The sequence below is a fragment of the Enterobacter cloacae complex sp. ESBL7 genome (assembly GCF_041679625.1).
Classification (GTDB): Bacteria; Pseudomonadota; Gammaproteobacteria; order Enterobacterales; family Enterobacteriaceae; genus Enterobacter; species Enterobacter asburiae_B.
In genome coordinates, this window is record NZ_JBGORN010000009.1 from 57,672 (window position 1) to 113,909 (window position 56,238).

56 protein-coding genes (2 of these 56 running past the window's edge) are annotated in these 56,238 nt (G+C 55.9%); 31 read left to right on the top strand and 25 right to left on the bottom strand.

Features of this window, described 5'->3' with window-relative positions; translation table 11 throughout:
- Nucleotides 1–906, top strand: the 3' portion of a protein-coding gene (gene ggt, locus ACERY3_RS20830; protein ID WP_072210884.1) for a gamma-glutamyltransferase. Its footprint begins 840 nt before the window's first position; only the last 906 of its 1,746 coding nucleotides appear in the window; the start codon falls outside the window, past its left edge; it ends in the stop codon at nt 904–906.
- 106 nt (nt 907–1,012) lie between these two features.
- On the opposite strand, the gene yhhY is transcribed toward ggt, so the two are convergent.
- Complete coding sequence (gene yhhY, locus ACERY3_RS20835) at nt 1,013–1,501, bottom strand: N-acetyltransferase (RefSeq protein WP_045143059.1); 489 nt, start codon at nt 1,499–1,501, stop codon at nt 1,013–1,015.
- 256 nt (nt 1,502–1,757) lie between these two features.
- Here yhhY and ACERY3_RS20840 point away from each other — a divergent pair, with 256 nt between their 5' ends.
- The 5 genes from ACERY3_RS20840 to gntU all read left to right on the top strand — a co-directional run bounded on the left by ACERY3_RS20840 (nt 1,758) and on the right by gntU (nt 6,708).
- On the top strand, nt 1,758–2,795 hold the full coding sequence (locus ACERY3_RS20840; protein ID WP_058842053.1) for an oxidoreductase: 1,038 nt from the start codon (nt 1,758–1,760) through the stop codon (nt 2,793–2,795).
- 122 nt (nt 2,796–2,917) lie between these two features.
- Nucleotides 2,918–3,613 carry a pirin family protein gene (locus ACERY3_RS20845; protein WP_003861565.1) on the top strand — a complete coding sequence of 232 codons (696 nt, stop codon included), beginning with the start codon at nt 2,918–2,920 and terminating at the stop codon, nt 3,611–3,613.
- A 101-nt stretch (nt 3,614–3,714) separates the two neighbouring features.
- Nucleotides 3,715–4,710, top strand: a complete 996-nt coding sequence (gene gntR / locus ACERY3_RS20850; protein WP_021242747.1) for a gluconate operon transcriptional repressor GntR — start codon at nt 3,715–3,717, stop codon at nt 4,708–4,710.
- Between the two features lie 126 nt (nt 4,711–4,836).
- Nucleotides 4,837–5,364 carry a gluconokinase gene (gene gntK / locus ACERY3_RS20855; RefSeq protein WP_058842052.1) on the top strand — a complete coding sequence of 176 codons (528 nt, stop codon included), beginning with the start codon at nt 4,837–4,839 and terminating at the stop codon, nt 5,362–5,364.
- Between the two features lie 3 nt (nt 5,365–5,367).
- On the top strand, nt 5,368–6,708 hold the full coding sequence (gntU, locus tag ACERY3_RS20860; protein WP_058842051.1) for a gluconate transporter: 1,341 nt from the start codon (nt 5,368–5,370) through the stop codon (nt 6,706–6,708).
- Nucleotides 6,709–6,827: 119 nt separating this feature from the next.
- Here gntU and plsB read toward each other — a convergent pair whose 3' ends face one another.
- Complete coding sequence (plsB, locus tag ACERY3_RS20865; protein WP_033144402.1) at nt 6,828–9,248, bottom strand: glycerol-3-phosphate 1-O-acyltransferase PlsB; 2,421 nt, start codon at nt 9,246–9,248, stop codon at nt 6,828–6,830.
- A 154-nt stretch (nt 9,249–9,402) separates the two neighbouring features.
- Here plsB and ACERY3_RS20870 point away from each other — a divergent pair, with 154 nt between their 5' ends.
- From ACERY3_RS20870 to ACERY3_RS20885, 4 genes are all read left to right on the top strand, one after another.
- Nucleotides 9,403–9,771 (top strand): diacylglycerol kinase, encoded by a 369-nt coding sequence (locus tag ACERY3_RS20870; protein WP_023334158.1) that lies wholly within the window; start codon nt 9,403–9,405, stop codon nt 9,769–9,771.
- Nucleotides 9,772–9,879: 108 nt separating this feature from the next.
- Complete coding sequence (lexA, locus tag ACERY3_RS20875) at nt 9,880–10,488, top strand: transcriptional repressor LexA (RefSeq protein WP_023310039.1); 609 nt, start codon at nt 9,880–9,882, stop codon at nt 10,486–10,488.
- 63 nt (nt 10,489–10,551) lie between these two features.
- Nucleotides 10,552–11,889 (top strand): MATE family efflux transporter DinF, encoded by a 1,338-nt coding sequence (gene dinF / locus ACERY3_RS20880; RefSeq protein ID WP_058842050.1) that lies wholly within the window; start codon nt 10,552–10,554, stop codon nt 11,887–11,889.
- A gap of 120 nt (nt 11,890–12,009) precedes the next feature.
- Nucleotides 12,010–12,219, top strand: a complete 210-nt coding sequence (locus tag ACERY3_RS20885; RefSeq protein WP_014830284.1) for a CsbD family protein — start codon at nt 12,010–12,012, stop codon at nt 12,217–12,219.
- 69 nt (nt 12,220–12,288) lie between these two features.
- On the opposite strand, the gene zur is transcribed toward ACERY3_RS20885, so the two are convergent.
- Entirely contained in the window at nt 12,289–12,801 is a 513-nt protein-coding gene (zur, locus tag ACERY3_RS20890) for a zinc uptake transcriptional repressor Zur (protein WP_008503369.1), read from the bottom strand.
- 114 nt (nt 12,802–12,915) lie between these two features.
- On the opposite strand from zur, the gene ACERY3_RS20895 reads away from it, so the two are divergent.
- The 4 genes from ACERY3_RS20895 (at nt 12,916) to pspG (ending at nt 16,344) form a co-directional block, all read left to right on the top strand.
- Nucleotides 12,916–13,404: a cupin domain-containing protein gene (locus tag ACERY3_RS20895; RefSeq protein ID WP_023310041.1), complete on the top strand. Its 489-nt coding sequence runs from the start codon at nt 12,916–12,918 to the stop codon at nt 13,402–13,404.
- Between the two features lie 172 nt (nt 13,405–13,576).
- Entirely contained in the window at nt 13,577–14,887 is a 1,311-nt protein-coding gene (locus ACERY3_RS20900; protein ID WP_373226408.1) for a conjugal transfer protein TraF, read from the top strand.
- Nucleotides 14,888–14,969: 82 nt separating this feature from the next.
- On the top strand, nt 14,970–15,965 hold the full coding sequence (gene dusA / locus ACERY3_RS20905; protein ID WP_045355242.1) for a tRNA dihydrouridine(20/20a) synthase DusA: 996 nt from the start codon (nt 14,970–14,972) through the stop codon (nt 15,963–15,965).
- Nucleotides 15,966–16,101: 136 nt separating this feature from the next.
- Nucleotides 16,102–16,344, top strand: coding sequence for an envelope stress response protein PspG (gene pspG, locus ACERY3_RS20910; RefSeq protein WP_039264132.1), 243 nt, complete (start codon nt 16,102–16,104; stop codon nt 16,342–16,344).
- Nucleotides 16,345–16,528: 184 nt separating this feature from the next.
- Here pspG and ACERY3_RS20915 read toward each other — a convergent pair whose 3' ends face one another.
- Complete coding sequence (locus tag ACERY3_RS20915) at nt 16,529–17,512, bottom strand: quinone oxidoreductase (RefSeq protein WP_373226409.1); 984 nt, start codon at nt 17,510–17,512, stop codon at nt 16,529–16,531.
- A 66-nt stretch (nt 17,513–17,578) separates the two neighbouring features.
- Between ACERY3_RS20915 and dnaB the strand changes: the two genes are divergently transcribed.
- Both dnaB and alr read left to right on the top strand, forming a co-directional pair.
- Nucleotides 17,579–18,991 carry a replicative DNA helicase gene (gene dnaB / locus ACERY3_RS20920; protein WP_023310046.1) on the top strand — a complete coding sequence of 471 codons (1,413 nt, stop codon included), beginning with the start codon at nt 17,579–17,581 and terminating at the stop codon, nt 18,989–18,991.
- A 16-nt stretch (nt 18,992–19,007) separates the two neighbouring features.
- Nucleotides 19,008–20,087, top strand: coding sequence for an alanine racemase (gene alr, locus ACERY3_RS20925; RefSeq protein ID WP_373226410.1), 1,080 nt, complete (start codon nt 19,008–19,010; stop codon nt 20,085–20,087).
- 51 nt (nt 20,088–20,138) lie between these two features.
- Here alr and ACERY3_RS20930 read toward each other — a convergent pair whose 3' ends face one another.
- Nucleotides 20,139–21,269 carry a hypothetical protein gene (locus tag ACERY3_RS20930; protein WP_032662597.1) on the bottom strand — a complete coding sequence of 377 codons (1,131 nt, stop codon included), beginning with the start codon at nt 21,267–21,269 and terminating at the stop codon, nt 20,139–20,141.
- Nucleotides 21,270–21,586: 317 nt separating this feature from the next.
- Between ACERY3_RS20930 and ACERY3_RS20935 the strand changes: the two genes are divergently transcribed.
- Nucleotides 21,587–22,180 carry a response regulator transcription factor gene (locus ACERY3_RS20935; RefSeq protein ID WP_223998077.1) on the top strand — a complete coding sequence of 198 codons (594 nt, stop codon included), beginning with the start codon at nt 21,587–21,589 and terminating at the stop codon, nt 22,178–22,180.
- Nucleotides 22,181–22,265: 85 nt separating this feature from the next.
- On the opposite strand, the gene ACERY3_RS20940 is transcribed toward ACERY3_RS20935, so the two are convergent.
- The 6 genes from ACERY3_RS20940 to ACERY3_RS20965 all read right to left on the bottom strand — a co-directional run bounded on the left by ACERY3_RS20940 (nt 22,266) and on the right by ACERY3_RS20965 (nt 25,215).
- Nucleotides 22,266–22,556 (bottom strand): hypothetical protein, encoded by a 291-nt coding sequence (locus ACERY3_RS20940; protein WP_214580356.1) that lies wholly within the window; start codon nt 22,554–22,556, stop codon nt 22,266–22,268.
- Entirely contained in the window at nt 22,557–22,964 is a 408-nt protein-coding gene (locus ACERY3_RS20945) for a hypothetical protein (protein WP_033144411.1), read from the bottom strand.
- A gap of 65 nt (nt 22,965–23,029) precedes the next feature.
- Nucleotides 23,030–23,512 carry a ribonuclease gene (locus ACERY3_RS20950; RefSeq protein WP_373226411.1) on the bottom strand — a complete coding sequence of 161 codons (483 nt, stop codon included), beginning with the start codon at nt 23,510–23,512 and terminating at the stop codon, nt 23,030–23,032.
- An 18-nt stretch (nt 23,513–23,530) separates the two neighbouring features.
- Nucleotides 23,531–23,980: a lysozyme gene (locus tag ACERY3_RS20955; RefSeq protein ID WP_373226413.1), complete on the bottom strand. Its 450-nt coding sequence runs from the start codon at nt 23,978–23,980 to the stop codon at nt 23,531–23,533.
- Entirely contained in the window at nt 23,980–24,582 is a 603-nt protein-coding gene (locus ACERY3_RS20960) for a DUF2589 domain-containing protein (protein WP_033144414.1), read from the bottom strand. Before ACERY3_RS20960 ends, ACERY3_RS20955 begins: the two co-directional genes overlap by 1 nt.
- 75 nt (nt 24,583–24,657) lie before the next feature.
- On the bottom strand, nt 24,658–25,215 hold the full coding sequence (locus ACERY3_RS20965; RefSeq protein ID WP_023334176.1) for a DUF2589 domain-containing protein: 558 nt from the start codon (nt 25,213–25,215) through the stop codon (nt 24,658–24,660).
- Between the two features lie 206 nt (nt 25,216–25,421).
- On the opposite strand from ACERY3_RS20965, the gene tyrB reads away from it, so the two are divergent.
- The 4 genes from tyrB to ACERY3_RS20985 all read left to right on the top strand — a co-directional run bounded on the left by tyrB (nt 25,422) and on the right by ACERY3_RS20985 (nt 28,432).
- Nucleotides 25,422–26,615 (top strand): aromatic amino acid transaminase, encoded by a 1,194-nt coding sequence (tyrB, locus tag ACERY3_RS20970; RefSeq protein WP_047059576.1) that lies wholly within the window; start codon nt 25,422–25,424, stop codon nt 26,613–26,615.
- Nucleotides 26,616–26,832: 217 nt separating this feature from the next.
- Nucleotides 26,833–27,546, top strand: a complete 714-nt coding sequence (gene aphA, locus ACERY3_RS20975) for an acid phosphatase AphA (protein ID WP_032662578.1) — start codon at nt 26,833–26,835, stop codon at nt 27,544–27,546.
- A 113-nt stretch (nt 27,547–27,659) separates the two neighbouring features.
- Nucleotides 27,660–28,076 (top strand): secondary thiamine-phosphate synthase enzyme YjbQ, encoded by a 417-nt coding sequence (locus ACERY3_RS20980; protein WP_023310052.1) that lies wholly within the window; start codon nt 27,660–27,662, stop codon nt 28,074–28,076.
- Between the two features lie 2 nt (nt 28,077–28,078).
- Nucleotides 28,079–28,432: an MmcQ/YjbR family DNA-binding protein gene (locus ACERY3_RS20985; protein WP_058842044.1), complete on the top strand. Its 354-nt coding sequence runs from the start codon at nt 28,079–28,081 to the stop codon at nt 28,430–28,432.
- Nucleotides 28,433–28,435: 3 nt separating this feature from the next.
- Here ACERY3_RS20985 and uvrA read toward each other — a convergent pair whose 3' ends face one another.
- Complete coding sequence (gene uvrA / locus ACERY3_RS20990) at nt 28,436–31,258, bottom strand: excinuclease ABC subunit UvrA (protein ID WP_058842043.1); 2,823 nt, start codon at nt 31,256–31,258, stop codon at nt 28,436–28,438.
- A gap of 251 nt (nt 31,259–31,509) precedes the next feature.
- Between uvrA and ssb1 the strand changes: the two genes are divergently transcribed.
- Nucleotides 31,510–32,040 carry a single-stranded DNA-binding protein SSB1 gene (gene ssb1 / locus ACERY3_RS20995; RefSeq protein WP_029740211.1) on the top strand — a complete coding sequence of 177 codons (531 nt, stop codon included), beginning with the start codon at nt 31,510–31,512 and terminating at the stop codon, nt 32,038–32,040.
- A 62-nt stretch (nt 32,041–32,102) separates the two neighbouring features.
- On the opposite strand, the gene ACERY3_RS21000 is transcribed toward ssb1, so the two are convergent.
- The gene (locus ACERY3_RS21000; protein WP_008503385.1) at nt 32,103–32,384 is read right to left on the bottom strand and encodes a YjcB family protein; all 282 of its coding nucleotides are present in this window, start codon (nt 32,382–32,384) and stop codon (nt 32,103–32,105) included.
- Nucleotides 32,385–33,029: 645 nt separating this feature from the next.
- On the opposite strand from ACERY3_RS21000, the gene ACERY3_RS21005 reads away from it, so the two are divergent.
- Nucleotides 33,030–34,595, top strand: coding sequence for an EAL domain-containing protein (locus ACERY3_RS21005; protein WP_058842042.1), 1,566 nt, complete (start codon nt 33,030–33,032; stop codon nt 34,593–34,595).
- A gap of 6 nt (nt 34,596–34,601) precedes the next feature.
- Here the strand turns inward: ACERY3_RS21005 and soxS are convergent, their stop codons facing one another.
- A complete protein-coding gene (gene soxS, locus ACERY3_RS21010) occupies nt 34,602–34,928 on the bottom strand; it encodes a superoxide response transcriptional regulator SoxS (RefSeq protein WP_013095071.1) in 327 nt (108 codons plus the stop codon).
- 98 nt (nt 34,929–35,026) lie between these two features.
- Between soxS and soxR the strand changes: the two genes are divergently transcribed.
- The 4 genes from soxR to ACERY3_RS21030 all read left to right on the top strand — a co-directional run bounded on the left by soxR (nt 35,027) and on the right by ACERY3_RS21030 (nt 39,891).
- Complete coding sequence (soxR, locus tag ACERY3_RS21015; RefSeq protein ID WP_023331806.1) at nt 35,027–35,485, top strand: redox-sensitive transcriptional activator SoxR; 459 nt, start codon at nt 35,027–35,029, stop codon at nt 35,483–35,485.
- A gap of 293 nt (nt 35,486–35,778) precedes the next feature.
- On the top strand, nt 35,779–36,450 hold the full coding sequence (locus tag ACERY3_RS21020) for a glutathione S-transferase family protein (RefSeq protein ID WP_058842041.1): 672 nt from the start codon (nt 35,779–35,781) through the stop codon (nt 36,448–36,450).
- Nucleotides 36,451–36,744: 294 nt separating this feature from the next.
- On the top strand, nt 36,745–38,094 hold the full coding sequence (gene ghxP, locus ACERY3_RS21025; RefSeq protein WP_023310059.1) for a guanine/hypoxanthine transporter GhxP: 1,350 nt from the start codon (nt 36,745–36,747) through the stop codon (nt 38,092–38,094).
- A 150-nt stretch (nt 38,095–38,244) separates the two neighbouring features.
- Nucleotides 38,245–39,891 (top strand): Na+/H+ antiporter, encoded by a 1,647-nt coding sequence (locus tag ACERY3_RS21030; protein ID WP_033144417.1) that lies wholly within the window; start codon nt 38,245–38,247, stop codon nt 39,889–39,891.
- A gap of 509 nt (nt 39,892–40,400) precedes the next feature.
- Here the strand turns inward: ACERY3_RS21030 and ACERY3_RS21035 are convergent.
- Nucleotides 40,401–41,288, bottom strand: a complete 888-nt coding sequence (locus ACERY3_RS21035; RefSeq protein ID WP_023310061.1) for a LysR family transcriptional regulator — start codon at nt 41,286–41,288, stop codon at nt 40,401–40,403.
- 102 nt (nt 41,289–41,390) lie between these two features.
- Between ACERY3_RS21035 and ACERY3_RS21040 the strand changes: the two genes are divergently transcribed.
- Nucleotides 41,391–41,801 carry a CidA/LrgA family protein gene (locus tag ACERY3_RS21040; protein WP_021242769.1) on the top strand — a complete coding sequence of 137 codons (411 nt, stop codon included), beginning with the start codon at nt 41,391–41,393 and terminating at the stop codon, nt 41,799–41,801.
- Nucleotides 41,794–42,483, top strand: coding sequence for an LrgB family protein (locus tag ACERY3_RS21045; RefSeq protein ID WP_023310063.1), 690 nt, complete (start codon nt 41,794–41,796; stop codon nt 42,481–42,483). Before ACERY3_RS21040 ends, ACERY3_RS21045 begins: the two co-directional genes overlap by 8 nt.
- A 32-nt stretch (nt 42,484–42,515) precedes the next feature.
- Here the strand turns inward: ACERY3_RS21045 and actP are convergent, their stop codons facing one another.
- The 3 genes from actP to acs form a co-directional block, all read right to left on the bottom strand.
- Entirely contained in the window at nt 42,516–44,165 is a 1,650-nt protein-coding gene (gene actP / locus ACERY3_RS21050; RefSeq protein ID WP_023334186.1) for a cation/acetate symporter ActP, read from the bottom strand.
- A complete protein-coding gene (locus ACERY3_RS21055) occupies nt 44,162–44,476 on the bottom strand; it encodes a DUF485 domain-containing protein (RefSeq protein WP_023310065.1) in 315 nt (104 codons plus the stop codon). The genes actP and ACERY3_RS21055 overlap by 4 nt, the downstream gene beginning before the upstream one ends.
- Before the next feature lie 135 nt (nt 44,477–44,611).
- The gene (gene acs, locus ACERY3_RS21060; RefSeq protein ID WP_058842101.1) at nt 44,612–46,570 is read right to left on the bottom strand and encodes an acetate--CoA ligase; all 1,959 of its coding nucleotides are present in this window, start codon (nt 46,568–46,570) and stop codon (nt 44,612–44,614) included.
- 423 nt (nt 46,571–46,993) lie between these two features.
- On the opposite strand from acs, the gene gltP reads away from it, so the two are divergent.
- Nucleotides 46,994–48,307 carry a glutamate/aspartate:proton symporter GltP gene (gene gltP, locus ACERY3_RS21065; RefSeq protein ID WP_023310067.1) on the top strand — a complete coding sequence of 438 codons (1,314 nt, stop codon included), beginning with the start codon at nt 46,994–46,996 and terminating at the stop codon, nt 48,305–48,307.
- An 83-nt stretch (nt 48,308–48,390) separates the two neighbouring features.
- On the opposite strand, the gene ACERY3_RS21070 is transcribed toward gltP, so the two are convergent.
- The 3 genes from ACERY3_RS21070 to fdhF form a co-directional block, all read right to left on the bottom strand.
- Entirely contained in the window at nt 48,391–49,065 is a 675-nt protein-coding gene (locus ACERY3_RS21070) for a tetratricopeptide repeat protein (protein ID WP_058842100.1), read from the bottom strand.
- A gap of 121 nt (nt 49,066–49,186) precedes the next feature.
- Nucleotides 49,187–49,339, bottom strand: coding sequence for a Hok/Gef family protein (locus ACERY3_RS21075; RefSeq protein ID WP_032644722.1), 153 nt, complete (start codon nt 49,337–49,339; stop codon nt 49,187–49,189).
- A gap of 323 nt (nt 49,340–49,662) precedes the next feature.
- Complete coding sequence (gene fdhF, locus ACERY3_RS21080; RefSeq protein WP_080352831.1) at nt 49,663–51,810, bottom strand: formate dehydrogenase subunit alpha; 2,148 nt, start codon at nt 51,808–51,810, stop codon at nt 49,663–49,665.
- A 256-nt stretch (nt 51,811–52,066) separates the two neighbouring features.
- On the opposite strand from fdhF, the gene ACERY3_RS21085 reads away from it, so the two are divergent.
- Nucleotides 52,067–52,798 carry a response regulator gene (locus tag ACERY3_RS21085; protein ID WP_029740750.1) on the top strand — a complete coding sequence of 244 codons (732 nt, stop codon included), beginning with the start codon at nt 52,067–52,069 and terminating at the stop codon, nt 52,796–52,798.
- Here ACERY3_RS21085 and ACERY3_RS21090 read toward each other — a convergent pair.
- The 4 genes from ACERY3_RS21090 to ACERY3_RS21105 form a co-directional block, all read right to left on the bottom strand.
- A complete protein-coding gene (locus tag ACERY3_RS21090; RefSeq protein WP_058842085.1) occupies nt 52,795–53,799 on the bottom strand; it encodes a carbohydrate kinase family protein in 1,005 nt (334 codons plus the stop codon). The two genes, ACERY3_RS21085 and ACERY3_RS21090, sit on opposite strands and share 4 nt — an antisense overlap.
- Nucleotides 53,799–54,659: a ketose 1,6-bisphosphate aldolase gene (locus ACERY3_RS21095; RefSeq protein ID WP_058842084.1), complete on the bottom strand. Its 861-nt coding sequence runs from the start codon at nt 54,657–54,659 to the stop codon at nt 53,799–53,801. Before ACERY3_RS21095 ends, ACERY3_RS21090 begins: the two co-directional genes overlap by 1 nt.
- A gap of 10 nt (nt 54,660–54,669) precedes the next feature.
- Entirely contained in the window at nt 54,670–55,356 is a 687-nt protein-coding gene (locus ACERY3_RS21100) for a D-lyxose/D-mannose family sugar isomerase (RefSeq protein ID WP_047059282.1), read from the bottom strand.
- Between the two features lie 122 nt (nt 55,357–55,478).
- Nucleotides 55,479–56,238, bottom strand: the 3' portion of a protein-coding gene (locus ACERY3_RS21105; RefSeq protein ID WP_021242935.1) for an ABC transporter substrate-binding protein. Its footprint extends 182 nt past the window's final position; the window shows 760 of its 942 coding nt (coding positions 183–942); its start codon lies off the right edge, out of view; the stop codon is at nt 55,479–55,481.

Consider the following 56,238-nt stretch of genomic DNA (forward strand, 5'->3'; position numbering starts at 1 on the left):
GGTACCTATCGCGGATACGAGGTCTTCTCCATGCCGCCGCCGTCCTCCGGCGGGATCCACATCGTGCAGATCCTCAATATTCTCGAAAACTTCGATATGCACAAGTTCGGCTTCGGCAGCGCGGACGCCATGCAGGTGATGGCGGAAGCGGAAAAACGCGCCTACGCCGACCGGTCGGAATATCTCGGCGATCCGGACTTCGTGAAGGTGCCGTGGCAGGCGCTGACCAACAAGGCGTATGCCAAATCCATTGCCGATCAGATCGACATCAACAAGGCTAAACCGTCGAGCGAGATCCGCCCCGGCAAGCTGGCGCCGTATGAAAGCAACCAGACCACCCACTTCTCGGTGGTGGATAAAGACGGTAACGCGGTGGCGGTGACGTACACGCTCAACACCACCTTCGGCACCGGGATTGTGGCGGGCAACAGCGGCATTCTGCTGAACAACGAGATGGATGACTTCTCTGCCAAACCGGGCGTGCCGAACGTCTACGGGCTGGTGGGCGGCGATGCGAATGCAGTAGGGCCTAAGAAACGTCCGCTGTCTTCTATGTCGCCCACCATTGTCGTGAAAGACGGGAAAACCTGGCTGGTGACCGGCAGCCCTGGCGGGAGCCGTATTATCACTACCGTGCTGCAGATGGTGGTGAACAGCATCGACTTTGGGATGAACGTCGCCGAAGCGACCAACGCACCGCGTTTCCATCACCAGTGGCTGCCGGACGAGCTGCGCGTGGAGAAGGGCTTTAGCCCGGACACCATCAAGCTGCTGGAACAGCGCGGGCAGAAGGTGGCGGTGAAGGAGGCGATGGGCAGCACCCAGAGCATTATGGTCGGGCCGGACGGGGCGCTGTTTGGCGCGTCGGATCCGCGGTCGGTGGATGATTTGTCGGCGGGGTATTAACGATTCCCCTCACCCTAACCCTCTCCCCGCAGGGGAGAGGGGATTGCACGGTGCGGTCTTTTCTCCCTCGCCCCTGTGGGGAGAGGGCCGGGGTGAGGGGAGTGTGTCACTTCATTCGCGCCATATAATACGCGTCCACATACTCGCCGTTGCGCAGGGCATAGCGTTTGCCGGTGCCTTCAATTTCGAACCCGTGTTTTTTGTACACCGCAATCGCCGGTTCGTTATCGACAAATACCGTCAGCTCAATGCGGTCAACGCGCAGCCAGTTATCGCACATATCAATCATAGTGCGCATCAGAGCGCTGGCAACGCCCCGGTTTTGCCACTGCGCGCCGACACAAATCCCAAAATCAGCCACATGGCTGCGGCGCGGGCGTTGCGCGACGACGATGCACAGATGGCCGGCGACATGACCGTCTATGCAGGCGACGAGCTGCTTGATGCCGGGCTGGTCGGATAGCCGTTCTTGCCACATTTGCTCAGAGGGATGAGGAACCTGTAGTGTGTTGTGGTACACCTCCGGCTGGGCGTGGATCTGACGAATGGCGTCATAATCTTTCGGTTCCGCATGGCGTATCACTATCTCACTCATTCCTTGTTCCTCAGTCAGTTAAACGTCCCTTTCAACATCAATGACTTTAAAATTTGAGTCAACCGCTATTTTTTGCAAAAAGTATTGGACAAGTGCGAATGAGAATGATTATTATTGCTCTGCATTCAGGAAGACCGCTACGGGAACCTGAAAGCACGACATTGCTCACATTGCTTCCAGTATTACTTTAGCCAGCTTTTAGCTGGCTTTTTTTTTGTTATGGTTAGACTCAGTAACCTTCCAAAAGGACTGAGCCATGACACTACATTGCGCATTTATTGGATTTGGTAAAAGTACGACCCGCTACCACCTGCCGTATGTTCTCAACCGTAAAGACAGCTGGCACGTCGCGCACATCTTCCGCCGCCGCGCGAAGCCAGAAGAGCAATCCCCGCAGTATTCCCATATCCATTTCACCAGCGATCTTGATGAAGTGCTTAACGACCCGCAGGTCAAACTGGTTGTTGTCTGCACCCACGCCGACAGCCATTTTGACTATGCGAAACGCGCGCTGGAAGCGGGTAAAAACGTGCTGGTGGAAAAGCCGTTCACCCCAACTATCGCCGAAGCAAAAGCGCTGTTCGCGCTGGCGAAAAGTAAAGGCCTGACCGTTACGCCGTATCAGAACCGTCGCTTTGACAGCTGCTTCCTGACGGCGAAAAAGGCGATTGAAAGCGGCAAGCTGGGCGACATTGTGGAAATCGAAAGCCACTTCGATTACTACCGTCCGGTGGCGGAAACCCAACCCGGCCTGCCGCAGGACGGCTCGTTCTATGGTCTGGGCGTGCATACGATGGACCAGATCATCTCTCTGTTTGGCCGACCGGACCACGTGGCGTATGACATCCGCAGCCTGCGTAACAAAGCCAACCCGGACGACACCTTTGAAGCGCAGCTGTTCTACGGCGACCTGAAGGCCATCGTCAAAACCAGCCATCTGGTGAAAATCGACTATCCGAAATTTATCGTTCACGGCACCAAAGGATCGTTCATTAAGTACGGCATCGACCAGCAGGAGACCAGCCTGAAGGCCAACATCATGCCGGGTGAACCGGGCTTTGCGGCGGATAATTCCGTGGGCGTGCTGGAGTATGTGAACGATGAGGGCGTAACGGTCAGGGAAGAGCTGAAACCGGAAATTGGCGACTATGGCCGCGTCTACGATGCGCTGTATGAAACTCTCACAACTAGCGCGCCGAATTACGTCAAGGAATCTGACGTTCTGACCAACCTGGAAATCCTCGAGCGGGCCTTTGAGCAGGCTTCTCCTGCCACGGTAACCCTCGCGAAATAAGCAAAAACGGCTCCTCTGTGCTTGTTCATAATTTTTGAACAGAGGAGTCAATTTTCACCCTCTATGATCCCAGGCGGTTTACGTCCACACTTACTCCATCGAAACGAACTGAGGGTGAAACAATGATCTACTTACGCAAAGCAAACGAACGTGGTCACGCGAATCATGGCTGGCTGGACTCATGGCATTCATTCTCGTTTGCCGACTACTACGACCCGAACTTCATGGGCTTCTCCGCACTGCGCGTGATTAACGACGACGTGATTGATGCAGGCCAGGGCTTCGGTACCCACCCGCACAAAGACATGGAAATCCTGACCTATGTGCTGGAAGGGGCGGTGGAACACCAGGACAGCATGGGCAACAAAGAGCAGGTTCCGGCGGGCGAGTTCCAGATTATGAGTGCGGGTACCGGGGTGCGTCACTCCGAGTACAACCCGAGCAAAACGGAAAAACTGCACCTGTATCAAATCTGGATCATTCCAGAAGAGACCGGCATCACGCCGCGCTACGAGCAGCGCCGCTTCGACGCGAAACAGGGCAAACAGCTGGTGCTGTCCCCGGATGCGCGTGAAGGTTCTCTGAAGGTGCATCAGGATATGGAACTGTACCGCTGGGCGCTGGCGAAAGACGAACAGTCTGTGCACCAGATTGCCGCCAACCGCCGCGTCTGGATCCAGGTGGTGAAAGGAGAAGTGTCCATCAACGGCACCAAAGCGACAACCGCCGATGGCCTCGCCGTCTGGGATGAGCAGGCGCTTTCCGTGCATGCCGACAGCGAAAGTGAAATTCTGCTGTTTGACCTGCCGCCGGTGTAATAAATCATAAATAAATGCCCATCCTTCCCTTTGACAGGGGAAGGATGGGCTTTGTCCGTGATAAACTGAGCAAATCTCTCACTTCTAGATTTCTCAGGACGATGAAAAAGAAACGCCCCGTACTTCAGGATGTCGCCGATCGCGTCGGTGTGACCAAAATGACGGTCAGCCGTTTTTTACGTAACCCGGAACAGGTTTCCGTGGCGTTGCGTGGCAAGATTGCCGCGGCCCTTGATGAACTGGGTTATATCCCCAACCGCGCGCCCGATATTCTCTCCAATGCGACCAGCCGTGCGGTGGGCGTCCTGCTTCCTTCCCTGACCAACCAGGTTTTCGCCGAAGTTTTGCGCGGCATTGAAAGCGTCACCGATGCTTTTGGCTATCAGACCATGCTCGCCCACTACGGGTACAAGCCGGAACTGGAAGAAGAACGTCTTGAATCGATGCTTTCCTGGAACATCGACGGCCTGATTTTAACGGAACGTACCCACACTGCCCGCACGCTCAAAATGATTGAAGTGGCCGGTATCCCGGTGGTGGAGCTAATGGACAGCCAGTCGCCGTGCCTCGACATCGCCGTGGGGTTCGATAACTTCGAAGCGGCGCGCCAGATGACGGCGGCGATCATCGCCCGTGGGCATCGTCATATCGCCTATCTGGGTGCGCGTCTTGATGAACGTACTATCATCAAACAGAAGGGATACGAGCAGGCTATGCTCGACGCGAACTTAACCCCCTACAGCGTGATGGTGGAGCAGTCCTCTTCCTATACGTCGGGTATTGAGCTGATGCGCCAGGCACGACGCGAGTATCCACAACTGGACGGTATTTTCTGTACCAACGATGACCTTGCGGTCGGCGCGGCGTTTGAGTGTCAGCGTCTGGGGCTCAAGATCCCGGATGATATGGCAATTGCCGGTTTCCACGGTCACGACATTGGCCAGGTGATGGAGCCGCGTCTGGCGAGCGTCCTAACCCCGCGTGAACGTATGGGCCGCATTGGCGCAGAACGCCTGCTGGCGCGCATTCGTGGCGAGACGGTTACCCCAAAAATGTTAGATTTAGGTTTCACCTTGTCACCGGGTGGATCTATTTGAACTGACAAATTTGAAGTAGCTCACACTTATTCACTTCGCGCACGTTTGGATATTGCTTCTCTTTTGCCCCGGCAGGACAATGTTACCGATAACTGTTACCCGTAACAATTGACTGAGGGACACCCTTTGAGCACGACTAATCACGATCACCACGTCTACGTCCTGATGGGCGTTTCCGGTAGCGGGAAATCAGCCGTAGCCAGCGAAGTGGCGCATCAACTCCAGGCTGCGTTCCTTGATGGCGACTTCCTCCATCCGCGCAGCAACATCATGAAAATGGCCTCCGGCGAGCCGCTGAACGACGACGACCGCAAACCGTGGTTGCAGGCGCTGAATGACGCCGCGTTCGCCATGCAGCGTACCAACAAAGTCTCCCTGATCGTCTGCTCTGCGCTGAAAAAAACCTACCGCGACCTGCTGCGCGACGGCAACCCGAACCTCTCTTTCATCTACCTGAAAGGGGATTTCGAGGTGATTGAAAGCCGTCTGAAGGCGCGTAAAGGTCACTTCTTCAAAACCCAGATGCTGGTGACGCAGTTCGAAGCGCTGCAGGAGCCGGGTGATGATGAGAAAGACGTCTTAGTGGTTGATATCGATCAGTCACTGGAAGGTGTTGTTGCCAGCACCATCGAGGTCATTAATAAAAGGCAGTAAGTTTTGAGTACATTAACGCTAGTTTTGACAGCAGTGGGTTCCGTGTTGCTGCTGCTGTTTTTAGTGATGAAGGCGCGTATGCACGCTTTTGTCGCTTTGATGGTGGTTTCTATAGGTGCAGGTCTCTTTTCCGGTATGCCGCTCGACAAGATCGCCGCGACGATGGAAAAAGGGATGGGCGGCACGCTGGGCTTCCTGGCGATTGTGGTCGCCCTTGGCGCGATGTTTGGCAAGATTTTGCACGAGACGGGCGCGGTCGACCAGATTGCCGTCAAGATGCTGAAGTCCTTCGGCCACAGCCGCGCGCACTACGCGATTGGTCTGGCTGGCCTGATTTGCGCGCTGCCGCTGTTCTTCGAAGTGGCCGTTGTGCTGCTGATAAGCGTCGCGTTCTCCATGGCGCGCCATACCGGCACTAACCTTGTGAAGCTGGTTATTCCGCTGTTTGCGGGCGTGGCGGCAGCCGCAGCGTTTCTGCTGCCGGGGCCTGCGCCGATGCTGCTGGCGTCTCAGATGCACGCTGACTTTGGCTGGATGATCCTGATCGGCCTGTGCGCGGCAATCCCGGGGATGATTATTGCCGGTCCGCTGTGGGGCAACTTTATCAGCCGTTACGTTGAGCTACACATTCCGGATGACATCACCGAGCCGCACCTGGGCGAGGGCAAAATGCCGTCCTTTGGCTTCAGCCTGTCGCTGATCCTGCTCCCGCTGGTTCTCGTGGGTCTGAAAACCATCGCCGCGCGCTTTGTGCCGGTGGGTTCCAGCGCCTACGAATGGTTCGAGTTCATCGGTCACCCGTTTACGGCGATCCTGGTGGCCTGTCTGGTGGCGATTTACGGCCTGGCGATGCGTCAGGGAATGCCGAAAGATCGGATGATGGAGATCTGCGGTGCCGCGCTGCAGCCGGCGGGCATTATCCTGCTGGTGATCGGCGCTGGCGGCGTGTTCAAGCAGGTGCTGGTGGATTCCGGCGTGGGCCCGGCTCTGGGCGAAGCGCTGACCGGGATGGGCCTGCCGATTGCGGTCACCTGCTTCGTGCTGGCCGCGGCGGTGCGCATCATCCAGGGTTCCGCAACCGTGGCGTGCTTAACCGCCGTGGGTCTGGTGATGCCGGTGATTGAACAGCTGAACTACTCCGGTGCGCAGATGGCCGCGCTGTCTATCTGTATCGCGGGCGGTTCGATTGTGGTCTCTCACGTTAACGACGCGGGCTTCTGGCTGTTCGGTAAATTTACCGGCGCCACCGAAGCGCAAACCCTGAAAACCTGGACGCTGATGGAAACCATCCTTGGCACGACGGGTGCCATTGTCGGGATGATTGCTTTCACACTGCTGAGCTGAATGCGGTGATTTAACAAGGCTCAAAAATAAGGCCCGGTAGCGTTAACGCTTACCGGGCCTTTATATTATGCAGAACGCCAGGCCGGGTCAGGTGAAACCACCAACCCGGCTTTTTCACATCACTCGCCCTGCGTCGCGCTCTCGATCGTCAAACGCACATCCGACGTAATGAGTTCGGCCAGCATCTGGTACACCTTCAGCGTCTCTTCCGGCTCGGCATCGCCCGTATCGCTGATGTAGCCTTCGTCACGCAGCGTCAGGACCAGAGAGCTGAAGACCGCTTTGTCGAAGAATTCCGGGGCGTTAATGCCGTGCAGAACGGACAGGCGCTGTGCCAGCGTCCGGCTCTCTTTCTCCAGCGTGCCGCGGTTGATAGACGGGTTCGCACTCAGCAGCCAGAACGTAATGGCGTAGCGCTGCAGCGTTTCGCGCGCACCGGCAGCAAGCAGTTGCAGGGTTCGGGAACGCGACGGATTGATGTGCAGCTCGTCGTTTGAGACGGTGATCAGCCCCTGACGACGCAGCTCTTCCGTCAGTTTGTCCAGTTCGCCCGCCAGCTCGTCTTTGCTCCAGCGCAGGAACAGCTCCGCTTTCAGCATCGGATAGAGCGTCTCAACGTGACGCAATAGCTCCTGACGCGAAATACGGCGATGCTGGGTGATGATAGCCGCCATGAGTGACGGCAGCATCAGCATATGGGTAATGTTGTTGCGGTAGTAGGTCATCAGCACTGCCTGCTCGCGCGGCAGAATGATGATGTCGCCGATCGTGTCCTTTTCGACTTCAAACTTGTTCATCTGCAGCGCGTGATCGATAAGCTCACTGGCGGTAGCAGAAGGCACGGTTGAATCAACGGAATACGGCACGTTGCGCATCATGTCCAGATAGCAATCCAGCTGCTCCGTGAGCTGTTCGCGGGTCAGCGAGCGCTGACGCGAAGCCAGAAGCGCCGTACAGCACAGGTTCATGGCGTTAGCCGCACCGGCGTTGTTAATGCGCACCATTAGCTCGGACGCGATGCCGTTGACCGTTGGCGTCAGCCAGGCCGGACGAATCGCTTCGATAGGATCGATGGACTCGCGCCACTCGGGAACGTGATGGTTCAGATACGTCATCAGCGGCATCGGTTCGCCGAAGTTCACGTAGCCCTGACCGAGATTGCGTAGCTTGCTCAAGCCGCGCAGCATCTGCGGCAGGCTCTCTTTCTCTTTGGTCGCACCGCGCAGCTCTTTGGCGTACGTGCCCACTTCCATCACGTGCTCATAGCCAATGTAGATTGGCACCAGCGTGATTGGACGGGTTCCTCCGCGCAGCATCGCCTGAATGGTCATCGACAGCGTGCCGGTCTTCGGATCGAGCAGACGTCCGGTACGGGAACGACCACCCTCCACGAAGTACTCCACGGAATAGCCGCGGCTGAACAGCTCGCCCAGATATTCGCGGAACACGGTGGAGTAGAGCTTGTTGCCCTTGAAGGTGCGACGGATAAAGAACGCGCCCAGGCGGCGGAAAATCGGACCTGCTGGCCAGAAATTCAGGTTGATACCGGCAGCAATGTGCGGCGGTACCAGCCCCTGGTGATAGAGCACGTAGGAAAGAAGCAGGTAGTCCATGTGGCTGCGGTGGCAGGGAACATAGACAATCTCATGGCCATCGTGCGCCAGCTGACGCACACGTTCAGCATTATGAACGTTGATGCCCTGATACAGGCGGTTCCAGGTAAAGCCGAGAATACGATCGGACAGGCGAATCATCTCGTAAGAGAAGTTCGCTGCAATCTCTTCCATCAGCGCAATGGCGTTCTGCTGGGCTTTCTCATGCGATATTTTCTTGCTGCGCGCTTCGTCTTCAACGGCGCGGGCAATAGCTTTGGAGGCCAGCAGCTTGTTGAACAGATCCTGACGCGCCGGGAGACGCGGCCCTACGGCAGCCAGGCGCTGGCGGGCGAAGTGCATACGCGCCACGCGCGCCAGTTTTTGCGCGATGATCTTGTCGGTACCGTGCTCGTCCGCCATTCGACGCAGCGAAACGGAAGGGGAGAAACGCACAAAGCTGTCGCGTCCCAGCCAGGAGACCGCGAAGAACTTCTGGATGCCGTTAAGCATGCGCAGCGGCGGATTCTCTTCACCTTTTTCACGGCCCGGACGACGACCAAACATCACCGAAACCGGCACCATCTGTACATCCAGATCGGGGTTGCTGCGGTGCAGGTCGAGATAGTCGTGGAACAGCTTGATGGACTCTTCTTTTGGCGTGTAGTAGGTAAACACGCGCGGTCCACCGTGAATGAACACGTAGCGCGGCAGCAGCGTACCGTCAACTTCAAGCGGTTCAAGCGGGTCCGGTAAGTCATGCGCCAGACACTGGGCGCGAAGCGTCAGTAAGTCTGCCTTCGAGTTATAAGGCAAAACGTACATAATAGGACGCGACGTATCGAGCCCCAATTCCAGCGCGGGTTCTGCTGGGATAGACTTGCTTTTTACCAGGATGCTTAATGGTAAATTAAGTAATTTGTAGTAAATTCGTGGCCAGCCGGACATAAACGATGTAAAGCCTCTGGTTAATAATGCAATTGCGGCGCAAGGATAACAGAAAGCGCGCAAAATTTCTGTTGTTACCCGTCATACTTCAGGCTGTAGCGAAACGCGCTACAGTTCCTGTTACTGACGCTTTTTTTCATAAAAGGTTCTTTTAATGGCCAATAATACCACTGGGTTAACGCGTATCATCAAAGCCGCCGGCTATTCATGGAAAGGTTTCCGTGCCGCGTGGATCAACGAAGCCGCCTTTCGCCAGGAGGGCGTCGCCGCTATCATCGCGGTGATCATCGCCTGTTTCCTTGATGTTGATGCTATTACCCGCGTACTTCTAATCGGTTCCGTGCTTCTGGTGATGATAGTGGAAATTCTTAATAGCGCTATTGAAGCCGTTGTTGATCGCATTGGTTCAGATTTCCACGAGCTTTCTGGCCGCGCAAAAGACATGGGCTCTGCTGCCGTGTTGCTGGCGATTATCACTGCCGTTATCACCTGGGTCACGCTGCTTTGGTCACATTTCCGATGAGCCTCGAGGAATAATTAAGTCCCTGGTTTTTTGTGCAGTTTTTGGTTCCAAAATCGCCTTTGACTGTATATACTCACAGCATAACTGTATATACACCCAGGGGGCGGAATGAAAGCGTTAACGACCAGGCAGCAAGAGGTGTTTGATCTCATCCGGGATCATATCGGCCAGACGGGTATGCCACCCACGCGTGCGGAAATCGCGCAGCGTCTGGGCTTCCGTTCTCCGAATGCTGCCGAAGAACATCTGAAAGCGCTGGCGCGTAAAGGCGTGATTGAGATTGTTTCAGGCGCGTCACGCGGTATCCGCCTGCTGGTGGAAGAAGAGACGGGTATTCCGCTGATAGGCCGTGTTGCCGCCGGTGAGCCTTTACTGGCACAGCAGCATATTGAAGGCCACTACCAGGTTGATCCTGGCATGTTCAAACCGAGCGCAGATTTCCTGCTGCGCGTTAGCGGTATGTCGATGAAAGACATCGGTATTCTTGATGGCGATCTGCTTGCGGTGCACAAAACGCAGGATGTGCGTAACGGCCAGGTGGTTGTCGCGCGCATAGATGATGAAGTCACCGTCAAGCGTCTGAAAAAACAGGGGAACACCGTTCAGCTACTGCCTGAAAACAACGAGTTCTCCCCAATTGTGGTCGATCTCCGCGAACACAACTTCTCTATCGAAGGACTGGCGGTTGGGGTCATTCGCAACGGCGAATGGCTGTAACCTCTTCCTGACAGGCTATGGCGCCGCTGTAGCCTGCTTCATTCTCGACTCCCGGTATTTTTCATGTCACTGCTGACGGCATCCGATAAGGCATTGTGGCGTCTTGCTCTGCCGATGATTTTCTCCAATATTACCGTTCCCTTGCTGGGTCTGGTCGATACTGCCGTTATTGGTCACCTTGATTCGCCTGTTTATCTTGGCGGCGTGGCGATTGGCGCGACGGCAACCAGCTTCCTGTTTATGCTGCTGCTCTTTTTGCGCATGAGCACCACCGGGCTCACGGCCCAGGCTTATGGTGCAAAAGATCCGCTGCGTCTGGCGCGCGCGCTGGTCCAGCCGCTGATCCTTGCGCTCGGTGCGGGGGCGTTAATCGTTTTATTCCGTACGCCCCTGATCGACCTTGCGCTCCATGTTGTCGGCGGCAGCGAGGCGGTACTGGCTCAGGCGCGACGTTTCCTTGAAATCCGCTGGCTCAGCGCGCCCGCCTCGCTGGCAAACCTGGTTCTGCTGGGGTGGCTACTGGGCGTTCAGTACGCCCGTGCGCCAGTGATTTTGCTGGTGGTAGGCAACCTTCTCAACATTGTGCTGGATGTCTGGCTGGTAATGGGCCTGCATATGAACGTGCGGGGCGCGGCGCTGGCGACGGCAATTGCCGAATACGGAACCTTTATTATTGGTCTGTGGATGGTCTGGCGCGTGCTGGCGATGCGCGGGTTCTCCCTGGCGCTGCTCAAAACCGCATGGCGCGGCAATATCCGTAAACTGCTGGCGCTTAATCGTGACATCATGCTGCGCTCGCTGCTGCTTCAGCTCTGCTTCGGTGCGCTGACGGTTTTCGGGGCGCGACTGGGGCCAGAAATCGTCGCGGTCAACGCGGTATTGATGACGCTGCTGACCTTTACCGCCTACGCGCTGGACGGTTTTGCCTATGCGGTAGAAGCGCATTCCGGGCAGGCGTACGGCGCGCGCGAAAGCGGGCAGCTTAGGGACGTCTGGCGGGCAGCCTGCCGCCAGTCTGGGCTGGTGGCGCTGGCGTTTGGCCTGGTTTACGCCTGCTTTGGTGAGCAAATTGTCGCGTTGCTTACGTCTATCCCTGCGCTGCGCGAGCTGGCGAGTCACTATCTCATCTGGCAAGTCATCTTACCGGTGGTCGGCGTCTGGTGTTATCTGCTGGACGGCATGTTCATTGGTGCGACGCGCGGAGCGGAAATGCGTAACAGCATGGCGGTCGCGGCGGCCGGGTTTGGTCTGACGCTGCTGACGCTCCCCTGGCTGGGTAATCACGGTTTGTGGCTGGCCCTGGCCGTTTTCCTCTCGCTGCGAGGGATATCGCTGGCTTTTATCTGGCACCGCCACTGGCAAAACGATACCTGGTTCCCTTCACGTCACGATATATCGTGACGGTTAAAGATTCCGAATATGAAATCAACTGCCGAATCCTTAACTACAATAATTATCACGTCCAGCAGAAAAGAACGTAACGGACGTTACGACCCGACGCTTAACTAAGAGGACACGATGATGAATAAAGACGAAATCGGCGGCAACTGGAAGCAGTTCAAAGGTAAAGCGAAAGAACAGTGGGGTAAGCTGACCGATGACGATATGACCGTCATTGAAGGTAAACGCGATCAGCTTGTCGGTAAAATCCAGGAGCGTTACGGCTACGCAAAAGACCAGGCGGAAAAAGAAGTGGGCGACTGGGAAAAACGCAACGACTACCGCTGGTAACCGGGCTATACCCGCAAGTACAAGGAAGTACACCCTGAGGGCGGCCATGAGCCGCCTTTGCTTTTACTGCTAACGCGGTTTTTTCTTCACAAGAATAGAGTGGTCGTGCTGACATGCGTCCTGATGACGGCAGGCTTCCACTTCCACGCAGGCAGAGCACAGTCCGTGCGCTTCAATCACGTTATGACGCAGGGCAAAACCCATTTTCGCCGCCAGCGTATGCATAATATCTTCCACGCCTTCCGCAGCTTCTTCTTTCACCACGCCGCAGCGGTCACAGATAAACATCGCCGATGTGTGGGTGGGCTGATCGAACAGATGGCACAACACGTAGCTGTTTGTCGACTCAACTTTATGCACGAATCCTTGTTCCAGCAGGAAATCCAGGGCGCGATACACGGTCGGTGGTTTCGCCTGCGGCTCGCTTTCGCGGAGCAGGTCCAGCAGATCGTAAGCGCTGATGGCACCCTGCTGCAGGCTCATCAGACGTAAGACTTCAAGGCGCTGCGGAGTCAGGCGCACATTGCGTTGCGCACACAGCTTTTCGGCCTGCGCTAACAGCTCTTTTGTGGACTTATCCATTTAGCACCCCGGATGTTATAGGACGGAAACCCCCACTTTATCATGTTCTGGTAAAAACGCCGAGATCCGCCAGTCTGTGCTATACCTGACCCATTGCAAAACGGGAAATAAACAATGAAAAAACCTGACTGTATTCGGCACTGGCGCGACGTTGAAGGCGCGGATGATTCGACCTACCCAGATAGCGATGAGCGTTTTTCTATCGGCGCCCCGTTGGCTCGCAAGCTTGGGCTCGGGCGCATTGGTATCCATCATGAGCGTTTACCGCCCGGGCGCAGGACATCCTATCCGCATGCGGAAAGCGATGAAGAAGAGTTCGTTTATGTGCTCGAAGGTCATCCAGAAGCGTGGATTAATGGCTATTTATGGAAACTTGAACCGGGCGACAGCGTGGGGTTTCCTGCCGGAACTGGTATCTGCCACACCTTTATCAACAACACGGACGAAGAGGTGCGGTTACTGGTCGTTGGCGAGGCCAACAAGAAGCACAACCGCATCTACTATCCGCTCAACCCCGTTTATGCCGCCACGCGTGAGGATCGCTGGGTAGACCACCCGCCCCAGTTTTTTGGACCGCATGATGGAAAACCTGGGAAAAAATAATTTCCTCTTCTATAAATATTGAGGGCCGTCACAAAATATAACAGGCCGTAAGGGAGTTTTACTTAGGGGTAGAAATAGCGGGTCTTTTACTACTTATTCACAGCAATAGTTCGTTCCTGTTTGGGTGATAACAGACAGGGGTTATTTCATAACAGACTATAACGGGCATACTGTGAAAAAAAATTTTAAATTTTCGGTGGTTAGTATCGCTGTTTCCTTGTTTATGGCAAATCAGGCGGGAGCAGCCAATACCTGGACAGAATCACGTAGCGACGCAATGGGTGGCACTGGCGTTGCCTCCGGGAGCTATGGTAGCGGGGCGTTAATCAACCCCGCGTTGCTGGCAAAGGCAAAACCGGACGATGATGTGACGGTCATTTTGCCGTCCGTTGGCGTACAGGTGACGGATGAGGACAATCTTCAGGACGAGATTGATACCATCAACGACAAAATCAATCACTATAAGGATGTGGTTGATGACCTCACGCCAAGGGAGATCATCACCAATCCGTTAGGTTCCATTAATCAATTCCAGGGCGCGGCCAAAGATCTGGCCGATGAGCTGGACTATCTTAAGGGTAAAACCGCACGCGCGACGGCAGGTGCTGGGCTTGCCGTGAGTATCCCTAACGATGTGCTTTCCGTGGCCTTTATGGCGAAAGGCTACGCCCATGGCCGGGTGAGTTCGTCTATCGATCAGCAAGATATTGATTATCTGCGCGGTATTCAACAAAGCAAGGTGGTGGCTGCCGGTGTTGCCCTGGACGCTGCGCTGAACGGCACGGATCAAATCACTAAAAATCTCAACTCAACGGCGTCTGGCCGGGCAGCGATTGTGTCCGACTATGGTGTTGCCGTTGCCCGTCAGTTTGACCTCGGCGGCGTCCCGGTTTCCGTGGGCGTGACGCCAAAACTGCAAAAAACCTGGGTCTATAACTACACCACGTCAATCTACGATTACGACAGTAACAAGTGGAACGACAGCCGCTACCGCACGGACGACACGGGCTTTAACGTCGATGCCGGTATCGCGGCTGATTTCGGCGAACACTGGACGGTTGGCGTGAGCGGTCAAAACCTGATGTCGCGCGATATCGACACCAAAGATATCCGTATCCGCAACGGCCGTACGGGAGAAGTGGTGAGCTATAAAGACACCTACCAGATCCGTCCGCTGGTAACCGCCGGCGCCGCCTGGTATAACGACCTGGTGACGCTGACCGCCGATGGCGATCTGACGGAAACCAAAGGCTTCAAGAGCGAAGATACGTCGCAGTACGTGGGCGTCGGTGCTGAGGTTACGCCGCTCAGCTGGCTGGCGGTGCGTGCGGGTTATCGCGCGGACGTGAAGGGTAACGACAGCAATGTCTTTACCGGCGGTGTCGGCTTCGCGCCGTTCAGTACCGTTCATGTTGACCTGATGGGCCTGTACGGCGAGGACGAAACCTGGGGCGCCGGGGCTCAGCTGAGCATGACGTTCTAAAGTCCACCGGAGGCGCTGCGCCTCCGGCTTTTCTTTGTGCTATAGTAGCGCCCCTTTTCCACCAGATGCTTAAAACTTCGCCATGTCGTCAGAATTACAGACCGCTTTCCCTGCACACCGTTTCTCCATTGCGCCGATGCTCGACTGGACGGACAGACACTGCCGCTACTTCCTGCGCCAGCTCTCCCGCCATACGCTGCTGTACACCGAAATGGTGACCACGGGCGCAATCATTCACGGGAAGGGCGACTATCTGGCCTATAGCGAAGAAGAGCATCCGGTTGCCCTGCAGCTGGGCGGCAGCGATCCGGCCGCGCTGGCGCAGTGCGCGAAGCTGGCAGAAGAACGCGGCTACGACGAGATCAACCTGAACGTTGGCTGCCCGTCCGACCGCGTGCAGAACGGCATGTTTGGCGCCTGTCTGATGGGGAATGCACAGCTGGTAGCGGACTGTATCAAGGCGATGCGCGATGTGGTCTCCATTCCGGTCACGGTCAAAACCCGTATCGGCATTGACGACCAGGATAGCTACGAATTCCTGTGCGACTTCATCAACACGGTATCCGGGAAAGGCGAGTGCGAGATGTTCATCATCCACGCGCGAAAAGCCTGGCTCTCCGGCCTCAGCCCGAAAGAGAACCGTGAGATCCCTCCGCTGGACTATCCGCGCGTGTATCAACTGAAGCGTGACTTCCCGCACCTGACGATGTCCATCAACGGCGGCATCAAGTCGCTGGAAGAGGCTAAAGCGCATCTGGCGCATATGGATGGCGTGATGGTCGGCCGCGAGGCGTATCAGAACCCGGGCATTCTGGCGACGGTCGATCGCGAAATCTTTGGCATCGAAGGCGCGGACACCGATCCGGTTGCCGTCGTGCGTGCGATGTACCCCTACATTGAGCGTGAGTTGAGCAATGGCACGTATCTCGGCCATATCACCCGCCATATGCTTGGCCTGTTCCAGGGTATTCCGGGCGCGCGTCAGTGGCGCCGCTACCTGAGCGAGAATGCGCATAAAGCCGGAGCCGATATTGAGGTGCTGGAACATGCGCTGCGACTGGTGGCGGACAAGCGATAACTTTCGCTAAAAGTTCGTCAAATTCACCACGCCCTGCGAACGTTCGCGGGGCGTTTTGCTTTAATAACAACAGCTTAATACTGGCATGATTCTTGTAATGCTGACTGCATTACTCGGGAACTCGTGGGAGAGCACCATGCTGGAACTACTTTTTGTGATTGGCTTTTTTGTCATGCTGTTAGCGACAGGCGTTTCGCTGCTCGGCATTCTGGCGGCTATCGTGGTGGCGACGGTGGTCATGTTTATTGGCGGACTGTTTGCGCTGACGATCAAACTGTTGCCGTGGCTACTGCTGGCCATTGCGGTCGTGTGGGTGATTCGGGCGATTAAAGCGCCAAAAGTGCCCAATTATCAGCGCAATAACCGCTTCCGTTACTAAGGTATTGAGGGGTTCGTCACATACTTGTAACTTTTCCGGCGGCATGGCTTAGAACAGAATAGGATTTAGTTATCGAATCTGTCACTATGGCTGCCGTTAAAGAATTCATCGAGCTGTACCCTACATACAGCCGAACTAAAAAAAGAAAGGGCTTCCCACGGGAAGCCCAATTTCTTTTTGGGGCTCAGGGAATCAACAAGCTCGACCCCTGCGTCGCCCGGCTCTCCAGCACCTCATGCGCGCGCTGCGCATCGGTCAGCGCGAATTTCTGCGCATCTGCCACATCCACTTTGATGACGCCGCTGGCGATCAGCGAGAACAGCTCGTTGCTGGCTTCCTCAAGTTCTTCCAGGTTGGTGATGTATCCCTGCAGGGAAGGGCGAGTCACATACAGCGAACCTTTCTGATTCAGAATACCGAGGTTAACGCCGGTGACCGCGCCAGACGCATTGCCGAAGCTGACCATCAGACCACGGCGCTGCAGACAGTCCAGCGACGCTTCCCACGTGTCTTTCCCCACCGAGTCATACACCACGCGCACTTTTTTACCGCTGGTGATCTCCTTCAGCCGCTCAACAATGCTCTCTTCACGGTAGTTAATCACCTGCCAGGCGCCCGCCTGCAGCGCGCGCTGCGCTTTTTGTGCATTTCCGACGGTGCCGATCAGCTTCGCGCCCAGCGCCTTTGCCCACTGACAGGCGATGAGCCCGACGCCACCCGCTGCGGCATGGAACAGGAACTGCTCGTCGGGCTTAATTTCATAGGTTTTGCGCAGCAGGTAGTAAACCGTCAGACCTTTCAGGAACGAGGCCGCCGCCTGCTCGAAGGAGATAGCGTTAGGCAGCAGGGCGGCTTTATCCGCCGGAACGTTGTGGACGGAGCTGTAAGCGCCCAGCGCAGACTGCGCGTACACCACGCGGTCGCCCTCTTTAATATGCTTAACCGCGCTGCCCACTTTGACGACGACCCCGGCCGCCTCGGTGCCCAGGCCGCTCGGCATTGACGGCGGCGGGTAGAGACCGCCGCGAATATAGGTGTCGATGTAGTTTATGCCTATGGCTTTGTTTTCAACCTGCACTTCGTTTTCGCCAGGCGCGGCAGGTGTGAACTCCACCGCTTTCAGTACGTCTGGCCCACCGTGTTTCTGGAATTCAATGCGCGTTGCCATGCTCCCTCCGTAAGAAAAATATGGTAATCTTTCGACCCACTCTTTATCTCGGTAACTCCATTCACTATGGCAGGAAACAAACCCTTCAACAAACAGACTGAACCTCGCGAGCGTGATTTCCAGGTCGCAGGGTTAAAGGTCCCGCCGCACTCGATTGAAGCGGAACAGTCGGTGTTGGGCGGTTTAATGCTGGATAACGAACGCTGGGACGACGTCGCCGAGCGCGTCGTGGCGGAAGATTTCTACACCCGCCCGCACCGCCACATCTTTACCGAAATGGCGCGTCTGCAGGAGTCGGGTAGCCCGATAGACCTGATCACGCTCGCGGAATCGCTGGAGCGCCTTGGTCAGCTCGACAGCTGCGGCGGGTTTGCCTATCTGGCGGAACTGTCAAAAAACACGCCTAGTGCGGCGAACATCAGCGCTTATGCCGATATCGTGCGCGAACGTGCCGTCGTCCGGGAGATGATCTCGGTGGCGAATGAGATCGCCGAGGCCGGTTTTGATCCGCAGGGGCGCACCAGCGAAGACCTGCTCGATCTGGCTGAATCCCGCGTCTTTAAAATCGCCGAAAGCCGCGCCAATAAAGACGAAGGTCCAAAAAACATCGCCGATGTCCTCGACGCCACCGTTGCCCGTATCGAACAGCTGTTCCAGCAGCCGCACGACGGTGTGACCGGGGTAAACACCGGCTATGACGATTTGAACAAGAAAACCGCCGGTCTGCAGCCGTCGGATTTGATTATCGTCGCCGCGCGTCCGTCTATGGGTAAAACTACCTTTGCGATGAACCTCGTCGAAAACGCGGCGATGTTGCAGGATAAGCCGGTGCTGATCTTCAGCCTTGAGATGCCCTCCGAGCAGATTATGATGCGTTCTCTGGCGTCGCTGTCGCGCGTGGATCAGACCCGCATTCGTACCGGCCAGCTCGATGATGAAGACTGGGCGCGCATCTCCGGCACCATGGGCATTCTGCTGGAAAAACGTAACATCTATATCGATGACTCCTCCGGCCTGACGCCGACGGAAGTGCGTTCCCGCGCGCGCCGTATCGCCCGTGAACACGGCGGCATCGGCCTCATCATGATCGACTACCTTCAGCTGATGCGCGTCCCGTCGCTTTCCGACAACCGTACGCTGGAAATTGCGGAGATTTCCCGCTCGCTCAAGGCGTTAGCCAAAGAGCTGCACGTACCGGTCGTTGCGCTGTCGCAGCTGAACCGCTCTCTGGAACAACGTGCCGACAAGCGCCCGGTCAACTCTGACCTGCGTGAGTCCGGCTCCATCGAGCAGGATGCCGACTTAATCATGTTTATCTACCGTGATGAGGTTTATCACGAGAACAGCGACCTGAAAGGGATCGCCGAAATTATTATTGGTAAACAACGTAACGGCCCAATCGGGACGGTGCGTCTGACCTTTAACGGACAGTGGTCGCGTTTCGACAACTATGCCGGTCCTCAATATGATGATGAGTAATTTCTAAGGAATTCAAATGCAAGCGGCAACTGTTGTTATTAACCGCCGCGCTCTGCGACACAACCTGCAACGTCTGCGTGAACTGGCGCCTGCCAGCAAGCTCGTTGCAGTCGTGAAAGCGAACGCTTACGGACACGGTCTTCTTGAGACCGCGCGAACGCTCCCCGATGCCGACGCCTTTGGCGTCGCCCGTCTTGAAGAAGCCCTCCGCCTGCGCGCGGGCGGCATTACTCAACCCATTCTGCTCCTCGAAGGCTTTTTCGAAGCCACAGATTTACCGACCATCGCTGACCAGCATCTGCACACGGCGGTACATAACGAAGAACAGCTAACCGCACTGGAAACCGCCGAGCTGAGCGAGCCGGTGACCGTCTGGATGAAGCTCGACACGGGCATGCACCGTCTGGGCGTGCGTCCGGAAAGCGCGGAAGCGTTTTATCAGCGTTTATGCCGGTGCAAAAACGTGCGCCAGCCGGTGAATATCGTCAGCCACTTCGCCCGCGCCGATGAGCCCGAGTGCGGTGCGACCGAGCGCCAGCTGGATATCTTTAACACCTTCTGCGAAGGCAAGCCGGGGATGCGCTCGATTGCGGCATCCGGCGGTATTCTGCTGTGGCCGCAGTCGCATTTCGACTGGGCGCGACCCGGCATCATTCTCTACGGCGTGTCGCCGCTGGAGAATAAACCCTGGGGGCCGGACTTTGGCTTCCAGCCGGTCATGTCGCTGGTCTCTAACCTGATTGCCGTGCGTGACCATAAAGCGGGCGAGCCGGTGGGCTACGGCGGTACCTGGACCAGCGAGCGTGATACCCGTCTCGGCGTGGTGGCGATGGGCTATGGTGACGGCTATCCGCGCGCCGCGCCTTCGGGCACGCCGGTTCTGGTCAACGGTCGCGAGGTGAAGATCGTCGGCCGCGTGGCGATGGACATGATTTGTGTCGATCTGGGGCCTGAAGCCCAGGATAAGCCCGGCGACGATGTCGTGATGTGGGGCGAAGGTTTGCCCGTCGAACGCATTGCTGAAATTACAAAAGTGAGTGCTTACGAACTTATCACGCGCCTGACGTCAAGGGTGGCGATGAAGTACATCTACTGAGACTTGCAGATAGTCGTCCAACGGCATTAGCTGCCGTTGGACGCGTAACGCTTATTTCAACACGTTATAGATCGCCTGATTAGTCAAATAATCCGACGCGAGCCCTGACTCCGGACTGAAGCGCGAACCCTGGATGGACGAGAACCGTTTTCCGGTGCTGCCCAACGAGACATAACGCTCCCCCCCATCGTTTTCCGAAATGGTGTACACCGTTTTCTGCATCTCGGCGAATAGCGGAGCGTTACGCTGAATGGCCTGATGCAATTCCAGAAGCTGCACTCCATCCAGATTGAGCTTTTTATCCAGCGTGACGCCCCATCTTTGCAGGCAAACTTCTGCAAAATGACGCACGATCGTGCCGGGCTCATGGACCACTTTTTCCCCGCTATTCCCATTGGCCGAAGCATTCCCTACCAGCGTAGCGTGGCGACCAGACATGGGATAAATATGGACTTTTGTCGCGCTATCGGTCTGTGGAATGACGCACGAGAAACCTTTTGATCGCTCATGTCTGGCATAGAAAGCCACATACTCCTTCACGTTGCTGCCCAGAGTGACTTTGTCCGCCTGGAAATTACCCATGCCCGGAACCGGATCGACCGCAAAAATATTCACCGGAATCGTCGTTAAAAGGGGGTCGGCCAGCATTGCATTGGCAAGCATATGGCAGCTAATTCCGCCCCGGCTCCACCCAACAAGGTTCACCTGAGTGGGCAGGATCTGCCCCTGACGGAAGGTTTTGATGATTTGCTGCTGCAGCGCCTGCTGGGTCACTTTACGATCGCCATAGTCATATTTGCGCCACCAAAATGAGCCGGTAACCTCAACGTCCTGAATCGGTACGCCCGCCTTTTTAAGCTGCTCATAGTTTTCTTTTGTGAGCTTCTCACGCTGCCAGTCAACGTGTCCTTTGATAATATTGATCGCATGCTGAACATTCTCATTCCAGCCGCTGCCCAGAAGCTGGGCGCGAAGCTGAGAATATTCTCCGCTTTTGACCCAAAGCTCATCGCTTTGTAGATTGCCGCTCCCCGGGCCATCAAGAATGACCCATTCGGCGAACTCTTTACCCTTGTTATTGGCTGCCAGAGAAGAGATGAGCTCGCCGTTCCAGTAATTAGCATGAGACTCATCAAATTTATTAGATCCAGTACCACAGAAATACACTGTTAGTATTGTCATAAATGACCTCATTGAAATATTAATATGTAGGTGGATGGCACGCGTGCAGTAAAATAATAAGTGCCAGCAATATTTCTGGGAATATGCTATTGAGCCCAGGCTGTTTTTAATAACGATAAGATCGTTCTTAATTAAATATGGCTATGTTTAATGTGTAGTACTGCTTAACTTTTTGCTTTGGATATATGACATTTGCCTTATGCCGAATGCTGTTTTTACAGTTTTGTAATAGCACGCATACTTAATTTCGGAATAAGTTGGTTGAATAACCTAAGAAAATAGATTTCACACGGGGTTATGCTACGATGAATATATTAATGATCGATGAATTACCGATCTTCATTCACGGTATGAAAACAGAGCTGGAACGCGTCATGCCGGAATGCACTGTTTTTGCAGCGAACAACTTTGAAGATGCACACGCAATTTTAACCTCTATGCCGGTCAGCATTATTTTGCTGGATGGTGAAATGAAGTGCCGTGATTTTATCACTAATTTGATGACAAACTGGCCTGAGCTACCGATCGTGGTGATGTTACGAAAAACGACGGATAAGATATTCAACTTCTACATCCGCCAAAGCATTAAGGGCATTTTTACCAAGGATCTCCCCGCCGAGAAAATCAGCCAGATACTTTGTATGGTCTCCTCGGGGGTGGTCTGTTTTCCGGAGCAAGCCGTGGTCCAGCGAGAACAACCCACTGGCGGGTTGCCGATCTATTCCCTGAGTCGTCGGCAGAAGGAAGTTCTTAAGCTGCTGGCGAATGGGGGAACAAATAAGCAGATCAGCCGGCAATTGAATATCAGCGCAGGTACGGTCAAAGTGCATCTGGAATCCATCTTTCACCGACTACAGGTCAACAATCGGACACAGGCCGCAATGCTCTATTTTAAATATATGACTAATTAGCCGATTTTCAGCAAAGCGAAGGGCTGCAGCCAAAATGCGTTAAAAGAAAAGCGCAACAGATAGACCTCTGTTGCGCTTTGTTTTTTTAACGGTACTGAGATTTGAAATAATATATCACCACCACCAGCGTTCCGAAGTCCTGCAATAGCCAGAATGGAAAGCTGTCACTCAGTATATCAGCACCGGTAAGAATAAATTTCATGTTTAAGCTGCTCTCACCAAAAAAACCAAAGGCGAGGGCGGCTAAGCCAATTTTACACATTACCGGCAGGGCATGGACTCTTCGGCTATAGGCGGCAAACAAAATCAGCAGCGATGTTACCAGGTCGACGAAGATAATAAAGGGAAGCACCCAGCCATTCATTATGTTAACCATTTATTCTCCATCGGGCTTGTTGTGGGTTAAATCTGGCGGAGAAAGTGATTCATGTCTGACTTTACTTTTGATGACGCTTGCAACATCAAAAATATCGCGCTGTTCATGCCGGCGAAAAAAGTTTGCCAGCCAGACGATCAGGCCATTACTCATTGCCCCGAGGATATACCCTAAACCAAGCGTGATATCGGCCTGATTAAGGTCTATCTTTAACCAGCGGGCTGCTAATCCACCTAATGCGACGGCCGCGCCCATGCTGATTCCACCAAAAATAATGCCTGCCATAAATCGGCTGTGCTGGTGCAATCGCTGCGGTTGCCAGAAAAACGAGATACTGACGCCGCCAAATAAACCTGAAAAAGCCAGCAAGGCTTCACTGATGAGGGTCGGGAGATAGATGTCAGACATACGTTCATCCTCTGCAAGGATAAATCCCCTCGGAAAAGGGGATTTATTATCGTAACGGGCGCTTATTATTGGCAGGGATCCAGCTCAACAATATGCTGATACTTATCGGTCGTAATAAAGCGCTGTTGCCCTGACAGGCTGTAAATCAAACGCTTGGGAGAGCGATATCCCTTCACGACATCGACATCCGCGCTAAGCCAGGGCTGACTGGAAGGAAGAGCGCGATCGCTGTATTTATCGCCACCGATCCATTTTTGATTGGTGGGTTTAAGACCCCAAAGCGATTCGCTTTCACTTCCCGACCAGCCGAGGCGTTTGGCCTCATCCGAGGTAATATAGCGGTCGGGCAGGCGCCCAAAATTTTTTATATGACGAAGCGTTGTCGCCAGATCGGTCACGTTATTGACGGGCACCATACCCTGAGAAGATAAAAAGGTGTTGGCTTCCTTTATTTCCTCTTCGCAGGTTGGCATGGTGGCGGTTGCCTGTAACACGTTGAATAACGAAACAGACAGTACGGCCATTTTCACTATGTATAGTGGTTTCATTGTAATTTTCCTGTTGAATTAACTAAGAAATAGCTTCATTTCCGCCTCGCGGCGTCGGGTAAGCCCGGTCAAAACCTTACCGCCTGCCTTATTCCAGCTTTTGAACTGCAGTGCGGCGCCCTGGATATCGCCTGCGTTGAATTTTTTGAGCAGCGTGGATTTCTTTAAATTGCCCACGCCAAGGTTGAAGGCGAACGAAACCAGCGCGTCGAATTGGTTCTGCGTCGAAGCGTTGTTCAGCAGTTTTTTCACGCCGTCCTCGGTGCGTTTCAGATCTTTGCGCAGCAGATCTTTGGCTTCACCGGTGGTAATTTTGGTGAGCTTTTCCATCTCCTCTTTGAGGATCAAATGGCCGTAGCCGATGGTCCATAAACCTACGGCATCGCGATAACGCTCCAGCCTCAGCCCTTCAAACTGGCAAATAAGCTGAATGCCCCTGTCACCTGTACGTTCTGGTTGTTTTTTCATTACGGAGTCTCCTCTGCTTTCGGGCGGGGAATCACCTTGTTGGTGTATTCGTCAATCAAACGCATGACGCTTTCCGGTGGCTCAAGTGCGGTAAATTGCATCTCTACATCGACGTGGCGGCTGTCACGCCCGCCTTTGTTATCGCTGGAAGGCGAAAGGCTGACGTGAAAGCGGCCAAATTCGTTTTCACCGGACTGGCGGGAAGGCGCCTGCATGCCTTCCGTGCGGATCGTCAGGTTGACCTTCATCTTTTCCAGCATCAGCCCGCGCGGTGTCGAAAGCGCGACCAAGGGCAGGTCAAAGTAATGCTTTTCATCCAGCGCCAGCTGTACCGTGCGTGGAATTAACGAACCGTCTTCTGCGGGTTCGAAAAAGGGATCCAATGCCTTCATATACTGCTGAGCAATCAGTTCGTTGGCCGCAGTGGCCGCGTACTGCATCCCACGCGTGATATCTTCAAGCGAGATCGGCACGCCGGGAATATCGGCTGGAGGCGCTGGAGGCGTGTTTTCCTGTACCGGTGGCGTGCCTTCATCCTCTTTGCCCGCCCTGTTTTCCGGCTCCTCATCCTTGCCGCCGCGCAGCCATTTTTTAAAAGACATATTTCGCTCCTGGAAAAAGGGCTACCCGGGTAGCCCCTGCGTTACGGAATCGCACGTATGTCGCGGCGTGGAAGATTATTGCGCGGCGACAGGCTTGGTTTTGGCGTTGGTCAGGTAATCAATCACGCGCTGCAGAGCTTCAGGTGGCTCCTGGCGTTTAATCTGGGTATGAATGGAATATTTCGCGCGTGTATCGGTCGAACGGGTCTGCTCCGATTTATGGGAGACCTTGCCGGTCATTTTCGCTTTGAAAACGCCCCAGCCGACGGACGCTTCCACGGAGGCCTCCGCTTCGGTGCTGCTGGAACTGGCTTCGCTCTGGCTCACTTCCAGCTCAAAGTCGATGGTACCGTCCTCGATACAGATGATGGGGTGGGTGACCGCCGCCAGGAGCGGAATACTCATCTTGCGGGTCACGCTGCCTTTATTGACCCCCTGTTCGTCTACTACGGTTTCGTCGTAATCGAACTCGATCGCGACAGCTTTGCCGTCTTTAATACAGACGGAGAGCAGGAAGTCGGTATAGGCCTTGCTTGCCTGGACCTGTGCTTTGATCATCGCCTGCAGCGGACCGCCGATCATATGTTCCAGCGGCAGGGCGTTAATAACTGAACCAATAAATTGTGAATCCATGATGTGAACTCCTTGAATCAGTGAATGCGCGGTTGCGCAGGAGCCACATTACGGAAAGCGAGAAGGGGAAAATATTGGGTAAATGTCATGGCGAGAGGACGCAAAAAACCTATGCCGATCGCAGGATAATCTTAAGGGGTGGTGTTGAGTGATGTTCCGGTTTATTGTTGAAATCCCTGCCTCATCGAATTCCGGAGAACCATCGCGTGTTTCAGAAAGTTGACGCCTATGCCGGCGACCCTATCCTCTCCTTAATGGAGCGTTTCAAAGAAGATCCTCGCAGCGACAAAGTGAACCTCAGCATCGGTCTGTATTACAACGAGGATGGCATCATTCCTCAATTAAAAGCCGTTGCCGAAGCTGAGGCGCGTCTGAATGCTGTTCCACACGGTGCTTCTCTTTATCTGCCGATGGAAGGGTTAAACGCCTACCGCAACACCATCGCTCCGCTGTTATTCGGTGCCGATCACGCGGTGCTCGCGCAAAAACGCGTGGCAACCATCCAGACGCTGGGCGGCTCGGGTGCGCTGAAAGTGGGTGCAGACTTCCTGAAAAAATACTTCCCGGATTCAGGCGTATGGGTCAGTGACCCGACGTGGGAAAACCACGTTGCGATCTTCGAGGGCGCAGGTTTCAACGTGGCGACCTATCCGTGGTTCGACAGCGAAACGAACGGCGTGCGCGTTGAAGCTCTGCTGGAAAAACTGAACACCCTACCGGCGCGCAGCATTGTGCTGCTGCACCCATGCTGCCATAACCCGACCGGGGCGGATCTCACCAACGCCCAGTGGGATGCGGTGATTGAGGTACTGAAGGCCCGCGACCTGATTCCGTTCCTCGACATCGCCTACCAGGGCTTTGGCGCGGGTATGGAAGAAGATGCTTACGCCATCCGCGCCGTGGCCAGCGCCGGGCTGCCAGCGCTGGTCAGCAACTCCTTCTCTAAAATCTTCTCCCTGTACGGTGAACGCGTTGGCGGTCTGTCCGTGGTCTGTGAAGACGCCGAAGCGGCGGGTCGCGTCCTGGGCCAGCTGAAGGCGACGGTGCGCCGTATTTACTCCAGCCCGCCAAACTTTGGTGCGCAGGTGGTGGCGACGGTTCTCGGTGACGAACAGCTGAAAGCGTCCTGGCTTGCCGAAGTGGAAGCGATGCGTAAGCGCATCCTGTCCATGCGTCAGGAGCTGGTTAACGTGCTGAAAGAGGCCGTGCCGGGACATAACTTCGACTATCTGCTCAAGCAGCGCGGGATGTTCAGCTATACCGGTCTGAGCGCGGCGCAGGTCGATCGTCTGCGGGAAGAGTTCGGCGTCTACCTGATCGCCAGCGGCCGTATGTGCGTGGCGGGCCTGAATGCCAGCAACGTTCATCGCGTGGCGCAGGCGTTTGCTGCTGTAATGTAAGCACTTACCAATCGACCCTCTCCCCGTGGGAGAGGGCTGGGGTGAGGGTATCAGGCCGCACAAAAACGTTGCCCGGCATTCTGTGATCGTCTTCTTTTTATTCCGCTTCATAAGCAAAAACTCCTTCCCTTCACCTCCCGCTGGGGTTATGGTCGGATAGTTTTTTGACCATCCGCTCAAATTAAAACGATAACAAACTGAATATTCAGGGGAAAATATGCGCAAGATCACACTGGCGCTCAGCGCCGCCTGCTTATTGTTCTCGCTTAACAGCGCCGTCGTCGCGAGAGCTTCTGCCCCGACGCCGCTTTACACCGGCACCACCGCCGCCATTCTCGCCGAGCAGGCACCCATTCACTGGGTTTCAGTGGCCCAAATCGAAAACAGTCTGATCGGCCGCGCGCCAATGGCCGTGGGTTTTGACATTGACGATACCGTACTGTTCTCAAGCCCTGGCTTCTGGCGCGGGAAGAAAACGTATTCACCCGACAGCGAAGCGTATCTAAAGAACCCGGAATTCTGGGAAAAAATGAATAACGGCTGGGACGAATTCAGCATCCCGAAAGAGGTTGCCCGTGCGCTTATTGCCATGCACGTGAAGCGCGGCGACAGCATTTATTTTGTTACCGGCCGCAGCCAGACCAAAACCGAAACCGTCTCTAAAACGCTGCAGGATGATTTCCAGATCCCGGCGACCAGCATGAACCCGGTCATTTTTGCCGGTGACAAAGAGGGGCAAAACACCAAAACCCAGTGGCTGGAAAAGAAAAATATCAAAGTATTCTACGGCGATTCGGATAACGACATCACCGCCGCACATGACGTGGGGGCCCGAGGGATCAGGGTATTGCGCGCCTCTAACTCGACCTATCGACCGCTGCCGATGGCCGGAAAGTTTGGCGAAGAGGTAATCGTCAACTCGGAGTATTAAGTATCCGGCAGCGGGTTTGACTCTTTTTTAATCAAATCTCGCTGCTGCGGGTTTTACCTTTCGTCTTCTTGCTGCACACTTAGAAAGATTCATCTTTCATCACGGAGCAGCACATGTGGTACCAACAAACCCTGACCTTAAGCGCTAAACCACGCGGATTTCACCTGGTGACGGATGAAGTCATCGGGCAACTCCGCGATCTGTCGCGGGTGAAAACGGGTTTGTTGCATCTGCTGCTTCAGCACACGTCAGCCTCTCTCACGCTTAATGAAAATTGCGATCCCACCGTCAGGTCCGACATGGAGCACCATTTTCTGAAGAGTGTCCCGGACAACGCGCCTTACGAGCATGACTATGAGGGGGCGGACGATATGCCTTCGCATATTAAATCCTCCCTGCTGGGCGTATCGTTGATGCTGCCGGTTCACAACGGCCGACTGCTGTTGGGTACGTGGCAGGGGATCTGGCTGGGAGAGCATCGCATTCACGGTGGTTCGCGTAAAATTATCGCCACGCTACAAGGGGAATAAAGATGACAATTTCGGAGATACTTCAGTACTGCATGAGCAAGCCCGGCGCGGAGCAGAGCGTTCATAGCGACTGGAAAGCCACGCAGATTAAAGTGGGAGATGTCCTGTTTGCGATGGTGAAAGAGGTGGAAGGCCGTCCGGCTGCGTCGCTGAAAACCAGCCCTGAACTGGCGGATTTGCTACGCCAGCAGCATGATGACGTGAGGCCGAGCAAGTACCTCAATAAGGCGCACTGGAGCACCGTCTATCTGGACGGATCGATTCCTGGCTCGCAGATTTACTACCTGGTGGACGCGTCCTATCAGCAGGCGGTTGAGCTGCTGCCGGAAACCACCCGACAGCAACTCTCCGTGTGACAATTACAGCAACGGTTTAAGGAAGCGCGCGGTGTGCGAGGCTTCGCACTCTGCAACGGTCTCTGGCGTACCGGAGACGAGAATTTCACCGCCGCCGCTGCCGCCTTCCGGGCCGAGATCGACAATCCAGTCCGCGGTTTTAATCACGTCCAGGTTATGTTCGATGACCACGATGGTGTTGCCCTGATCGCGCAGCTGATGCAGCACGTCAAGCAGCTGCTGGATATCGGCAAAGTGCAGGCCGGTGGTCGGCTCGTCCAGAATGTAGAGCGTCTGACCGGTGCCGCGTTTTGACAGCTCACGCGCCAGCTTCACGCGCTGCGCTTCACCGCCGGACAGCGTGGTTGCCGACTGCCCAAGACGAATGTAGGTCAGGCCTACGTCCATCAGCGTCTGCAGCTTACGCGCCAGCGCAGGGACGGCATCAAAGAATTCGCGCGCCTCTTCAATGGTCATGTCCAGCACTTCGTGGATGGTCTTGCCTTTGTACTTAATCTCCAGCGTTTCGCGGTTATAGCGTTTGCCTTTGCACTGGTCGCACGGCACGTAGATATCCGGCAGGAAGTGCATCTCAACCTTGATCACGCCGTCGCCCTGGCATGCTTCGCAGCGGCCACCGCGCACGTTAAAGCTGAAACGTCCTGGCGTATAGCCGCGGGAGCGCGCTTCCGGCACGCCGGCAAAGAGTTCACGTACGGGCGTGAAGACGCCGGTATAGGTTGCCGGGTTAGAGCGCGGGGTACGGCCAATCGGGCTCTGGTCGATGTCGATAACTTTATCGAAATGCTCCAGACCCTGGATGTCGCGGTACGGTGCAGGCTCGGCCAGCGTCGCGCCGTTTAGCGCCGTCTGCGCAATCGGGAACAGCGTATCGTTGATCAGCGTCGATTTACCGGAACCGGACACGCCGGTGATGCAGGTAAACAGGCCAACCGGCAGCGTCAGGGTGACGTCTTTCAGGTTGTTGCCGCGCGCGCCGGTCAGCTTCAGCACTTTTTCCGGATCTGCCGCTACGCGCTGTTTCGGCACCTCAATCTTACGCTTGCCGCTCATGAACTGACCGGTCAGCGATTCGGGTACCGCCATGATGTCCTTCAGCGTTCCCTCCGCGACCACCTGGCCGCCGTGCACGCCAGCGCCTGGGCCAATGTCGATGACGTGGTCGGCCGCGCGGATCGCATCTTCATCGTGCTCGACCACAATTACCGTGTTGCCGAGGTTGCGCAGGTGAACCAGCGTCCCGAGCAGGCGCTCGTTGTCGCGCTGGTGCAGGCCGATGGACGGCTCATCCAGCACGTACATCACGCCGACTAAGCCCGCGCCAATCTGGCTTGCCAGACGGATACGCTGGGCTTCACCGCCGGAGAGCGTTTCTGCCGAGCGGGAAAGCGTCAGGTAGTTCAGGCCGACGTTCACGAGGAATTTCAGGCGATCGCCGATCTCTTTCAGCACTTTTTCGGCGATTTTCGCGCGCTGGCCGGAGAGCTTCAGGTTGTTGAAGAAGTCCATCGCATGGCCGATGCTCATGTCTGAGATGGTCGGCAGCGCGGTGTTTTTCACAAACACGTGGCGCGCTTCACGACGCAGACGCGTACCTTCACAGGTGGCGCAGGAGCGGTTGCTGATGAATTTCGCCAGCTCCTCGCGCACCGCGCTGGATTCGGTCTCTTTGTAGCGGCGCTCCATGTTATGCAGCACCCCTTCGAACGGGTGGCGGCGCACGGAGGTATCGCCGCGATCGTTCATATACTTGAACTCGATGTTCTCTTTGCCGGAACCGAACAGGATCACTTTGTGCACGTTCGGACTCAGGCTCGCCCACGGGGCTTCGACGTCGAACTTGTAGTGCTCCGCCAGCGATTTCAGCATCTGGAAGTAGTAGAAGTTACGCTTGTCCCAGCCGCGAATGGCCCCGCCCGCCAGCGACAGCTCCGGGTTCTGAATCACACGGTCCGGATCGAAATATTGTTGAACACCCAGGCCGTCACACGTCGGGCACGCGCCCGCCGGGTTGTTGAATGAGAACAGGCGCGGCTCGAGCTCGCGCATGCTGTAGCCGCAAATCGGGCAGGCGAAGTTGGCGGAGAAGAGCAGCTCTTCCGCTTTTGGGTCGTCCATGTCGGAGACCACGGCCGTGCCGCCAGAGAGTTCCAGCGCCGTTTCAAAAGATTCCGCCAGGCGCGTGGCGAGATCGTCGCGTACCTTAAAGCGGTCAATCACCACTTCGATGGTGTGCTTCTTCTGCAGCTCCAGCTTTGGCGGGTCGGACAGGTCACACACCTCGCCGTCGATACGGGCGCGGATATAGCCCTGGCTTGCCAGGTTTTCCAGCGTTTTGGTGTGTTCGCCTTTTCGCTCTTTAATGATCGGCGCCAGCAGCATCAGGCGTTTGCCTTCCGGCTGCGACAGCACGTTATCCACCATCTGGCTTACGGTCTGGGCCGCCAGCGGGACGTCGTGGTCCGGGCAGCGCGGCTCACCCACGCGGGCATACAGCAGACGCAGATAGTCATGAATTTCGGTAATGGTACCGACCGTTGAACGCGGGTTATGCGAGGTGGACTTCTGCTCAATAGAGATAGCAGGGGACAACCCTTCAATGTGGTCGACATCCGGTTTTTCCATCAGCGACAGGAACTGACGCGCGTACGCAGAGAGCGATTCAACGTAACGACGCTGTCCTTCGGCATACAAAGTGTCGAAAGCCAGTGAGGATTTGCCAGACCCCGAAAGCCCGGTCACGACAATGAGTTTGTCGCGAGGGATTATGAGGTTGATATTCTTGAGATTGTGGGTGCGGGCGCCCCGAACTTCGATCTTATCCATTCACCTTTCCCGGTTGGAACACGGATTGCCTGATTTGTTTGAAGGACAAACGGCTGTCAGAAACGGCTAATTATGACACAATTTGACCTGTTTGAATATACAGTATTGGAATGCATTTTCTGATTGGCTGTGTAACAATGTAGAGTCCGCGAGAGATTTCTGAACCGACTACGCAACTATGCAAATTGCCGCGTGGAAATGGTACACTCGCGCGTTTACACTATTAAGAAACGTATTCAGGAGACACGAACATGGCCAGCAGAGGCGTAAACAAGGTGATTCTCGTCGGTAATCTGGGCCAGGACCCGGAAGTACGCTACATGCCGAGTGGTGGCGCAGTTGCCAACATTACGCTGGCTACTTCCGAATCCTGGCGTGATAAAGCGACCGGTGAGATGAAAGAGCAGACCGAATGGCACCGTGTAGTGCTGTTTGGCAAACTGGCCGAAGTGGCCGGTGAGTATCTGCGTAAAGGTTCTCAGGTCTATATCGAAGGCCAGCTGCGTACCCGCAAATGGACCGATCAGGCCGGCGCTGAGAAGTACACCACAGAAGTCGTGGTCAACGTGGGCGGCACCATGCAGATGCTGGGTGGCCGTCAGGGCGGTGGTGCACCGGCAGGTGGCGGTCAGAGCCAGCAGCAGGGCGGTTGGGGTCAGCCTCAGCAGCCGCAGGGCGGCAACCAGTTCAGCGGCGGCGCACAGTCTCGTCCGCAGCAGCAGTCTGCTCCGGCGCCGTCTAACGAACCGCCAATGGATTTCGACGACGACATTCCGTTCTGATTTCCGCGTGCTGAAAACAAAAAACCCAGACTATCGTCTGGGTTTTTTTATTCCGTCAGGGATCAGGTAATCACCATCGGCCAGTCTGGCGGCGTGTGGCTCATCGCCTCAACCATCACCACTTTAATATTTTCCCAGACGGCGGCGATATCCAGTAGGGTGATGCCAAGCAGGCCCGTTGCAAACCAGCAGGCCGCACCCAGCCCCAGCAGGGTGCTGATAACAGCAAGACCCGCATAGTCAGATTTACGAAACTGAATGTTCAGCGTGCTGGCTAAAAACATCAGTACCGCACTCAACAAAGGCCAGCGCAGGAGAACCATGCTGGTAGTAATGGTTGCCATAAAACCCATCCTCTATAAAACAGACGAACTGAATGAAACGGTGTTTCTCGTTACAAAATATATGTGAACTATATCACATTTGTTGATTTATTCGCCAGCATCTGAACGATCAAAAAAGAGGATTTTATTCCTCAGAAAAGGCGATTGCGCGGGCTGGTCCTGCCTTCGGCGCATGAGGAGGCGGACCCACAGCGTGCCGAAAACGCGCTTCGGGCAAGTGGGGATAGCGCAAATTCAGTTTTTATAAGAGGGGCGTTATTCTCCGCCAATACTCAAAATATTGTGGTGTAGGCTGACTATTTATAAATCAACGAACACAATGCCTCAGAGCAAATAGCATAAAACGTCATGATGAAATTGTACTTTTTTCATGCTGTCAGACGTTTGGCTTAATCAACGATTGTCTGTTGTGTTATCTTCCCGTCTGCCTGACGGGCTGGATAATTATTTTCCTTAATTGAAACGGAACGAATACTTACAGTTTAACTTACGGGAAAATATTATCGGCATAACGAAATTTAAGATTTTTAATACTAAAAGTCAGTTGCTAACTTCGCATGATTCATGCAACGTAATCACCTGTTTAACAAAGCATCCGGCCTTAAGTACTACAGGCGTATAACATGCAGGGATATAGGGCGGGAAATGAATCGTAGCGCGCGGCGCAAAATGCTCAGGGTGGTAGGGATCATCATGGTAGTTATGCTGCCGGTGATGCTTGCGCTATGGTTTGCCCAACTGCGTGCCGTGTCTGAAACAAGCGCCCAGCTACGCACATTTGCTGAACTGGCTTTAGACAAAACAGAGCTGGTTATTCAACAGGTTGAGCTGGCCAGGGACGAGGCGGTAAAATATCAGGGCGAGCTTTGCACGCCGGGACACCGTCAATATATGCTGAACGTTGTTCGTGGCCGCCTGTTTGTCGCCGATTTAATTTACGCTGAAGGTCAGAATTTTCTTTGTTCGACCGTTTTTACACCTGATCACCCCTACGCCATTCCTGCCGCTAATTACACGCGCAAACCTGACGTCGCTATCTATTATTATCGCGATACCCCATTTTATACTGGCTATAAAATGACATATATGCAGCGCGGAAATTATGTGGTGGTCGTCAATCCGCTTTCATACAGCGAGGTCATGTCCGCGGATCATTCTCTCTCCTGGGGTGTGTACGACACGGTAACCAATGCTTTCTTTTCCGTCAGCCAGAAAGCCAATGTTTCTTTATTAAATTCGATGATTCGGGATAAGGAATCGGTATTTCAAAAAGATAACCGCTTTTATACGATCGTAACATCCCCCAAAAGACCGATTGCGGCCATTGTCTCGACATCGAATAAACGCTTTTATGAAACGCTTTATCACCAGGCGACGTTGACGCTGCCGCTGGGCATGATCTGCAGCATTATTATTTTGCTGGTATGGTCCCGTACCCATCGTGAACTCAATTCGCCGGGGCGCTTACTGCACCGCGCGCTGAACAAACGACAGCTTTGCGTACACTATCAGCCAATTATTGATATTAAGAATAACCAGTGTGTGGGCGCGGAGGCGCTGTTGCGCTGGCCTGGCTTTAACGGACAGGTGATGAGCCCGGCTGAGTTTATCCCGCTGGCGGAAAATGAGGGAATGAGCGAGCGGATTACGGACTATGTCGTTGAGGAGGTGTTCAACGATCTGGGCCATTTCCTGGCCGAGCATCCGCATCTCTATATTTCGATTAACCTGTCGGCCACGGATTTCCACTCCTCGCGGCTGATCGCCATGATTTCCGACAAGGCCCGCCACTATGCCGTCCGTGCGCAGCAAATCAAAATAGAAGTGACGGAACGCGGTTTTATCGATGTGCCAAAAACCACCCCGGTGATTCAGGCTTTCCGTCAGGCGGGTTATGAAGTCGCGATCGATGATTTCGGTACCGGCTACTCGAACCTGCACAACCTCTACTCGCTGAACGTGGATATTCTGAAAATCGATAAATCGTTTATCGATACCCTAACGACCAACAGTACCAGTCACCTGATCGCCGAGCATATTATCGAGATGGCGCAAAGCCTGCGGCTGAAAACCATTGCGGAAGGGGTAGAGACGGCAGAGCAGGTAAGCTGGCTGTTGAAGCGCGGCGTCCAGTTTTGTCAGGGATGGCACTTCGCGAAAGCGATGCCGCCCCAGGAATTTATGACCTGGCAGCAGCAACCTTTGCACTGAGGGCGATTAATTCAACTGGTGGCGATAGTCGCTCGGCGTGCGGTCAAACTCGCGGCGAAACACGCGGGAAAAGGTTTGTTGCGACACATAGCCAAGGTCCATCGCGATATCAAAAATGGGCCGCTGCGTTGAGCGTAGCGCCTGCGCCGCCAGCAGCAGTCTGCGCTGGCGAATGTACTCACCCAGCGTCTGATGCATGACCGTGCGGAACATTCTCTGTAAATACCATTTCGAATAGCCCGACTTTTTAGCGACCACATCAATGTTCAACGGTTGGTCGATATGTTCATCAATCCATTCAATAAGCGTCTGAATAATCTGCTGATGCGACATAAGGTTGCCCCTCTGTAGATACAACTATCTCGGTTAATTCGTCGTTTTCTCTGCGGGCGAGTATAATTCCTCAAGTTAACTTGAGGTAAAGAGGTTTTATGGAAAAGAGATTGCCGCGAATTAAAGCGCTGTTAACCCCCGGCGAAGTGGCGAAGCGAAGCGGCGTTGCGGTATCGGCGCTCCACTTCTATGAAAGCAAAGGGTTAATTAAAAGCATCCGCAACGGCGGCAACCAGCGCCGCTATACCCGAGACGTGCTCCGCTACGTGGCGATTATCAAAATTGCGCAACGAATCGGAATTCCCCTGGCCACGATCGGCGAGGCGTTTGGCGTGCTGCCGGAAGGGCATACGCTTAGCCCGAAAGAGTGGAAAGAGCTGTCGTCCCAGTGGCGTGAAGAGCTGGACAGGCGTATTCATACGCTGGTCGCGCTGCGTGACGAGCTGGATGGCTGCATCGGCTGCGGCTGCCTGTCGCGTAGCGATTGTCCGTTGCGTAACCCCGGCGACAGGCTGGGCGAGCAGGGGACGGGGGCGCGGCTGCTGGAAGAGGATTGAGATTGTGCGACCGGCAAAAAGCATAATAAAGAACTAAAGCGCCACATAAGGGCGCTTTAGTTTTTCCCGGTCTTTGTCTTTCACTCTATCCCGCTGGTTCACGGGAGGGTTTCCCCCGACATCAGCACCCCTCAGTGTCGAGCTGGTTGGGGAGGTTCCGGATTGTGCTGACACTTTAATTCTATGCAAGACCCGTTTTTTCGCCAGCCTCACCGACCGTTTTTTAGACGAATTTTTTTCGCGGTGTTGTTCAATTTTCTATAGTTAAAAAGTATGAATAACAGGAGAAAGCCATGCTCACGGTACACCACCTTAACCAGTCGCGCTCGCACCGCGCGATCTGGGCGCTGGAAGAACTCGGCCTGCCTTATGAGATCGTTCACTACCAGCGCGAAAAGAACATGCTGGCGCCGGAGGCTCTTAAAAAGGTGCATCCGTTGGGCAAATCGCCGGTTATCGAAGATAACCGACTGATCCTTGCGGAATCGGGCGCCATCCTGGAGTACCTGCAGGAAACGTACGATCCCGAGTCACGCCTTAAGCCTTTAGACCCGTCGCATAAGGTGCAATACCGCTTCTGGCTGCATTACGCCGAAGGATCGCTGATGCCGCTGCTGTTAATGAAGCTGGTCTTCAACAGCCTCGGCAAGCCGCCGGTGCCGTTTGGTATCAGAACCCTGGGCAAAGCGCTGGGGCAGGGGGTGCAGAAAGCGTATCTCAACCGTCAACTGGAAACCCATGCGCGCTTTATTGAGTCACATCTTGCCGAAAACAGCTGGTTTGCCGGGGATTCGCTCAGCATGGCCGATATCCAGATGAGCTTCCCGATCTTTGCGCTGCTGGCGCGCGGCGGTATCGCTAATCTGCCGCATATTCAGGCGTGGAAGACAAAAGTTGAGAACACCCCAGGCTGGCAAAGAACCCTGGAACAGGGGGGACCGTTATCTATCCCGGGCGAGGACTGAAATGTAAACAAATTGCGCATAGACGATAACGTTTGCGCATCCTCTGTTTATTTCTTCAGCGTCATAAGTGAATTTTAGCGAAAAACGAGAAAGTTCAGTTGAAAAGGGCGGGGATTACGCTAGATAATCGTTTGCCTTAATTTGACCACCCGTTTGTAAGCGCGGAGCTAAACGTTTGCTTTTTTTGTGACGCCCTTTCGTCACAAACGCAACACAAGGATTTGACGTTCAGCTGGCAGTGGCGTCTCCACCTCGCTTACGGACTTCCTAAAAAACTCTCAGGGGATGTTTTCTATGTCTACGCCATCTGCGCGTACTGGCGGTTCACTTGACGCCATGTTTAAAATTTCGGCCCGCGGCAGCACCGTGCGCCAGGAAATTGTTGCCGGTTTGACAACGTTTCTGGCGATGGTTTATTCCGTCATCGTTGTGCCGGGCATGCTGGGCAAAGCAGGCTTCCCGCCAGCGGCCGTCTTTGTGGCGACCTGTCTTGTGGCCGGCGTGGGCTCCATCGTGATGGGCCTGTGGGCGAACCTGCCGCTGGCAATTGGTTGCGCCATCTCTCTGACCGCGTTTACCGCGTTCAGCCTGGTGCTGGGTCAGCACATCAGCGTACCGGTTGCGCTGGGTGCCGTGTTCCTGATGGGTGTGCTGTTTACCGTGATTTCAGCGACCGGCATCCGTAGCTGGATCTTGCGCAACCTGCCGCAGGGCGTGGCGCACGGTACCGGCATCGGTATCGGCCTGTTCCTGTTGCTGATCGCCGCTAACGGCGTCGGTCTGGTCATCAAGAACCCGCTGGACGGTCTGCCGGTAGCGCTGGGCCACTTCGCCAGCTTCCCGGTGATTATGTCGCTGATCGGCCTGGCGGTGATTATCGGTCTGGAAAAACTGAAGGTGCCGGGCGGCATTCTGCTGACCATTATCGGCGTTTCTATTGTCGGCCTGATTTTCGATCCAACCGTACACTTCTCCGGTATCTTCGCCATGCCGTCGCTGAGCGATGACAAAGGCAACTCCCTGATTGGCAGCCTGGATATCGTTGGCGCGCTGAACCCGGTGATCCTGCCAAGCGTGCTGGCGCTGGTCATGACCGCCGTGTTTGACGCGACCGGTACCATTCGTGCGGTGGCCGGTCAGGCGAACCTGCTGGATAAAGACGGTCAGATTATTGACGGCGGCAAAGCGCTGACCACCGACTCCCTGAGCAGCGTCTTCTCTGGTCTGGTGGGCGCGGCGCCTGCGGCGGTGTACATCGAGTCCGCAGCGGGTACGGCGGCAGGCGGTAAAACCGGCCTGACGGCGATCACCGTCGGCGTGCTGTTCATGCTGATCCTGTTCCTCTCTCCGCTCTCCTATCTGGTTCCGGCGTATGCGACCGCGCCAGCGCTGATGTACGTTGGCCTGCTGATGCTGAGCAACGTGGCGAAAATCGACTTTGCGGACTTCGTGGACGCGATGTCTGGCCTGATTACCGCGGTCTTTATCGTCCTGACCTGTAACATCGTGACCGGCATTATGATCGGCTTCGCGTCGCTGGTGATTGGTCGTCTGGTCTCCGGTGAATGGCGCAAGCTGAACGTCGGCACCGTGATTATCGCCGTTGCGCTGGTAGCGTTCTACGCGGGCGGCTGGGCAATCTAAGTTGTCCATTGATGCGAAAACGGGTGGCTCAGGCCGCCCGTTTTTATTTTCAGGACTCATCCTGTTGCCTTTTGCGTTACTCTGGAGAAGATAGAATAAAAGGCACGACGCCTTCCGGAGTACATAAGCAACACAGCAAACAGGGAACGCATGGAAATCTTCTTCACAATACTCATCATGACCCTTGTGGTCTCGCTATCCGGGGTGGTTACACGCGTACTGCCCTTTCAGGTCCCCCTGCCATTAATGCAAATTGCCATCGGCGCGCTGCTGGCGTGGCCGACGTTTGGCCTGCACGTGGAATTTGACCCCGAACTGTTCCTCGTGCTGTTTATCCCGCCGCTGCTGTTTGCCGATGGCTGGAAAACGCCCACGCGAGAATTCCTTGAGCACGGGCGCGAGATCTTCGGCCTGGCGCTGGCGCTGGTGGTGGTCACCGTCGTCGGGATTGGTTTTCTGATCTACTGGGCGGTACCGGGTATTCCATTAATACCGGCTTTTGCGCTGGCCGCCGTGCTGTCGCCAACCGATGCCGTGGCGCTGTCCGGCATTGTGGGTGAAGGCCGTATTCCGAAGAAAATCATGGGGATTTTACAGGGTGAGGCGCTGATGAACGACGCCTCTGGCCTGGTTGCCCTGAAGTTTGCCGTGGCCGTTGCGATGGGCACGATGGTCTTTACCATCGGCGGCGCAACCCTGGAATTCTTCAAGGTGGCGATTGGCGGTATTCTGGCGGGCTTCGTGGTGAGCTGGCTGTACGGCCGCTCATTGCGCTTCCTCAGCCGCTGGGGCGGCGATGAACCCGCTACGCAGATCGTACTGCTGTTCCTGCTGCCGTTTGCCTCTTATCTGATTGCCGAACATATCGGCGTGTCGGGCATTCTGGCTGCGGTTGCGGCAGGGATGACCATCACCCGTTCCGGCGTAATGCGCCGCGCGCCGCTGGCCATGCGCCTGCGTGCCAACAGCACCTGGGCCATGCTGGAATTTGTCTTTAACGGCATGGTGTTCCTGCTGTTGGGCCTGCAGCTGCCGGGCATTATGGAATCCTCGCTGGTGGCAGCGGAGGCCGATCCGAACGTTGAAGTCTGGATGCTGTTTACCGACATCGTGCTGATCTACATGGCGCTGATGCTGGTGCGTTTCGGCTGGCTGTGGACGATGAAAAATTTCAGCGTGCGTTTCCTGAAGAAAAAGCCGATGGAGTTCGGCTCGTGGACAACGCGCGAGCTGCTGATCGCCTCTTTTGCGGGCGTACGCGGGGCGATCACCCTTGCCGGTGTGCTCTCCATTCCGCTGCTGCTGCCCACGGGCGACGTCTTCCCGGCGCGCTACGAGCTGGTCTTCCTTGCGGCGGGCGTAATTCTGTTCTCCCTGTTTGTCGGCGTGATTATGCTGCCGATTTTACTCCAGCATATTGATGCCGGTGATTCGACCCAGCAGCATAAAGAGGAGCGTATTGCCCGGGCGGCCACCGCCGAAGTGGCAATTGTCGCGATTCAGAAGATGGAAGAGCGTCTGGCCGCGGATGCGGAAGAGAACATCGACAATCAGCTGCTGACGGAAGTCAGTTCCCGCGTGATTGGTAACCTGCGCCGCCGCGCGGACGGGCGTAACGATGTGGAAAGCTCGCTGCAGGAGGAAAACCTGGAGCGTCGGTTCCGCCTGGCGGCGCTGCGCTCAGAGCGCGCCGAGCTGTACCATCTGCGCGCCACGCGCCAGATCAGCAACGAAACGCTGCAAAAGCTGCTGCACGATCTGGACCTGCTGGAAGCGCTGTTGATAGAGAATCAGTAGCGCCGTTTTTGCCCGGTGGCGCTGCGCTTACCGGGCCTGCGTGCTCGATCGGTTCCCTCTCCTTGTGGGCTGAGGGTTTCCCACAAAATAATGCCTGCACGGACGACCCCCTCTCCCTTGAGGGAGAGGGCTGGGGTGAGGGGGAACATACGGCTGTGGAGGTCATTCCGTTCACTTTATGTTCCTTGCTACTCTGTAACGACATGACCGGTGAACGTGCCAGGGTGGCTCAATCGCCACCACCCTGGCGACCCGGGCTCCCGGCGGTAAATCGCCGCTTCGCGGTGCCCTCAGCTTATTCCTTCAGGCTATCGGGTCGGGCATGAGCCTGCATCCCTGCAGGCCACGCCCTCTTGGCGCATCCCTGCGCCTCGCCCCGGCCTTACGGAAACGCTTCGGCGATTTACAGCCGGACCAGGGTGTCGCTGTAAGTCATTAATTTTGCAGAAGAAGCGTTCATCGCTTCAGGTAAAAAATTACTGGGGATTCCTCAGCCCTGTGGGAGAGGGTTAGGGTGAGGGCACCCAAAACCCCTCACAACACTGCAGCCACGCCTGCGCGCTCTGCGATAAATATACCCCTTCGCGCCAGATCATCCCCAGCTGCCAGTGCAGGTCGCTCTCCAGCGGGATCCAGCGCAGCGTGTTTTTATCCAGACGCTCGCAAATCGGCTGCGGCAGAATGGCAATCCCCACGCCGGCCTGCACCATCGCCGCCAGGAAATCCCACTGTCCGCTGCGCACCGCTATGCGCGGCTTGACGTTATGCTGGTTAAACAGCGTCATCAGCTGGCGGCTGAGAGCGAAGTCTTCGTTGTAGATCAGCAGAGGGTGCTCGCCGAGCAGTTCAGGTCTCACCGAGTCTAACTTCAGCCAGTCGCCGGAGCGGGGAACCAGCACGCACAGCGGGTGGCTAAAGAGCGGAAGCGTCGCCAGACCGCTCTCTTCCTCAACGGGAAGGGCGGTCATTGCCACGTCGAGCTCGCCGTTGGTGACGGCCTGCTGGACGGTTAACCCACCAAACTCCGAAATCTTCAGCTCAACGCCGGGATAACGCTGGCGAAACAGGCTAATCGGCCCGGCCATCATCATCCCTACCATTGGCGGAATGCCGAGGCGAAGCACACCTTTCTTCAGATGATTGATATCGCCCAGCTCTGCTTCCAGCTGGCGGAACTCCGCCAGAATCGCCAGCCCGCGTTCGAATACCACGCGTCCGGTGTCGGTCAGCAACAGCTTGCGCCCGTCGCGGATCAGCAGGGTACAGTTCAGTTCATCTTCGAGGTTTTTCAGCATCTTGCTGATGGTGGGCTGGGTAACAAACAACTTCTCCGCTGCGCGGGTAAAACTTTGCTGACGAACCACTTCGACAAAATAGCGCAGCGTTCTTATGTCCATGATTATTCCTCGAAACTATACCTTTGATGATTTTAATTCATTTCAGTCCATACCGTGCGCTCTCTATACTGGCGCCTCGTCTCATTTTTGAGGAAAACCCCCATGGCCGTGGCGTTAAGCCGTGTTACGCCTGCCGTTGTGCAACGACTCCAGGTCCCGGTGCAGGTACTGCTCTACGCGGGACTGTTTGTTTTCGCGGAATATCTTGTCGGCTGGCTGCATCTGCCGCTGCCCGCCAATCTTGTCGGGATGCTGCTGATGCTGACGCTTATTCTGTGCCGCGTGATCCCCCTTAACTGGGTGCGCGCCGGGGCGCGCTGGCTGCTGGCGGAGATGCTGCTGTTCTTTGTTCCGGCGGTGGTGGCGGTGGTGAACTACGCGCAGCTGCTGATGGTGGACGGCTGGCGAATCTTTGCGGTTATCGCGCTGAGTACGCTGATGGTGCTGGGGGCAACCGCCTGGGTGGTGGATAAAGTGTATCGCTTTGAAATCAGCAGGCACAAACATGACTAATTTTCAGATCAGCGTCTTGTGCCTGATTGCGACGCTGGCGATCTACTTCGCCAACAAGCGGCTGTATCGCCGCTTTCACGCCCTGCCGCTGATGCCGCTGGTCTTCACGCCGATCCTGCTGGTGCTGATGCTGGTCTTCGGCCACATCTCCTGGCAGAACTACATTGGCGAATCCCACTGGCTGCTGTGGCTGCTCGGCCCGGCGACCATCGCTTTTGCCGTCCCCGTTTACGACAACCTGGCGATTATCAAACGCCACTGGATGTCGCTCAGCGCGGGCGTCATCACCGCCACGGTGGTGGCGGTTTGCAGCTCCGTCTGGCTGGCGCGGCTGTTTACGCTGCCCGATGAAATTCAGCGCAGCCTGGCGGTGCGTTCGGTGACCACGCCGTTTGCGCTGGCGGCGGCTAAACCGCTCGGCGGGCAGCCGGACCTGGTGGCGCTGTTTGTGGTGGTGACGGGCGTCTTTGGGATGGCGGTCGGCGATATGCTCTTTCTGCGGCTTTCTATCCGGGAAGGGATGGCGAAAGGCGCGGGGTTTGGCGCGGCGTCGCACGGGGCGGGTACGGCACGTTCGTATGAGCTGGGGCAGCAGGAGGGCGTTGTCGCGAGCCTGGTGATGATGCTCTCAGGCGTAGTGATGGTGCTGATTGCGCCGCTGGTGGCGTGGGTGATGTTTTAAGCTCCCCGGCCAGAATGACCGGGGAGAAAGGCTTAGTGCGCGCGGCCCTGCTCAACGCCCAGGCCGGTTTGAGAACGGATGAACTGGGCGCGGAATTTCTCACGCTCCAGGTTACCTTCCGGCGAATTGTCGGTGGCCGAGAAGAACCAGATGCCGATAAACGCCACGGCGATCGAGAACAGCGCCGGGTATTCATACGGGAAGATAGCGCTTGCGTGACCGAGGATCTGCACCCAGATGGTCGGGCCCAGAATCATCAGGATCACCGCCGTAAGCAGCCCCAGCCAGCCGCCAATCATCGCGCCGCGCGTGGTCAGCTTCGACCAGTACATGGAGAGCAGGATGATCGGGAAGTTACAGCTTGCCGCAATCGAGAAGGCCAGCCCCACCATAAAGGCGATGTTCTGCTTCTCGAACAGAATGCCTAACAGAATCGCCACCACGCCCAGCACCAGCACGGTGATTTTCGAGACCTTCAGCTCGTCGCGCTCGCTCGCGCCTTTGCGGATAACGTTGGCGTAGAGGTCATGCGACACCGCAGACGCGCCGGCGAGCGTCAGCCCTGCAACTACCGCCAGAATGGTGGCGAAGGCCACGGCGGAGATAAAGCCGAGGAACAGGTTACCGCCCACCGCGTCCGCCAGATGCACCGCCGCCATGTTGTTACCGCCAATCAGCGCGCCCGCCGCGTCTTTAAACGCCGGGTTCGCCCCCACCAGCATGATCGCGCCAAAGCCGATGATAAAGGTCAGGATATAGAAGTAACCCATGAAACCGGTGGCGTAAAAGACGCTCTTGCGCGCTTCACGCGCATCGCTCACGGTGAAGAAGCGCATCAGGATATGCGGCAGACCCGCGGTACCGAACATCAGGCCGAGACCGAGCGAGAGCGCGGATATCGGGTCTTTCACCAGCCCGCCCGGGCTCATGATCGCTTCCCCTTTCGGGTGGACCGCCATCGCTTCGGTGAACAGGTTATTGAAGCTGAATCCGACGTGCTTCATCACCATAAAGGCCATAAAGCTGGCGCCGAACAGCAGCAGGACGGCTTTGATGATCTGCACCCAGGTGGTTGCCAGCATGCCGCCGAACAGGACGTACATCACCATCAGCACGCCAACCAGCACCACCGCGATGTGGTAGTTCAGGCCGAACAGCAGTTCGATCAATTTACCCGCGCCCACCATCTGCGCAATCAGGTACAGCGCCACCACCACCAGCGAACCGCAGGCGGAGAGGGTGCGAATCGGCCCCTGCTTCAGGCGATAGGATGCCACGTCAGCGAAGGTGTAGCGGCCCAGGTTACGCAGGCGTTCGGCAATCAGGAACAGGATGATTGGCCAGCCGACGAGGAAGCCGAGGGAATAAATCAGGCCGTCATAGCCGGATGTATACACCAGCGCGGAGATCCCGAGGAACGAGGCGGCGGACATAAAGTCACCCGCGATCGCCAGCCCGTTCTGGAAGCCGGTAATGTTGCCGCCAGCGGTGTAGTAATCGTTACGGGAGCGCACGCGTTTCGACGCCCAGTAAGTGATGTACAGAGTCAGCAGGACGAAAATCAGGAACATCACAATGGCCTGCCAGTTGGTTGGCTGGCGCTGGACCTCGCCGGTAATGGCATCCGCCGCGTGGGCGGCAAAGGGAAGCGTGGCGGCGAGCGCCGTCAGAACTCTCTTCATGATGCTTTTACCTCTTGCAGTACCGCTTTATTAAGTCGATCGAATTCACCGTTCGCGCGCCAGACGTAGACGCCGGTCAGCAAGAATGAAATCACAATCACGCCAATGCCAATCGGAATACCGCGCGTCACGCTGGTTCCTTCGTGCAGCGGGGTGCCCAGCCAGTGCGGAGCAAAGGCGATCAGCAGAATAAAGCCGACGTAGATAACCAGCATGATGATGGAAAGGATGAAGGCAAACCGTTGCCGCTTATCGACGAGCTCCCTGTAGTGCGCACTATTCTCTATCTGCTGACAAATATCGTTATTCATCACAGAGTCTCCAAAGGTAAGGTAGGTTTGTTTTTAGTCCCCTCTCCCTTTTGGGGAGAGGGTTAGGGTGAGGGGAGGAAGGTGCGGTCTGATGCCCTCACCCCAGCCCTCTCCCACAGGGAGAGGGAGAAAACACTAGGAAGGCATCGCGATGGCCTGCTTCTCTTCGAGCAGTTTTTCCACCACGCCAGGATCCGCGAGCGTTGAGGTATCACCGAGGTTGCTGGTGTCTCCAGCCGCGATTTTGCGCAAGATACGACGCATAATTTTGCCGGAACGGGTTTTCGGCAGCGAGTCGGTCCAGTGCAGCACGTCCGGCGTCGCCAGCGGGCCAATCTCTTTACGCACCCAGTTGCGCACCTCAGCGTAGAGCTCAGGCGACGGTTCTTCACCGTGGTTCAGAGTGACATAGGCGTAAATCGCCTGGCCTTTGATGTTATGCGGAATGCCCACAACCGCCGCTTCGGCAATCTTCGGATGCGACACCAGCGCCGATTCAATCTCAGCGGTGCCCAGACGGTGGCCGGAGACGTTCAGCACGTCGTCCACGCGCCCGGTTATCCAGTAATAGCCATCTTCGTCACGACGCGCGCCGTCGCCGCTGAAGTACATGTTTTTAAAGGTCGAGAAGTAGGTCTGCTCGAAGCGATCGTGATCGCCGAACAGGGTACGCGCCTGACCCGGCCAGGAATCTGTGATCACCAGGTTGCCTTCGGTGGCACCTTCAAGCGGGTTGCCTTCGTTATCCACCAGCGCAGGCTGCACGCCGAAGAACGGACGGGTTGCGGAACCAGCCTTCAGCTGCGTGGCGCCCGGCATCGGAGTGATCATGAAGCCGCCGGTTTCGGTCTGCCACCAGGTGTCCATCACCGGGCATTTTTCGTTGCCGATTTTCTTCCAGTACCACTCCCAGGCTTCCGGGTTGATTGGCTCACCCACGGAACCGAGGATGCGCAATGAAGAGCGGTCAGTGCCTTCGATGGCTTTATCGCCTTCCGCCATCAGTGCGCGGATCGCCGTTGGCGCGGTGTAGAGAATGTTGACCTGGTGTTTGTCGACCACCTGACACATACGCGCCGGGGTCGGCCAGTTTGGTACGCCCTCAAACATCAGCGTTGTTGCGCCACAGGCCAGCGGGCCGTACAGCAGGTAGCTGTGTCCGGTAACCCAGCCCACGTCGGCGGTACACCAGTAGATGTCGCCCGGATGGTAGTCGAAGACGTATTTGAAGGTAGTGGCCGCATAGACCAGATAGCCGCCGGTGGTGTGCAGGACGCCTTTCGGCTTACCGGTGGAGCCGGAGGTATAAAGAATGAACAGCGGATCTTCTGCGTTCATCTCTTCCGGCTGATGCTGGTCGCTCGCGTTCTCAATCAGGTCGCTCCACCACAGGTCGCGCCCCTCGGTCCAGTCGATTTTGCCGCCGGTACGCTTAAGGACGATGACGTTACTGACCGTTTTGACGTTCGGGTTTTTCAGCGCTTCGTCGACGTTTTTCTTCAGTGGGATACCGCGTCCGGCGCGCACGCCTTCATCGGCGGTGATCACCAGTTTTGAACTGGAATCGACAATGCGGCCTGCTACCGCCTCTGGCGAGAACCCGCCGAAAATGACCGAGTGGATCGCGCCGATACGCGCGCAGGCCAGCATGGCCACCGCAGCTTCCGGCACCATCGGCATATAAATAGCGACCACATCGCCTTTTTTAATGCCCTTTTCCAGCAGGACGTTGGCGAAGCGGCACACGTCGCGGTGCAGCTCTTTGTACGTAATATGTTTGCTTTGCGAAGCGTCATCGCCTTCCCAGATGATGGCCGTCTCATTCCCGCGCTCGGCGAGGTGACGATCGAGGCAGTTCGCCGCCAGGTTCAGGGTGCCATCTTCATACCATTTAATGGAGACATTGCCGGGCGCAAAGGAGGTGTTCTTCACCTTCTGATAAGGTTTGATCCAGTCAAGGATATGGCCCTGCTCACCCCAGAAGGTGTCCGGGGCGGTGATAGATTGCTGATAATTCTCGTGGTACTGCTCCGGGGTGATCAGGCAACGGTCCGCAATATTTGCGGGAATGTCGTGTTTATGTATTTGGCTCATGGCTTTTTTTCTCCTTGTAAGATGTTAATAATATGTCGCAAAAACGTTAATTGTAGGGGCTTTACAAGCTTTGTTTATTATTTGGGCTACAGATCACGCATTGTTTGAAGAGTATGAAAATTGAGCGAATGAAACTTTGAAGGAAAATAATTGATGCTGACGATTATTCACATTTATGTTTAAAAAAGCGTTTTTATAACAAAAGGTTATTTATCAGAATTAGAACAAACTCCCGTCATCGTCGCTTTTGTGAGTGAAACGCGTCGTTCTTTAAGGCTTGCGCAACAGGTCGCGCAAATGATACTCATACGCCGCGTTAAAAAATCCCATAAACCAACGCAACACAATTCATACCCTTTCAGTATGTCTCCCTGTTCATGCAGTTTGAGTGAATAAGGCGCTTCATTGAGGAAGTCAGTTTCTATGAAAAACGTTAAAGTCAGCCTTGCCTGGCAGATCTTAATCGCCCTTGTGCTGGGCATCTTGCTGGGCAGTTACCTCCACTATCATAGCGACAGCCGCGAATGGCTGATTGCGAACCTGCTTTCACCGGCAGGGGATATCTTTATTCATCTGATCAAGATGATTGTGGTGCCGATTGTGATCTCGACGCTGGTGGTCGGTATTGCGGGCGTCGGCGATGCGAAACAGTTAGGCCGTATTGGTGCGAAAACCATTATCTATTTCGAAGTGATCACTACGGTTGCGATTATCCTCGGTATCACGCTGGCGAACGTGTTCCAGCCGGGGTCCGGGATCGATATGTCGCAGCTGGCAACGGTGGATATTTCGAAATACCAAAGTACGACCGCTGACGTGCAGAGCCATGCGCATGGCCTGATGGGCACTATCCTGTCGCTGGTGCCGACCAACATCGTGGCGTCGATGGCGAAGGGCGAGATGCTGCCTATCATCTTCTTCTCGGTGCTGTTTGGTCTGGGACTCTCTTCCCTGCCGGCGACGCACCGTGAGCCGCTGGTGACCGTGTTCCGCTCTATCTCCGAAACCATGTTCAAAGTGACGCACATGGTGATGCGTTACGCGCCGGTAGGGGTGTTTGCGCTTATCGCCGTCACCGTGGCGAACTTCGGTTTTGCCTCCCTGTGGCCGCTGGCGAAGCTGGTGCTCCTGGTGCACTTCGCCATTCTGTTCTTCGCGCTGGTGGTGCTGGGGATCGTGGCGCGTCTGTGCGGGCTGAGCATCTGGATCCTGATTCGCATTCTGAAAGATGAGCTGATTCTGGCGTACTCCACGGCAAGTTCTGAGAGCGTGCTGCCGCGCATCATTGAGAAGATGGAAGCCTACGGCGCGCCTGCCTCTATTACCAGCTTCGTGGTACCGACCGGCTACTCCTTTAACCTGGACGGTTCGACGCTGTACCAGAGCATCGCCGCTATCTTTATTGCGCAGCTGTACGGCATTGACCTGTCGCTGTGGCAGGAGATCGTGCTGGTGCTGACGCTGATGGTGACGTCCAAAGGTATTGCAGGCGTTCCGGGCGTCTCCTTCGTGGTGCTGCTGGCAACGCTTGGCAGCGTCGGTATTCCGCTGGAAGGTCTGGCGTTTATCGCCGGTGTCGACCGTATCCTCGACATGGCGCGTACCGCGCTGAACGTGGTGGGGAATGCCCTGGCGGTGCTGGTTATCGCCAAGTGGGAACACAAATTCGATCGTAAAAAAGCGCTGGCGTATGAACGCGAGGTGCTGGGTCGTTTTGATAAGACGGCTGACCAGTAATGTTAAAAGCCGGGTGGCGGCTTCGCCTTACCCGGCCTACACAAGCCGTAGGCCCGGTAAGCGCAGCGCCACCGGGCAATGCTTTACTCTCCGCTCAGCGCATCAAACTCTTCGCATCCGGTATCAAACCCTTCAGTGCAGCTCAGGTTCAACCAGTACAGCGCTTTCTGTTTATTGGGCGTGATAAAGCCTTTCTCACCCTGCCTGAACAACATCCCTGCCCAGTACTCGGCGTAGCCCGTGCGTGAAAGTGCCGAGCTCCGCTTGAACCACGAGGCGGCCTGCACGTCGTCCTGAACCACTTCAACGCCGTTGGCATAAATCAGCCCGAGCAGCATTTGCGCATCTACCGCAGAGTCGTTATCGATATCTTCGGCCGCCGTTTGCAGCAGTTTGATGGCCTGAGGATAGTCAGTTTTACCTGCCTGAGTGTTGATCAGCACGCGCGCCAGCATGATCGCGCCGCGTTTGCTGCCCGCGATGGTTGCCTGCTGCGCCAGTGCCTTAGCTTGCGCATAATTTCCCTGGGTAAAGAGGATTTGAGAGAGCAGCCCCATGGCGTCGACATCGCCACCTTTAGCGGCTTTCTCGGCCCACAGCGCGGCCTGCTTGCTGTCACCGGAGCTAAAGTATGTGTCGGCCAAATAATACTGGGCACGGGCGTCACCCGCTTCAGCCTGTTCTTTGTACTGACTGCCAATCTCGTCGGCACGGACAAGCGATGTAAAAAGTAACAACAACAGAAAAATATGTTTCATGGGTTCTTATCATCGGGGTACACGCCGCGCAGTATAATCGCGGCGACAGAAGAAAAAAATGGGTGCATTAAGACCTCAGCATCCTGCAAGCCGGGCGGAACAGTGGTTCCGCCCGTAGAGGTTAGCCTGCGTTACAGGCTAATTTTGCCGCCACCTCCTGATGTTCACCCTTTATTGAAAACTCGCATAACTTACCTCGAGTAATAAAGGTAAAGATCACTATCGTCAGGCAAATAATAAAGACGATGCCTAACGCAGTTTTTAATGGCGTCATGCCTTTTACTCCTTGTCAAAAAAAGAATAAGAGGCTACTCTCAACTTGTCGGAGTTGAGGGAGAGTAGCCTCGGGTAAATGAAAATTTCCCGGGGCTTTCTACTTTCTGTCCCTCAACAATGCTCAAGACAGAAAGTCTTAAGCACCCGCCGCACATCTTATCCCTCTGAATTAAAATGCAAAGATGTAATTCTTTTTCGCGAAAATTACATTATTTCTGCGAGCCGCTTTCCAGAATAATAATTCATATATTTGATGAGTTAATCGGAAATAAAAAGGGAGTGAATATCTCACTCCCTTTATTCACTGATTAATTAACGGCTTCAGCCCATTGCGCTTTCGCGCAGTCGGGCTTTCAGCTTGTTATATTCGTCGATGACATACTGTTCCGCAGCGTGCTGATCCGCAATCGGCTCCACGCGTACGGCGCAGTATTTATACTCCGGCGTTTTGGTTATCGGACTTAAGTTCTCCGTCACCAGCTCGTTACAGGCGCCAATCCACCACTGGTAGGTCATATAGACCGCCCCTTTGTTCGGACGATCGCTGACCTGCGCACGGGTAATGATCCGGCCTTTGCGCGAGTTCACCCACACCAGCGCTTCATCCTCAATGCCGAGGCGCTCAGCGTCGGCGGTGTTGATTTGCGCGTAGCCCGGTTCGTCCGCCAGCGCCGCCAGCGCGGCGCAGTTGCCGGTCATCGAACGACAGGAATAGTGGCCCACTTCACGCACGGTGGAGAGCACCATCGGATACTCGTCGGTGAGCTTATCGATTGGCGCGACCCAGTCGCAGGTGAAGAACTGCGCCAGCCCGTTCGGGGTGTCGAACTTCTCTTTAAAGAGGTATGACGTCCCCTGATCGGCTTCGGACTCATCGCGACACGGCCACTGGATGTATCCCAGCTCACCCATTTTTTCGTAGGTTGCCCCGTAGAAGTCCGGACACAGATTGCGCAGCTCGTCCCAGATCTCCTGAGTGTTGTTGTAGTGCATCGGGTAGCCCATGCGGGTGGCTATTTCGCTGATGATCTGCCAGTCCGTTTTCAGATCCCACTTCGGCTCGACCGCCTTAAAGAAGCGCTGGAAGCCGCGGTCCGCCGCCGTGTAGACGCCTTCATGCTCGCCCCAGGAGGTCGACGGTAAAATCACATCCGCCGCCGCCGCGGTTTTGGTCATGAAGATATCCTGGACAATCACCAGCTCCAGATCCTCAAACCCTTTGCGCACCGCAGACAGCTCGGCGTCGGTCTGGAGCGGATCTTCACCCATGATGTAGGCCGCACGCACTTCGCCGTGCGCCGCGCGGTGCGGCAGCTCACTGATGCGATACCCGGTGTGTTCCGGCAGGCTTTCCACGCCCCAGGCCTTCGCGAACTTAGCGCGGTTTTCCGGGAACTTCACGTACTGGTAGCCCGGGTAGGTATCCGGCAGCGCGCCCATATCGCAGGCACCCTGGACGTTATTCTGACCACGTACCGGGTTGACGCCGACGTGCGCTTTACCCAGATTGCCGGTCAGCATCGCGAGGCTCGTCAGAGAGCGCACGGTTTCCACACCCTGATAGAATTGGGTCACGCCCATGCCCCACAGGATGGCGGCGGTTTTCGCCCCGGCATACATCCGTGCCGCCTGGCGGATCTCCTGCGCGCTGACGCCGGTGATTGTTTCCACCGACTCTGGCGTATAGCCTTCGACAATTTTCCGATACTCTTCAAAACCTTCCGTACGGGTCGCGACAAACGCCTGGTCGTACAGGTTCTCCTCAATAATGACGTGCCCCATTGCGTTCAACAGCGCGATGTTCGAGCCGTTTTTCAACGCGATGTGCATATCCGCAATGCGCGCGGTTTCAATTTTGCGCGGATCGCAGACGATGATTTTCGCCCCGTTCTGCTTGGCGCGAATAACGTGGTTCGCGACGATAGGGTGAGAATCCGCCGGGTTATAACCAAAGATGAAAACGAGATCGGTGTTATCTATCTCGTTGATGGCATTACTCATTGCGCCGTTACCGACCGACTGGTGCAGACCTGCAACCGATGGGCCGTGTCAGACGCGAGCGCAGCAGTCGACGTTATTGGTTCCAATAACGGCGCGCGCGAATTTTTGCATCACATAGTTGGTTTCATTCCCCGTCCCGCGTGAGGAGCCGGTGGTCTGAATCGCATCCGGGCCATACTTGGCCTTGATGGCGCTCAGACGCGTGGCGACGTAATCCAGCGCCTCGCTCCAGGAGACGGCTTCCAGCTTGCCGCCGCGCTCGCGGCGGATCATAGGGGTTTTCAGGCGCGGGGTGAGGATTTGGGTATCGTTAATAAAATCCCAGCCGTAGTAACCTTTCAGGCATAGCGTGCCCTGGTTGGTTTTCCCCTGTGCGGCCTCCGCCCGGACGATTTTGCCGTTATCGACCACCAGGTGGATCTTGCAACCTGAGGCACAATAAGGGCAAACCGTGACGACTTTTTTCATCAGTCTGCTCCAGTTAATCGAATCATTCGCACCCACTATGCAGCTTCTATGCCATGTTTTTTGTATGGGTATACCCTGACTTTACGGTCCCTTCGCGGTGAAAACCCTGACAAAAAGCAGCCAATCGTCAAAATTGACGTGTCGACAGGGCAGCGGATGTGACATGGGTTGAATTTCCGTCACTGAAAAAACCATTTGACTGGAGCCGACGGCAGAATGGTTCAGACTTAACATAATCCCCTGACGGAAGCATACGATGAAACCGGCGATCCTGGTGGTTGATGACGATACGGCAGTCTGCGAACTGCTTCAGGACGTGCTGAGCGAGCACGTCTTTAGTGTGCTTGTCTGCCATAACGGCCAGGATGCACTGCGGCAGGTACAGCAGGAGCCGAATATCGCGCTGGTGCTGCTGGATATGATGCTGCCGGATATCAACGGCTTACAGGTTTTGCTGCAGCTGCAAAAGCAGCGCCCGGCGCTACCGGTGATTATGTTAACCGGGCTGGGCAGTGAGTCAGACGTGGTGGTGGGGCTGGAGATGGGGGCCGACGATTATATTGGCAAACCGTTCAACCCGCGCGTGGTGGTCGCCCGCGTAAAAGCGGTATTGCGCCGTACCGGCGTACTGGCGGCGGAAGTCCCCGCAGCGCCCGTAGCGGGCATTGCTTTTAACGGATGGACGCTTGATACCACCCGCTGTGAGCTGAGCGATCCGCAGCGTAACCCTGTCCCCTTAACCCAGGGCGAGTACGGCCTGCTGCTGGCGCTTACGCAAAATGCCCGTCGGGTGCTGAGCCGTGACCGGCTGCTTGAGCTGACCCACAGCGAAAGCGCGGACGTGTTCGACCGCACGATTGATGTGTTGATCATGCGCCTGCGCCGGAAGATCGAGGCTAATCCGCATCAGCCTGCGCTCATCAAAACCATCCGTGGGCTGGGCTATGTGTTTGCCACCGATGTTTCTCATAGCGAGAAAGCGGCCTAGGTATTCTCTTTGATAAACAGCTGCAGCTCGGCCAGCGTTTTCGCGCCGTCAATCGCGTTGGCGGCCAGCAGGCTGGCCCGCGCGCAGGCGTGTGCCAGATAAATGCTCTCCGTGAGCGGGAGCGATTCATGGCAGCCGTATAAAAACCCCGCGCAAAACGCATCGCCCGCGCCAACGCTGCCGACAATCTCTTTCTGCTCCAGTAACCATGAGGGGATCCAGCGACCTTGCTCATCCGGCGCTTCGCCCCATGCGCCTTCCGGACAGTGGATCACCACCCGCTGACGAACGCCTGCCGCCAGCAGCTGCGTCGCGGCATCGGCGATATGGGCGATATTCAGCGCATCGTCGGCGTCGCGCATCTCCAGCCCGCTAAACTCCCCGGCTTCCAGCTCGTTAATCACCAGATAATCAAGGTGGCGCAGGGCAGGGAGCACCAGCGGCTGGTAGCGCGGGTCGCCCTTGCGGGAAACCAGATCGAGCGACGTTTCATACCCCTGGTCGCGCATCTGCGCCAGCAGGCGCGCGCTGCGGGTACCAAACTCGTCATCGGGCATATCCAGGCTGTCGAGCAGCAGCAGATAGCCAAGATGGAAGATCTTCATCGATCCGTCTAAGCGATCGAAGGCGGGAAGATCCAGCAGGCGGTTGGCGCCCGGCGAGTGGAAAAAGGTGCGCTGTCCGCTGGGATCGGTCATCACCTGCGACATGGAGGTCGGTGCAAAGGTGGTGCGCTGCACGCGCTGGCGGTTGACGTGGTACTGGTCCAGCATCGCCAGAATGTAATCCCCGTCGGCATCTTCGCCAATCAGCCCCACCGCCTGCAGCGGCAGGCCAACGTGCATTTTCGCCAGCGTCAGCAGCACGTTGAGCGGCGCGCCGCCGGTTGAGCGTTCGCTGTGGGTGATTTCCGCCAGCCAGCCGCGCTCCGGCCACTGCACGATCTGGTGGACGTGATCCACCAGCATGTTGCCTGCGGCGATGATGCCTTTGCGTTCCATTATGCCTGCCCCGCGCTGCCGAAGATGCGCATCTGTTCGGCGACCGTATCGGCAATCGCCTCTTCTATCCCCAGCAGCAGTTCGGCAAACTCATCGTACAGCGGCTGGCGGTTCGCCATGCGCTGCTCAACGGCGGCGAGTGCGGCCTGCGACATGCCGGTGTAGAAGTTGATTTTATGAATGCCGAGCTCGATGGCGCGGCGGAAGTCGGCATCGCTAATCCCGGAGCCGCCGTGTAAAACCAGCGGCAGGCCCGTCTGCTGGCGAATGGCGTCCAGGCGTGGGAAATCGAGTTTCGGCTCGCCCTTGTATTTGCCGTGCGCGTTGCCGATGGCAACCGCCAGCGCGTCAATGCCGGTTGAATCGACAAACTCGCGCGCCAGCTGCGGGTCGGTAAAGAACGCTTCATCCGCATGCCCGTACAGCGCGCCGCCTTCATCGCCGCCGACCGCGCCCAGCTCCGCCTCCACCGACACACCGACCGCGTGGCACATCTTCACCACCTCCCGCGTCTGGCGAATGTTCTCCTCATAGCTCAGCGTAGAGCCATCGAACATCACCGAGCTGAACCCTAAGCGCAGGGCGCGCACCACCGCCTCGAAATGCAGGCCGTGGTCGAGGTTGAGCACCACGGGAATATCGTGACGGGCGGCTTCGAACTTAACCGCTTCGACAAGCGAATCCAGAGACACGTACTTAAAGTGCACTTCGGCGACGTTGATGATAAACGGCGAGCGTTCCTGCTTCGCGGCGGCGAACAGCGCGCGCAGGAAGTGGGAGTCGAGCACGTTAAACGCGCCCAGCGCGTAGCGATGCGCCCTGGCGTGCTCCAGACCGTCGGCAAGAGAGATCAATGGCATCATTTACTCCTTATATCCGAAACAGGTTGTACTCGTTGCACAGCACCAGCAGCGCCGGTTCGTCTTCTTCGATGTTGTTATAGCGGGCAACGGGCTGCAAAAAGTGGTTATCGTGCTCGTCGTCGTTTACCGATGACACCTCCCCAACCAGCACGTCGCCGAAGCCGCGTTCGCCCCAGAAGCTGTGGTACAGAGTGGGTGTCAGGCAGATGCTTTCCCCTGGCGTGAGGCGCAGCTGGCTGCCGGGCGCGTGGGTCTGACGGCAGCCGTCGACGGTGACCGTCACGTCGGTGTTTTCCGTCTCTTCATGCGCCCCGGCATTCCATAACTCAATAATCAGATTCCCGCCGCCCCGGTTGATGATGTCTTCCCGCTTGCGCCAGTGAAAATGCATCGGCGTCACCTGGCCGTCGCGCACGTGCATAATTTTTTCGGCATAGCACTTTTCATAAGGCACGCCGTTGGGCGAGCCGTTGCGCAGGGTAAACAGCGTCAGGCCCTCAGCGGCAAAGCTGTTGCCGCCGAACGCCGTCACGTCCCAGCCGAGCTTGAGGTCGAACACTTCCTGCCATGCGGCCTGGTCAAGCTGCTGCCATTTTGTGGGCGGGAAGCTGGCAAACGGCGGGAGGTGCACGTCGTGCATGGAAAAAAACTGTCGCGTGTGGCCGAGAATTTCATTGATGTCGGAGCGTTTCATGGGGACTCCTTGAATTTTATGCCACCCCCTCACCCCGGCCCTCTCCCTCAAGGGAGAGGGGGAAATAAGTTCCCTCTCCCTGTGGGAGAGGGTTAGGGTGAGGGCATCAGGCCGCAACGAGGTTACTTAACCGTCCACCCCTTATAGGTCCCGACGTTCTTTTTATCGATCATCGTCACCGGGATCAGCACCGGCGCTTTCGGCGCAGGTTTGCCCTGTAGAATGTCATAGCCGATCTCCACCGCTTTTGCCGCCATCACCTGCGGATCCTGCGCCGGGGTCGCGACAAACAGCGAGTTTTCGCGCTTCAGCGCTTCCTCGCCGTCCGGGCTGCCATCCACGCCGACGATAAAGAACTCGTTGCGCTGCGCCTGCTTCGCGGCCAGATCGGCGCCGATCGCCGTCGGATCGTTAATCGCAAACACGCCGTCGATCTTCGGATTGGCCGCCAGCAGGGAGGTCATGACTTCCAGACCGCCTTCACGACTGCCCTTGGCGTTTTGGTTATCCGAGAGCACCTTGATATCCGGATGTTTTTTGAATTCCGTCTGGCAACCTTCCACGCGGTTTTGCACCGCAGAGACCGGCGGTCCGTTGATGATCACCACGTTGCCTTTGCCTTTCAGGCGATCGGTAATGTACTTACAGGCCATTTCGCCCGCCTGGGTGTTATCGGAGGTGATGGTCGCATCCGCCCCTTCCGCCGCCACGTCAACCGCAACGACCACGATCCCGGCGTCCTTCGCGCGCTTCACCGCCGGACCGATCCCTTTGGAATCTGCGGCGTTGAGGATGATCATGTCCACCTTCGCGGCGATGAAGTTATCAATCTGCGCCACCTGCTGGCCCAGATCGTAGCCGCTGGAGACCAGCGTCACCTTG

Coding starts and splice junctions, on each gene's coding strand:
- ACERY3_RS21030 (WP_033144417.1), top strand. CDS start 38,245: ATGGAAATCTTCTTCACAATACTCATCATGACCCTTGTGGTCTCGCTA.
- gntR (WP_021242747.1), top strand. CDS start 3,715: ATGAAAAAGAAACGCCCCGTACTTCAGGATGTCGCCGATCGCGTCGGT.
- ACERY3_RS21005 (WP_058842042.1), top strand. CDS start 33,030: ATGAATCGTAGCGCGCGGCGCAAAATGCTCAGGGTGGTAGGGATCATC.
- ACERY3_RS21035 (WP_023310061.1), bottom strand. CDS start 41,288: ATGGACATAAGAACGCTGCGCTATTTTGTCGAAGTGGTTCGTCAGCAA.
- ACERY3_RS21055 (WP_023310065.1), bottom strand. CDS start 44,476: ATGAATAACGATATTTGTCAGCAGATAGAGAATAGTGCGCACTACAGG.
- ACERY3_RS20915 (WP_373226409.1), bottom strand. CDS start 17,512: ATGGCAACGCGCATTGAATTCCAGAAACACGGTGGGCCAGACGTACTG.
- ACERY3_RS20895 (WP_023310041.1), top strand. CDS start 12,916: ATGAAAAAACCTGACTGTATTCGGCACTGGCGCGACGTTGAAGGCGCG.
- dinF (WP_058842050.1), top strand. CDS start 10,552: ATGTCACTGCTGACGGCATCCGATAAGGCATTGTGGCGTCTTGCTCTG.
- aphA (WP_032662578.1), top strand. CDS start 26,833: ATGCGCAAGATCACACTGGCGCTCAGCGCCGCCTGCTTATTGTTCTCG.
- ACERY3_RS20950 (WP_373226411.1), bottom strand. CDS start 23,512: ATGAAACCACTATACATAGTGAAAATGGCCGTACTGTCTGTTTCGTTA.
- ACERY3_RS20885 (WP_014830284.1), top strand. CDS start 12,010: ATGAATAAAGACGAAATCGGCGGCAACTGGAAGCAGTTCAAAGGTAAA.
- ACERY3_RS20960 (WP_033144414.1), bottom strand. CDS start 24,582: ATGTCTTTTAAAAAATGGCTGCGCGGCGGCAAGGATGAGGAGCCGGAA.
- soxS (WP_013095071.1), bottom strand. CDS start 34,928: ATGTCGCATCAGCAGATTATTCAGACGCTTATTGAATGGATTGATGAA.
- ACERY3_RS20980 (WP_023310052.1), top strand. CDS start 27,660: ATGTGGTACCAACAAACCCTGACCTTAAGCGCTAAACCACGCGGATTT.
- soxR (WP_023331806.1), top strand. CDS start 35,027: ATGGAAAAGAGATTGCCGCGAATTAAAGCGCTGTTAACCCCCGGCGAA.
- ACERY3_RS21045 (WP_023310063.1), top strand. CDS start 41,794: ATGACTAATTTTCAGATCAGCGTCTTGTGCCTGATTGCGACGCTGGCG.
- ACERY3_RS20985 (WP_058842044.1), top strand. CDS start 28,079: ATGACAATTTCGGAGATACTTCAGTACTGCATGAGCAAGCCCGGCGCG.
- ACERY3_RS21095 (WP_058842084.1), bottom strand. CDS start 54,659: ATGCCATTGATCTCTCTTGCCGACGGTCTGGAGCACGCCAGGGCGCAT.
- ACERY3_RS21075 (WP_032644722.1), bottom strand. CDS start 49,339: ATGACGCCATTAAAAACTGCGTTAGGCATCGTCTTTATTATTTGCCTG.
- ACERY3_RS21090 (WP_058842085.1), bottom strand. CDS start 53,799: ATGGAACGCAAAGGCATCATCGCCGCAGGCAACATGCTGGTGGATCAC.
- ssb1 (WP_029740211.1), top strand. CDS start 31,510: ATGGCCAGCAGAGGCGTAAACAAGGTGATTCTCGTCGGTAATCTGGGC.
- ACERY3_RS20935 (WP_223998077.1), top strand. CDS start 21,587: ATGATCGATGAATTACCGATCTTCATTCACGGTATGAAAACAGAGCTG.
- lexA (WP_023310039.1), top strand. CDS start 9,880: ATGAAAGCGTTAACGACCAGGCAGCAAGAGGTGTTTGATCTCATCCGG.
- ACERY3_RS20845 (WP_003861565.1), top strand. CDS start 2,918: ATGATCTACTTACGCAAAGCAAACGAACGTGGTCACGCGAATCATGGC.
- pspG (WP_039264132.1), top strand. CDS start 16,102: ATGCTGGAACTACTTTTTGTGATTGGCTTTTTTGTCATGCTGTTAGCG.
- ACERY3_RS21000 (WP_008503385.1), bottom strand. CDS start 32,384: ATGGCAACCATTACTACCAGCATGGTTCTCCTGCGCTGGCCTTTGTTG.
- ACERY3_RS21100 (WP_047059282.1), bottom strand. CDS start 55,356: ATGAAACGCTCCGACATCAATGAAATTCTCGGCCACACGCGACAGTTT.
- zur (WP_008503369.1), bottom strand. CDS start 12,801: ATGGATAAGTCCACAAAAGAGCTGTTAGCGCAGGCCGAAAAGCTGTGT.
- ACERY3_RS20840 (WP_058842053.1), top strand. CDS start 1,758: ATGACACTACATTGCGCATTTATTGGATTTGGTAAAAGTACGACCCGC.
- dnaB (WP_023310046.1), top strand. CDS start 17,579: ATGGCAGGAAACAAACCCTTCAACAAACAGACTGAACCTCGCGAGCGT.
- plsB (WP_033144402.1), bottom strand. CDS start 9,248: ATGTCCGGCTGGCCACGAATTTACTACAAATTACTTAATTTACCATTA.
- ACERY3_RS20945 (WP_033144411.1), bottom strand. CDS start 22,964: ATGTCTGACATCTATCTCCCGACCCTCATCAGTGAAGCCTTGCTGGCT.
- ACERY3_RS21070 (WP_058842100.1), bottom strand. CDS start 49,065: ATGAAACATATTTTTCTGTTGTTGTTACTTTTTACATCGCTTGTCCGT.
- ghxP (WP_023310059.1), top strand. CDS start 36,745: ATGTCTACGCCATCTGCGCGTACTGGCGGTTCACTTGACGCCATGTTT.
- gltP (WP_023310067.1), top strand. CDS start 46,994: ATGAAAAACGTTAAAGTCAGCCTTGCCTGGCAGATCTTAATCGCCCTT.
- uvrA (WP_058842043.1), bottom strand. CDS start 31,258: ATGGATAAGATCGAAGTTCGGGGCGCCCGCACCCACAATCTCAAGAAT.
- acs (WP_058842101.1), bottom strand. CDS start 46,570: ATGAGCCAAATACATAAACACGACATTCCCGCAAATATTGCGGACCGT.
- alr (WP_373226410.1), top strand. CDS start 19,008: ATGCAAGCGGCAACTGTTGTTATTAACCGCCGCGCTCTGCGACACAAC.
- ACERY3_RS20930 (WP_032662597.1), bottom strand. CDS start 21,269: ATGACAATACTAACAGTGTATTTCTGTGGTACTGGATCTAATAAATTT.
- ACERY3_RS20870 (WP_023334158.1), top strand. CDS start 9,403: ATGGCCAATAATACCACTGGGTTAACGCGTATCATCAAAGCCGCCGGC.
- ACERY3_RS21040 (WP_021242769.1), top strand. CDS start 41,391: ATGGCCGTGGCGTTAAGCCGTGTTACGCCTGCCGTTGTGCAACGACTC.
- ACERY3_RS21020 (WP_058842041.1), top strand. CDS start 35,779: ATGCTCACGGTACACCACCTTAACCAGTCGCGCTCGCACCGCGCGATC.
- yhhY (WP_045143059.1), bottom strand. CDS start 1,501: ATGAGTGAGATAGTGATACGCCATGCGGAACCGAAAGATTATGACGCC.
- dusA (WP_045355242.1), top strand. CDS start 14,970: ATGTCGTCAGAATTACAGACCGCTTTCCCTGCACACCGTTTCTCCATT.
- ACERY3_RS20955 (WP_373226413.1), bottom strand. CDS start 23,980: ATGAAAAAACAACCAGAACGTACAGGTGACAGGGGCATTCAGCTTATT.
- ACERY3_RS20940 (WP_214580356.1), bottom strand. CDS start 22,556: ATGGTTAACATAATGAATGGCTGGGTGCTTCCCTTTATTATCTTCGTC.
- ACERY3_RS20965 (WP_023334176.1), bottom strand. CDS start 25,215: ATGGATTCACAATTTATTGGTTCAGTTATTAACGCCCTGCCGCTGGAA.
- actP (WP_023334186.1), bottom strand. CDS start 44,165: ATGAAGAGAGTTCTGACGGCGCTCGCCGCCACGCTTCCCTTTGCCGCC.
- ACERY3_RS21085 (WP_029740750.1), top strand. CDS start 52,067: ATGAAACCGGCGATCCTGGTGGTTGATGACGATACGGCAGTCTGCGAA.